The 55,886-nt window shown below is 60.0% G+C and carries 48 protein-coding genes, 1 tRNA gene and 8 pseudogenes; 24 read left to right on the top strand and 33 right to left on the bottom strand.

Annotated features, from left to right (window positions below; genetic code table 11):
* A pseudogene (locus AC5ZFO_RS37080) lies at positions 1-195 on the top strand (LabA-like NYN domain-containing protein); the annotation flags it as partial.
* Between the two features lie 265 nt (positions 196-460).
* On the opposite strand, the gene AC5ZFO_RS37085 reads toward AC5ZFO_RS37080, so the two are convergent.
* Both AC5ZFO_RS37085 and AC5ZFO_RS37090 read right to left on the bottom strand, forming a co-directional pair.
* Positions 461-727 carry a glycosyltransferase family 2 protein gene (locus AC5ZFO_RS37085; RefSeq protein ID WP_282525799.1) on the bottom strand — a complete coding sequence of 89 codons (267 nt, stop codon included), beginning with the start codon at positions 725-727 and terminating at the stop codon, positions 461-463.
* Positions 728-1,812: 1,085 nt separating this feature from the next.
* Complete coding sequence (locus AC5ZFO_RS37090; RefSeq protein WP_282525800.1) at positions 1,813-2,286, bottom strand: hypothetical protein; 474 nt, start codon at positions 2,284-2,286, stop codon at positions 1,813-1,815.
* A 731-nt stretch (positions 2,287-3,017) separates the two neighbouring features.
* Between AC5ZFO_RS37090 and AC5ZFO_RS37095 the strand changes: the two genes are divergently transcribed.
* On the top strand, positions 3,018-3,239 hold the full coding sequence (locus AC5ZFO_RS37095) for a GntR family transcriptional regulator (RefSeq protein ID WP_282525801.1): 222 nt from the start codon (positions 3,018-3,020) through the stop codon (positions 3,237-3,239).
* 1,375 nt (positions 3,240-4,614) lie between these two features.
* On the opposite strand, the gene AC5ZFO_RS37100 is transcribed toward AC5ZFO_RS37095, so the two are convergent.
* Positions 4,615-4,848 (bottom strand): hypothetical protein, encoded by a 234-nt coding sequence (locus AC5ZFO_RS37100; protein ID WP_282525802.1) that lies wholly within the window; start codon positions 4,846-4,848, stop codon positions 4,615-4,617.
* Positions 4,849-5,534: 686 nt separating this feature from the next.
* Positions 5,535-5,963: a septal ring lytic transglycosylase RlpA family protein gene (locus tag AC5ZFO_RS37105; protein ID WP_282525803.1), complete on the bottom strand. Its 429-nt coding sequence runs from the start codon at positions 5,961-5,963 to the stop codon at positions 5,535-5,537.
* Positions 5,964-7,568: 1,605 nt separating this feature from the next.
* On the opposite strand from AC5ZFO_RS37105, the pseudogene ligD (AC5ZFO_RS37110) reads away from it, so the two are divergent.
* The 4 genes and pseudogenes from ligD (AC5ZFO_RS37110) to AC5ZFO_RS37125 all read left to right on the top strand — a co-directional run bounded on the left by ligD (AC5ZFO_RS37110) (position 7,569) and on the right by AC5ZFO_RS37125 (position 9,788).
* A pseudogene (ligD, locus tag AC5ZFO_RS37110) lies at positions 7,569-8,475 on the top strand (non-homologous end-joining DNA ligase).
* Between the two features lie 178 nt (positions 8,476-8,653).
* Complete coding sequence (hspD, locus tag AC5ZFO_RS37115) at positions 8,654-9,112, top strand: small heat shock protein HspD (RefSeq protein ID WP_282525804.1); 459 nt, start codon at positions 8,654-8,656, stop codon at positions 9,110-9,112.
* Between the two features lie 72 nt (positions 9,113-9,184).
* Positions 9,185-9,508 (top strand): hypothetical protein, encoded by a 324-nt coding sequence (locus AC5ZFO_RS37120; RefSeq protein ID WP_282525805.1) that lies wholly within the window; start codon positions 9,185-9,187, stop codon positions 9,506-9,508.
* Between the two features lie 13 nt (positions 9,509-9,521).
* A complete protein-coding gene (locus tag AC5ZFO_RS37125; RefSeq protein ID WP_306664767.1) occupies positions 9,522-9,788 on the top strand; it encodes a hypothetical protein in 267 nt (88 codons plus the stop codon).
* Positions 9,789-10,190: 402 nt separating this feature from the next.
* On the opposite strand, the gene AC5ZFO_RS37130 is transcribed toward AC5ZFO_RS37125, so the two are convergent.
* Complete coding sequence (locus AC5ZFO_RS37130) at positions 10,191-10,379, bottom strand: hypothetical protein (protein WP_282525806.1); 189 nt, start codon at positions 10,377-10,379, stop codon at positions 10,191-10,193.
* Positions 10,380-10,618: 239 nt separating this feature from the next.
* Between AC5ZFO_RS37130 and AC5ZFO_RS37135 the strand changes: the two genes are divergently transcribed.
* Together AC5ZFO_RS37135 and AC5ZFO_RS37140 are read left to right on the top strand one after the other, a co-directional pair.
* The gene (locus AC5ZFO_RS37135; protein ID WP_282525807.1) at positions 10,619-10,771 is read left to right on the top strand and encodes a hypothetical protein; all 153 of its coding nucleotides are present in this window, start codon (positions 10,619-10,621) and stop codon (positions 10,769-10,771) included.
* A 311-nt stretch (positions 10,772-11,082) separates the two neighbouring features.
* Positions 11,083-12,252: a sensor histidine kinase gene (locus tag AC5ZFO_RS37140; protein ID WP_282525808.1), complete on the top strand. Its 1,170-nt coding sequence runs from the start codon at positions 11,083-11,085 to the stop codon at positions 12,250-12,252.
* A gap of 88 nt (positions 12,253-12,340) precedes the next feature.
* Here AC5ZFO_RS37140 and AC5ZFO_RS37145 read toward each other — a convergent pair.
* Positions 12,341-12,445 (bottom strand): annotated as a pseudogene (locus tag AC5ZFO_RS37145) (IS110 family transposase); the annotation flags it as partial.
* Positions 12,446-12,917: 472 nt separating this feature from the next.
* Here AC5ZFO_RS37145 and AC5ZFO_RS37150 point away from each other — a divergent pair.
* Entirely contained in the window at positions 12,918-13,229 is a 312-nt protein-coding gene (locus AC5ZFO_RS37150) for a hypothetical protein (protein ID WP_282525809.1), read from the top strand.
* 668 nt (positions 13,230-13,897) lie between these two features.
* Here the strand turns inward: AC5ZFO_RS37150 and AC5ZFO_RS37155 are convergent.
* A complete protein-coding gene (locus tag AC5ZFO_RS37155; RefSeq protein ID WP_282525810.1) occupies positions 13,898-14,116 on the bottom strand; it encodes a hypothetical protein in 219 nt (72 codons plus the stop codon).
* Between the two features lie 54 nt (positions 14,117-14,170).
* Positions 14,171-14,521 (bottom strand): hypothetical protein, encoded by a 351-nt coding sequence (locus tag AC5ZFO_RS37160; protein ID WP_282525811.1) that lies wholly within the window; start codon positions 14,519-14,521, stop codon positions 14,171-14,173.
* A 127-nt stretch (positions 14,522-14,648) separates the two neighbouring features.
* On the opposite strand from AC5ZFO_RS37160, the gene AC5ZFO_RS37165 reads away from it, so the two are divergent.
* On the top strand, positions 14,649-14,870 hold the full coding sequence (locus AC5ZFO_RS37165; RefSeq protein WP_282525812.1) for a hypothetical protein: 222 nt from the start codon (positions 14,649-14,651) through the stop codon (positions 14,868-14,870).
* Positions 14,871-14,890: 20 nt separating this feature from the next.
* Complete coding sequence (locus AC5ZFO_RS37170; RefSeq protein ID WP_282525813.1) at positions 14,891-15,316, top strand: hypothetical protein; 426 nt, start codon at positions 14,891-14,893, stop codon at positions 15,314-15,316.
* A gap of 118 nt (positions 15,317-15,434) precedes the next feature.
* Here the strand turns inward: AC5ZFO_RS37170 and AC5ZFO_RS37175 are convergent, their stop codons facing one another.
* From AC5ZFO_RS37175 to AC5ZFO_RS37185, 3 genes are all read right to left on the bottom strand, one after another.
* Positions 15,435-15,761: a hypothetical protein gene (locus AC5ZFO_RS37175; protein WP_282525814.1), complete on the bottom strand. Its 327-nt coding sequence runs from the start codon at positions 15,759-15,761 to the stop codon at positions 15,435-15,437.
* A 221-nt stretch (positions 15,762-15,982) separates the two neighbouring features.
* Positions 15,983-16,234 carry an ATP dependent DNA ligase gene (locus AC5ZFO_RS37180; RefSeq protein WP_368860693.1) on the bottom strand — a complete coding sequence of 84 codons (252 nt, stop codon included), beginning with the start codon at positions 16,232-16,234 and terminating at the stop codon, positions 15,983-15,985.
* 456 nt (positions 16,235-16,690) lie between these two features.
* Positions 16,691-16,927: an ATP-dependent DNA ligase gene (locus AC5ZFO_RS37185; RefSeq protein ID WP_282525815.1), complete on the bottom strand. Its 237-nt coding sequence runs from the start codon at positions 16,925-16,927 to the stop codon at positions 16,691-16,693.
* Positions 16,928-17,316: 389 nt separating this feature from the next.
* Here AC5ZFO_RS37185 and AC5ZFO_RS37190 point away from each other — a divergent pair.
* A pseudogene (locus AC5ZFO_RS37190) lies at positions 17,317-19,103 on the top strand (thiamine pyrophosphate-requiring protein).
* Positions 19,104-19,207: 104 nt separating this feature from the next.
* Here the strand turns inward: AC5ZFO_RS37190 and AC5ZFO_RS37195 are convergent.
* A complete protein-coding gene (locus AC5ZFO_RS37195; protein ID WP_282521230.1) occupies positions 19,208-19,402 on the bottom strand; it encodes a hypothetical protein in 195 nt (64 codons plus the stop codon).
* 129 nt (positions 19,403-19,531) lie between these two features.
* Between AC5ZFO_RS37195 and AC5ZFO_RS37200 the strand changes: the two genes are divergently transcribed.
* Positions 19,532-19,804, top strand: coding sequence for a hypothetical protein (locus AC5ZFO_RS37200; RefSeq protein WP_282521231.1), 273 nt, complete (start codon positions 19,532-19,534; stop codon positions 19,802-19,804).
* Positions 19,805-21,239: 1,435 nt separating this feature from the next.
* On the opposite strand, the gene AC5ZFO_RS37205 is transcribed toward AC5ZFO_RS37200, so the two are convergent.
* The 4 genes and pseudogenes from AC5ZFO_RS37205 to AC5ZFO_RS37220 all read right to left on the bottom strand — a co-directional run bounded on the left by AC5ZFO_RS37205 (position 21,240) and on the right by AC5ZFO_RS37220 (position 23,247).
* On the bottom strand, positions 21,240-21,404 hold the full coding sequence (locus AC5ZFO_RS37205) for a hypothetical protein (protein WP_282521232.1): 165 nt from the start codon (positions 21,402-21,404) through the stop codon (positions 21,240-21,242).
* Between the two features lie 78 nt (positions 21,405-21,482).
* Positions 21,483-22,431 (bottom strand): annotated as a pseudogene (gene ligD, locus AC5ZFO_RS37210) (non-homologous end-joining DNA ligase).
* A complete protein-coding gene (locus tag AC5ZFO_RS37215) occupies positions 22,431-23,003 on the bottom strand; it encodes an alpha-ketoglutarate-dependent dioxygenase AlkB (RefSeq protein WP_308776798.1) in 573 nt (190 codons plus the stop codon). The pseudogene ligD (AC5ZFO_RS37210) and the gene AC5ZFO_RS37215 overlap by 1 nt, the downstream one beginning before the upstream one ends.
* Position 23,004: 1 nt before the next feature.
* Positions 23,005-23,247 (bottom strand): hypothetical protein, encoded by a 243-nt coding sequence (locus AC5ZFO_RS37220; protein WP_282521233.1) that lies wholly within the window; start codon positions 23,245-23,247, stop codon positions 23,005-23,007.
* Positions 23,248-23,699: 452 nt separating this feature from the next.
* Between AC5ZFO_RS37220 and AC5ZFO_RS37225 the strand changes: the two genes are divergently transcribed.
* Entirely contained in the window at positions 23,700-24,230 is a 531-nt protein-coding gene (locus tag AC5ZFO_RS37225; protein ID WP_496123408.1) for a cysteine hydrolase family protein, read from the top strand.
* A 300-nt stretch (positions 24,231-24,530) separates the two neighbouring features.
* Here the strand turns inward: AC5ZFO_RS37225 and AC5ZFO_RS37230 are convergent, their stop codons facing one another.
* From AC5ZFO_RS37230 to AC5ZFO_RS37240, 3 genes are read right to left on the bottom strand one after another with little or no spacing between them, the layout of a single operon-like run.
* Positions 24,531-26,507: a glycosyltransferase family 2 protein gene (locus tag AC5ZFO_RS37230; protein WP_282521235.1), complete on the bottom strand. Its 1,977-nt coding sequence runs from the start codon at positions 26,505-26,507 to the stop codon at positions 24,531-24,533.
* Positions 26,507-27,733, bottom strand: a complete 1,227-nt coding sequence (locus AC5ZFO_RS37235) for a hypothetical protein (protein WP_282521236.1) — start codon at positions 27,731-27,733, stop codon at positions 26,507-26,509. The genes AC5ZFO_RS37230 and AC5ZFO_RS37235 overlap by 1 nt, the downstream gene beginning before the upstream one ends.
* Positions 27,730-29,190 carry an HlyD family secretion protein gene (locus AC5ZFO_RS37240; protein WP_282521237.1) on the bottom strand — a complete coding sequence of 487 codons (1,461 nt, stop codon included), beginning with the start codon at positions 29,188-29,190 and terminating at the stop codon, positions 27,730-27,732. Before AC5ZFO_RS37240 ends, AC5ZFO_RS37235 begins: the two co-directional genes overlap by 4 nt.
* 1,355 nt (positions 29,191-30,545) lie before the next feature.
* On the opposite strand from AC5ZFO_RS37240, the gene AC5ZFO_RS37245 reads away from it, so the two are divergent.
* Complete coding sequence (locus AC5ZFO_RS37245) at positions 30,546-31,565, top strand: ATP-dependent DNA ligase (RefSeq protein WP_282521238.1); 1,020 nt, start codon at positions 30,546-30,548, stop codon at positions 31,563-31,565.
* An 89-nt stretch (positions 31,566-31,654) separates the two neighbouring features.
* Here AC5ZFO_RS37245 and AC5ZFO_RS37250 read toward each other — a convergent pair whose 3' ends face one another.
* The 3 genes from AC5ZFO_RS37250 to AC5ZFO_RS37260 all read right to left on the bottom strand — a co-directional run bounded on the left by AC5ZFO_RS37250 (position 31,655) and on the right by AC5ZFO_RS37260 (position 34,262).
* Positions 31,655-31,882, bottom strand: coding sequence for a con-10 family general stress protein (locus AC5ZFO_RS37250; RefSeq protein WP_282521239.1), 228 nt, complete (start codon positions 31,880-31,882; stop codon positions 31,655-31,657).
* 86 nt (positions 31,883-31,968) lie between these two features.
* The gene (locus AC5ZFO_RS37255) at positions 31,969-33,120 is read right to left on the bottom strand and encodes a DUF305 domain-containing protein (protein ID WP_282521240.1); all 1,152 of its coding nucleotides are present in this window, start codon (positions 33,118-33,120) and stop codon (positions 31,969-31,971) included.
* The gene (locus AC5ZFO_RS37260) at positions 33,087-34,262 is read right to left on the bottom strand and encodes a zinc-dependent alcohol dehydrogenase (RefSeq protein ID WP_496123409.1); all 1,176 of its coding nucleotides are present in this window, start codon (positions 34,260-34,262) and stop codon (positions 33,087-33,089) included. The genes AC5ZFO_RS37255 and AC5ZFO_RS37260 overlap by 34 nt, the downstream gene beginning before the upstream one ends.
* Positions 34,263-34,384: 122 nt before the next feature.
* Here AC5ZFO_RS37260 and AC5ZFO_RS37265 point away from each other — a divergent pair, with 122 nt between their 5' ends.
* Complete coding sequence (locus AC5ZFO_RS37265) at positions 34,385-35,176, top strand: SDR family NAD(P)-dependent oxidoreductase (protein WP_496123410.1); 792 nt, start codon at positions 34,385-34,387, stop codon at positions 35,174-35,176.
* Between the two features lie 15 nt (positions 35,177-35,191).
* Here the strand turns inward: AC5ZFO_RS37265 and AC5ZFO_RS37270 are convergent, their stop codons facing one another.
* The 3 genes from AC5ZFO_RS37270 to AC5ZFO_RS37280 all read right to left on the bottom strand — a co-directional run bounded on the left by AC5ZFO_RS37270 (position 35,192) and on the right by AC5ZFO_RS37280 (position 37,855).
* Positions 35,192-36,058 carry an arginase family protein gene (locus AC5ZFO_RS37270; protein WP_496123411.1) on the bottom strand — a complete coding sequence of 289 codons (867 nt, stop codon included), beginning with the start codon at positions 36,056-36,058 and terminating at the stop codon, positions 35,192-35,194.
* Positions 36,059-36,151: 93 nt separating this feature from the next.
* Positions 36,152-36,499 (bottom strand): hypothetical protein, encoded by a 348-nt coding sequence (locus tag AC5ZFO_RS37275; RefSeq protein ID WP_282521243.1) that lies wholly within the window; start codon positions 36,497-36,499, stop codon positions 36,152-36,154.
* A gap of 81 nt (positions 36,500-36,580) precedes the next feature.
* Positions 36,581-37,855, bottom strand: coding sequence for a DUF892 family protein (locus AC5ZFO_RS37280; RefSeq protein ID WP_282521573.1), 1,275 nt, complete (start codon positions 37,853-37,855; stop codon positions 36,581-36,583).
* A gap of 228 nt (positions 37,856-38,083) precedes the next feature.
* Here AC5ZFO_RS37280 and AC5ZFO_RS37285 point away from each other — a divergent pair, with 228 nt between their 5' ends.
* Positions 38,084-38,284 (top strand): hypothetical protein, encoded by a 201-nt coding sequence (locus AC5ZFO_RS37285; RefSeq protein WP_212454792.1) that lies wholly within the window; start codon positions 38,084-38,086, stop codon positions 38,282-38,284.
* Here AC5ZFO_RS37285 and AC5ZFO_RS37290 read toward each other — a convergent pair.
* Positions 38,281-39,396: pseudogene (locus AC5ZFO_RS37290) on the bottom strand (NAD(P)/FAD-dependent oxidoreductase). The gene AC5ZFO_RS37285 and the pseudogene AC5ZFO_RS37290 sit on opposite strands and share 4 nt — an antisense overlap.
* Before the next feature lie 137 nt (positions 39,397-39,533).
* A complete protein-coding gene (locus AC5ZFO_RS37295) occupies positions 39,534-41,039 on the bottom strand; it encodes an FAD-dependent oxidoreductase (protein ID WP_282521244.1) in 1,506 nt (501 codons plus the stop codon).
* A gap of 161 nt (positions 41,040-41,200) precedes the next feature.
* On the opposite strand from AC5ZFO_RS37295, the gene AC5ZFO_RS37300 reads away from it, so the two are divergent.
* Together AC5ZFO_RS37300 and AC5ZFO_RS37305 are read left to right on the top strand one after the other, a co-directional pair.
* Entirely contained in the window at positions 41,201-41,716 is a 516-nt protein-coding gene (locus tag AC5ZFO_RS37300) for a YciE/YciF ferroxidase family protein (protein ID WP_282521245.1), read from the top strand.
* Positions 41,717-41,837: 121 nt separating this feature from the next.
* A complete protein-coding gene (locus tag AC5ZFO_RS37305) occupies positions 41,838-42,299 on the top strand; it encodes an inorganic diphosphatase (RefSeq protein WP_282521246.1) in 462 nt (153 codons plus the stop codon).
* A gap of 12 nt (positions 42,300-42,311) precedes the next feature.
* Here the strand turns inward: AC5ZFO_RS37305 and AC5ZFO_RS37310 are convergent, their stop codons facing one another.
* Complete coding sequence (locus AC5ZFO_RS37310; protein WP_282521247.1) at positions 42,312-43,712, bottom strand: carbohydrate porin; 1,401 nt, start codon at positions 43,710-43,712, stop codon at positions 42,312-42,314.
* Positions 43,713-43,844: 132 nt separating this feature from the next.
* On the opposite strand from AC5ZFO_RS37310, the pseudogene AC5ZFO_RS37315 reads away from it, so the two are divergent.
* Positions 43,845-44,090 (top strand): annotated as a pseudogene (locus AC5ZFO_RS37315) (ATP-dependent DNA ligase); the annotation flags it as partial.
* Here the strand turns inward: AC5ZFO_RS37315 and AC5ZFO_RS37320 are convergent.
* From AC5ZFO_RS37320 to AC5ZFO_RS37330, 3 genes and pseudogenes are all read right to left on the bottom strand, one after another.
* The gene (locus AC5ZFO_RS37320; protein WP_282521248.1) at positions 44,022-45,149 is read right to left on the bottom strand and encodes an alpha/beta fold hydrolase; all 1,128 of its coding nucleotides are present in this window, start codon (positions 45,147-45,149) and stop codon (positions 44,022-44,024) included. The pseudogene AC5ZFO_RS37315 and the gene AC5ZFO_RS37320 sit on opposite strands and share 69 nt — an antisense overlap.
* Positions 45,150-45,426: 277 nt before the next feature.
* A pseudogene (gene dctA, locus AC5ZFO_RS37325) lies at positions 45,427-46,812 on the bottom strand (C4-dicarboxylate transporter DctA).
* 59 nt (positions 46,813-46,871) lie between these two features.
* Entirely contained in the window at positions 46,872-47,945 is a 1,074-nt protein-coding gene (locus AC5ZFO_RS37330; RefSeq protein WP_282521249.1) for a 4-oxalomesaconate tautomerase, read from the bottom strand.
* Positions 47,946-48,063: 118 nt separating this feature from the next.
* On the opposite strand from AC5ZFO_RS37330, the gene AC5ZFO_RS37335 reads away from it, so the two are divergent.
* Positions 48,064-48,996 carry a LysR family transcriptional regulator gene (locus AC5ZFO_RS37335; RefSeq protein WP_282521250.1) on the top strand — a complete coding sequence of 311 codons (933 nt, stop codon included), beginning with the start codon at positions 48,064-48,066 and terminating at the stop codon, positions 48,994-48,996.
* A 60-nt stretch (positions 48,997-49,056) separates the two neighbouring features.
* Here AC5ZFO_RS37335 and AC5ZFO_RS37340 read toward each other — a convergent pair whose 3' ends face one another.
* Entirely contained in the window at positions 49,057-49,224 is a 168-nt protein-coding gene (locus tag AC5ZFO_RS37340) for a carboxymuconolactone decarboxylase family protein (protein ID WP_282521251.1), read from the bottom strand.
* A gap of 1,691 nt (positions 49,225-50,915) precedes the next feature.
* Here AC5ZFO_RS37340 and AC5ZFO_RS37345 point away from each other — a divergent pair.
* Together AC5ZFO_RS37345 and AC5ZFO_RS37350 are read left to right on the top strand one after the other, a co-directional pair.
* Positions 50,916-51,425: a hypothetical protein gene (locus AC5ZFO_RS37345; RefSeq protein WP_496123437.1), complete on the top strand. Its 510-nt coding sequence runs from the start codon at positions 50,916-50,918 to the stop codon at positions 51,423-51,425.
* A complete protein-coding gene (locus AC5ZFO_RS37350; protein ID WP_496123412.1) occupies positions 51,422-51,595 on the top strand; it encodes a hypothetical protein in 174 nt (57 codons plus the stop codon). Before AC5ZFO_RS37345 ends, AC5ZFO_RS37350 begins: the two co-directional genes overlap by 4 nt.
* Before the next feature lie 3,165 nt (positions 51,596-54,760).
* On the opposite strand, the gene AC5ZFO_RS37355 is transcribed toward AC5ZFO_RS37350, so the two are convergent.
* Positions 54,761-54,991: a DUF6894 family protein gene (locus tag AC5ZFO_RS37355; protein ID WP_496123413.1), complete on the bottom strand. Its 231-nt coding sequence runs from the start codon at positions 54,989-54,991 to the stop codon at positions 54,761-54,763.
* Between the two features lie 498 nt (positions 54,992-55,489).
* Between AC5ZFO_RS37355 and AC5ZFO_RS37360 the strand changes: the two genes are divergently transcribed.
* A tRNA-Thr gene (locus tag AC5ZFO_RS37360) sits at positions 55,490-55,550 on the top strand.
* Positions 55,551-55,886 lie beyond the last annotated feature (336 nt).

Genomic DNA, 55,886 nt, shown 5'->3' on the forward strand with positions numbered 1-55,886 from the left:
ACCATCGCAAGCCAGCCGCCGATGATCGCCGACGAGTTGCGCCGCCAGGCCGACGTCTTCACCGACCTCGTCGAGCTACAATCCAAGCTCGGCCGCGACCCGTCCGAACGCCCGGCCCCGCGTGACCGCGACGAGGGACGCGGTCATCCGCCAAAGTTTTTACAAGAGCCTAGGGGGAATGACCCTCGCGACTGAGCCCTCCGATGACGGGGCCCAGGAATCGTACCTCAAGAGACTTTGGCCGAGGAGGCCCACAAGCCCCTTCCCGAGAAGGAACTAAACAAGGCCGAAGCCTCCGAACTCATCGATAAGTTAGTGAGTGGCGCCGCAGCGTCCGCTTCGGGGTCAAGAGCTGACGGTCGGCGAGTTGCGCTACGAGATCAGCTTAGGGCCACATGCGGCATGGCTATAGTCACGAAGTGGCCGCCAAACTAGGGGGCTTTATTGCCTTCGGGTGATCTTACGCAAGTCTCGCGAAAGACGTAAGCGCCCCTGGCGCGAGCCAGTCGTCGTCATGCAACAATTTGATCCAGGGACCGCGACACGCAAGCATCGCATTGTTCGTGTTCTCGACCTGACCACGGCCTCTGCGGGTCTCGACGACTCGGATGCGCGGTTCTGTGCTGACATATTCGGACAAGAGGCGACAACTCTCGCCCACTAGCCCTTCGTCGTCGCTGATCACCATTTCCCAATCGGCGAAGTCCTGCTGCAGCACGCTTTCCATCGCGCGTTGCAGCCCAAAAGGGCGCGTTGAAAGGTTGGGATCGCAACCGAAATGAATGGCCGTCGTTCCGAACCTTTGGAGCTGTCGTCTAAGTCGGCCTGCAACGGGTGCATTGGTAGTCTCTCATTCATCGAAGCGGCTGTAGAAGTCGCACCCGCGCCGGCGGCGCAGGCCGGTTCGCAGACACGATGAGCGTCTGGAAAAGAGCAAGCCGGGTTGGCGAAATGCTGAGCAGTGAAGCTAGGGCGGTCATCGTCCGTTCGCATGAACACCATGGCTTACTCAACCGAAGCGCCGCGCCAAAATCATCGTTCCCCTCCCCGGCTCAGCGAAGTCGCCCCCGCCGACGACATACGCACGATTGCGTTGAACCAGGTGGCCTAAAAGATGCCGCGCGCGATGCGGCGGACGCCCTAAAGAAGTAAGCAGTTGGACAACTAAGAGCTGGCCGCCCGGCTTCGGGCGGCTTTTCTTTATGAGATTCGGTCACATGGTTAGAAACGCCAGCCGAGGTTTTTTGTGCGGCCGCCCTCTCCTGTTAAGAGCCGCTCCTGCAGAAACCCAGGCCGGTGGAGATATAAATCGCTGAGGGTGATCGCTTAAGCTAATGAATCTAAATCAGCATGCACCAACGTCAACTGAGGACCAAAAATCGCATTCGGGCTCGTGCGAAACTTCTGGTAGCTGATTGCATTTGGTATTAGGTTAAGTTTGAAGAGGGTTTGTCCCAGGCGTGCCTTCAGCAGGTCCAGCAACAACAGCTTGCTCGCTCTAGTTAAATGCCGGCTTGTTGTTCACAGGCGGGGCTGTCCGAGTGGCTATCGGATCTCTCTCCGCTCTTGGCGCTACCCAATTGTATCTGGCGAAAAAGGATGCATTGGCGGGGTCTTCACCCTACCTATCTCCCTTGTCGAGGATGGGCGACAACCACAGGCGCATGCGGTTGCTTGAACGTTGAAAGACACGAGGGAGGAGGTTCGGCCAAAGCTCCCTCATGCATCAACCGGGCGCGGTCCGGACGGGTTGTAATCTGCTCCGCTGCAGCGGCGGCACGTCCGGGTGCGAACATGTCAGCTGCACTTTCTTCAGTGCAAGTCACGGGCTTCATCATTCGAAGAATTCATGGTGTGCTGAGCCGTCTTGTATGATGTTGCGATCGTAAGAAGGTGCACCGCCGCAGTCCCCAACCGCTGCATCTCCGAATCAGCAGAGTACGCTCCCGCCGCTCGGCGATATGCAAGGGCTACTGTCGCATAAGCGTCGGTGATGAATACTGTCGAAGCTTCCTCCCCGCCCTTTACGCGCTGATCACGTCGTTTAACGACGTTAAGTGCTGCCTCTGCAGTGGTTTCAGCAATGGTCGCATCCGCTGCATTGGAATCAGCGATTCCCGGGTGACATGCGGCAGAGGCTCCCTCGACCGCTTCATAGAATCGATCTTTTCCCGTCTCATCCGCCGCCAGGTAATTCCTTAAGAAGCGTCGCGCACGCGCTTCAATGTATCGCCTATCCCTGCGGATCTTCTTCCGTCGGGGGTCAACCTTAATCCAGTCGAACATGCAGGTCTCCCGGATAAGCTCCATGCGAGACGGGGCTGGAGAACGACCCGATTAACCCCGTACTCACGCCAACCGGGTCCTAAAAGATGTTCTATTTGACTTTCCGCCAGGAAAACTTCCTTCATGAAAGTCAGAACATCAAAAAACACTCGTCGCGCTCCGCCTGGACCAACCAATGTAATCGGTAAGATCATTTTTCGTTCCGTATCTCGGATCCACGGTCGAGGAGAGCGTGGCTTCCGGCGAACCGGGTTCGCCCGTAAACGTTCGCGCAAATAAACAAGCCGACTATTTGGAGAGCGGCTCGGAAAGTGCACCAGCAATGTTAATTGAGGAAGGCTTCGACGATCGAGCGTTCCGGCAACGGTTGGAGCGATTTTTTGCTTGGCGTCAATGCGCCCTACTGTGATGTGCTGGATCTGACCGCTTGTGCGGCTCTATCGGGGACCGCCGCTCGGAAGATTGAGCGAAAGTCCTGAACGGCCCGCCTGCAAACGCGATTACCCTTGGCGCTGCCAACTCCGCTGTCCAGCAGCAGGACAGCTCAGGCGTCAAGGGCCTTCCCGGAAACAAGAGCGGTCCGCCTGACAAGAAATAAGCCTTCATTGCTGACAAGGTCGTAAGCGTCGAAGTCGGCGATCGCCGACACGAATGCACAGCGATCGGCCGGCCTTTGACACCTGCATTCGCCATAAGCGCTCTCCTCTGTCGGGATTCGGACTTTTATTCGAATGACCGCCCTGTCAGCCCCCGAAACGTCCTCCTCCACACGGTTCGAGTCCGTTCTCGATGCCGTTCGCGCTCCAATCCTCGCCGGCGAATTCGAACCCGGCGAACGCCTGCACGAAGTCAAGCTGACGACGCTGCTGGGCGTCTCGCGGACGCCGGTGCGCGCAGCGCTTCAGGAGCTCGCATCGGAAGGGCTGCTCGATTACACCCCAAACCGCGGCTAATCCAGGCGGGCATTGTCACGGTAGGCGCTCTCAACGCCGGTCTAATGGTCTGGCTGATCCTTACGCTCTAAGCTGTGGTCATAAATACGCAGTTTCAGAATGCTTATTGTCCTAAGGGGAGCCTTTACCCAACTCGCGCCGGGGACGATACATGCGAGGCGAGCAGAGCCTTCATTGTAACGAATGTGGGCTTCCAACTGGGTGACCTATTGGTGCTTTGAGGGCGCTCCGAGCAGGCTAGTGGGGCGGCCGGGTCAGGCCCGCGCCAGCTGAAGTCCGGTCTAACGCCCCTATTCGACTCCCGGCTCGTGCTGTTGGGCCTCCATGGCGAAAGCCAACAGCCCGAGCACGCCACCTGCGATCGGCAGCGCGACAGAAACCCGCTGGGAGCTTTGCCCATGCGTTCGAACACCCCCACCCCGCGGTCAGACGACCTCCCTGGCGAAATAAGGCGTCGGCGGCCGTTTTCTGGCGATCTGTCGGGCAAGCTCGCAGCGACGTCTAGCGAGATCCGCAAGTTTCGCGTCAAGGAGCTGCGCGCGGCCGCTGATCGGCTTACTCGCCGTGCGGAGGCGCTCCGCGTGGAGGCAAAGCGATTACTCAAAATAGCCCGGCGCGAGGAAGCGAAGCTGGCGCGCGCCCCCCGGAAAAATCCGCGGAGCGCGGCGGCGCGCCGGCCTAAGGCTTTGCTGACTAGCGGATAATTTGTCTGCGCCCCGATTGTTTCAGTAAAAACACCCCGTACCGAAAATGGGATTCCGTAAAATGCCGGCTCAGCAAAGCTCCAGATTGCAGGTAACTACTATCAGCGAGGCTTGGTTTCGCCTCCCAATTGTTAACTTTGGAATTAGGCAACATGGGCCAGCGCCGACGCAGCACGTGCGTCGCGGACAAGAAAGGGCCGCTGCTTTGTGTACAGCGGCCCTCACTTTCGGGTTTCAAAATTTTCGAAATGAAATCTGCCAGCTTCCCCGGTTTTGCCGAGTTTTCCCGACTACGTCAGTTTCGTCAATAACATTTGTAAGGCATACCGGTGGGAGCGGCCTTGGATAGGCGAGCCTGACTGGGACGCACCAAGGCTGCACCATGCGCCTATACCGAAGTTTCCCGGTGGCAGGTCGGTAGTTGTTTCAGGAAGAGGAACCAAAAGGGGCCAAAATTTTTGAGTCATCGCTTGCTCACCGGCAGAGCTGGCGGAGCGGCCCCTGCCTACCTCATTGACTCCCCTGTCAACCGGGGCCGTCTCTCCGCACTTGCTCCCACGTCCTGAGAACGATGAAGGATTCCCGACCTCGACGACGATGTGAGGTGGCTTTCGCGTCATTCCGGAGGCGCCAGACTGTCAGATGAGAGCCGGCGCAAGCATGCCGGCACCCTACCTTCGCTCGTTCCGCGCAAGGGACGCCAGCCTATCGAGTTGCCCGGCCAAACCGACATAGGTTCGGGCAATGTTTTTCAGAGCGGCGGCGCGGTCCTTGGAGATGCCGCTGGCGGAAGAAAGTCTCTTGTAGTGGTCAGAAAGTCTCTTGTAGTGATCAGCATGTTCGCGGCAATCAGCAATGTTGCGGTCGAGGCGATCGGCCGGCACGATCGAGGGCAAGGAATGCATACGCTACTCCCATATGTTTTGCGCACCGCGTCCGACCGCTATGGTGCGCATGATCTTCGGCAATTCAGCCTGCGCCTCGCTACCCGCGTGGAAATCGCAGGCCGTTCGCCGCCCAGCTAACAATCTCATTCAACGTCCGCCGGCCAACGCCCACGAGCATAAAGAGGTCGCGCTGCGTCAGCGCCTGGACGTTCTCCCGCGTGGCCGTGCGGCCCGCCAAGGCGCGGCGCAAGGCAGTCTGTGCTCGGGGGCTCAATCCAGCAATCGACACGTCCTGCCGGGATGCATCCATCGCTAATCCCGGCGGAAAATCTGGCCCCGCCCGGCCGCGAGCGCGAGCTCAGTCCATTCGTGCGCAAGCTTCAACCAGCCTTCTCGATCGACCTAATCGAGGCTCCGAGTCGCCGCCTCGCGGCAGGCCGTCGCCTCCTTGAAAAATTGCTGAGCTGAGGCCTCCATCTTAGCGTAGTGTGACAACTTCCCGGATAGCTTAGTCTTCATCGTTGCCTCGGCGCATAACCATGCAACACGAACGGATTGAAAACCCGTGGAATTGCCACTTGTTCCCGCACCAATTGCGCCACAAGATTTTCATTTTCGTCGGACTGAACTTGCGCCGTTACTTCATTTTGAGGAATCTCCTGCGCGGAGAAGCCTCCCGCATTGCAAAGGACAGCGATCGGCGCTCAGTGGACGCTGACCCTGGCCGTGCCGCCCATGCCGAGCGCCTCGGCGCCGGCGCGGCCGAGATCGACGCAGCGGCCGCGGACGAACGGCCCGCGATCGGTCACCACGGCCCGGATCGCGCGGCCGTTGGCGAGATTGGTGATCGTCACCTCGCGGCCGAACGGCAGCGTCTTGTGCGCGATCGTGAAAGGATCCCGCCCGTAAGTGTTGAACTTGGCGCCGGATGCCGTGCGGCGGCCGTGGTAGCCGTCGCCGCAGCCGTATTGGGAGGCCTCGCAGATCTCGGCCGCGGCCGCTGGCCAGCTCGTCGCTCGGTTAGCGTTGGTGCGCCATTCCCAGGGGTATTGCGCTGAGTATTCGGAAGTGGATGAAGAGGGACCACCTTCTAGAACGCCGCCGTCTTGAGAAGATTTGCTCAGCGAAGCCACATTCGCGACAATGGATCTGGAGCAGGCCGGGTTGCTCAAAGTCGCAAAGGACTGCCGGCGGGCTGGAGGTGCGCCAGCTTCGCTCTTACTTTCGCCTCTGATGCGCGTAAGCATCTTGTCGTAGCCCAAGGGACCACTTTGGATCATTTCGCAACCGTCAGCCCGCTCATCTGGGGACTAATTCTCGCCGGCCTCGCGCTGTTCGTTGCGCTATATCTTCCTTGGTGAGATGATCGCAAATCCATCCTCTCCCAAATAGCCCGCCGGCTGGTGGACTGTCCCATTAGCCTCAAATTAGAACGCTGCCGGGCTCGAAATACACGTCCCGGCAGCGTTTTATTCTCAAACTGAGCACTGAAATCCCAGTTGGTTTTGGTTTGCAATGGCTGTGCCACAGATTTGTGACACGAGACAGCAAAACGGCCTCAAGCAGTTTCCGGGGCTGGCTCGGACGCTGAGGCCGTTCGGCGCAGCCCTCAAACAGGCGCGCGTTGCACATTTTCCCCAATCGCGGCCAGATTCGCAAGGAATACTTGGACCAACTGTACAATAATAGGCTCTTCAGTGACCGCGTGCCGTGTGGAAAAGCATGTCCAGCCGACGCCGGTTTACTCTGGCGTGGTCCGACTCCAAAGCCTGGGGAACAAAAGGAGGGCTTCAAACTTTTGCGTTGGTACGATTTTGCGTTGGTACGATAGAGACGACGCATGAACGACAAGCGAGAGACACCGCAGCGAGATCGGTTTCTTCACTGCCCAGCGTGCGCCACCCCACTTCAACTTGCCCATCAGTTCCTCGATCCCAAGCAGGGAAAGACAGTCGGCCTTTTCAAATGTGAAAAGTGCGGCGAGCGCATCTGGGATGAGTAAGGCCGCCTCACCTGGCGGCCTTAGCCGAACACCGAGCCCGCGCGGTAACGCCAACCGTCGACCCTAGCGGGCTCGCTTGGCGGTTTTCTTAGCTTTCTTCTCGACTCGCACGCCCTTGAATTTCTTTGCGGCCTTCTTGCCCTTCGCGGGCTTCTTGACACCCATGAACTCGCCTTGTCGCGCTTGGTGAAAGCGGACGCTCCGCTCAACGTTGTCTTTGTCTGCGAACGCTTCTTGACCGCACCCTTGCGCGCATTGTCGCCAGTGGGCTTATTGACCGCCATGTTACCTCCCTGAGGCCACTAAACCGGACCCGTCTTGCTTCTTAGCTTGAGGAACGAATCGACCTTCGTCAAAATATCCCGGTTCCGTTGCGTGAGTTGCTTATGCGTCAGTTACGACGGCTTTTTTCGATTGCCCGAACGGCGACGAGACTGTCTACCTGGTCGCAGATAACTCCGGCCGCAATGGCAGCACCTGGTGCGAAGCAGACTTGGAGAGGGCGGTGGAAACCGTCATCCAGGATCTGCTTGCCGGAGAATATCGCCAGCCGATCCGGGTTGTTGCCTTCAACCCAGCAGAGCGGTGGTCGGAAGATGTTTCCGGGGCCATCGCCCGCGAGATCCAGCGTCGTTGCAATCTACCAACTGAGGGACGTGCCGTCGTACCTGCAGGAGTTTGTGGATCGCTACTCACCACAAGATCTGCAGCAATTCAGTCTGCGCCTGGTGTAACGATGGCCTTCCAACGGAAAAAGCCGGAAGCGCCGGGCGTCAAGGCACCCTTTCCCGGCTTCATTGAGCCCGCGCTGCGTCCTCGATCGACCGCGTGCCGGCGGGCGATCGATGGATCCATGAAATCAAGTTCGACGGCTATCGTGTCCAGGTACATCTCGCCAACGAAGCGGTGCAGGTTTTCACCCGCCGCTGTCACGACTGGACCCGCCGCTTCAAGAAGGTCGCCGACAACGCCTGGCACATCAAGGCGAGCTCGGCCATCATCGACGGCGAGGTCGTGGTGCCGGCCGCCGATGGCAGCACCGATTTCTCCGTCTTGCAGAACGAGCTGAAGGGCGCCTCGACTAAGATCGTACTCGTCGCCTTCGACCTGCTTTATCTCAACGGCAGGGACATCCGGAAGGTGCCGCTATTCGAGCGCAAGGCCGGACTGAAGAAGATCATCACTGGCAGCGACGTGCAGTTCAGCGAGAGCTTCGAGATCGACGGCCGCGAGATGTTCACGCATGCCTGCAAGGTCGGGCTCGAAGGCGTCGTCTCGAAGGTTCGGGACAGCGTGTACCCGGTGGGCCGCAGCAATAATTGGGTGAAACCCAAAGTGAGACCCTGACGATTGCTGGCTTCGCGCTCGATGATGGCGAAAGGGACGGCATGTGTCTCGCGCGGCGCAAGGGCGACGACCTGCTCTATGCCGGCAAGGTCGACCACGGCTTCGACAAGACATCGGCGGCCGAGCTGCGGCGCCTCGAGCCGCTGGTCCGGAAGACACAGCCCTATGCCAAGAGGATTGCGCACAAAGGCATCTGGGTCGAACCGAAGCTGCTTGCTGAGATCGAGTACCGAGCGAAGTCGGCCGAGGGCAAGGTGCGGCATCCCTTCTTCAAGGGGTTGCGCGACGACCTGTAACGGCTGCCCGAAGCGGCGAAATTTTTTCAGCCCCCTCTTGAAACCAAAATCGGCTTTGCTCATTTTTTTGTCGCCATCTGACGATGGCATCCGGGCGCCTGACGGGCCCGGCCAAGAGACGGGCACCGGTTGTGTCCGGTGCCGCTCGTAGACATCTTGCTCCTAGGAGGATTTGGCTATGCGCACCTACGATTTTGCCCCCCTCTGGCGCTCGACCATTGGTTTCGACCGCCTTTTCGACCTCGCTGAAGTGGCTCAGCGGGCCAGCGAGGACAACTATCCGCCCTACAACATCGAACGGCTGGCGGATGATCGCTATCAGATCTCGCTCGCGGTGGCGGGTTTCTCGCCCGACGACATCGTCATCACCGCCGAGCAGAACGTGGTGACGGTCGAAGGCAGCAAATCCGACAAGACTGAGCGTGATTTCCTCTATCGCGGTATCTCGACCCGCGGTTTCAAGCGGCAGTTCAACCTCGCAGAGTATGTCCAGGTGAAAGGCGCCGCGTTCGACAACGGCTTGCTGACCATCGAACTCGTTCGCGAGATCCCGGAAGCCATGAAGCCCCGCCGGATTGCGATCGGCGATGTCTCGGCCGGCAACATGCGTAAGCTGGAAGCCAAAGCTGCCGCATAGCGCTGGCGCCCTTGGAGCCGTGGCGACTAATCGTGCGGCTCCCATCCTTTCGTCGATGAAAAGGAGACGACCATGCGGCCGACGACCGCTCACGACAATGTCTTCGACTTCAACGCTCTTCTTCATCCCGGCACGGTGTTTGAAGCACCGAGAGACGTGCTGGATCATCCGGCCCTGACGTTGGCCGAGAAGCGCGCAATCCTGGCATCATGGGCGTCCGACGCGTCCACGATCGCTTCTTGCCCGTCAATGCGGGCCCCTGCCGGCTTCAAGAAGCCGGTGTCGATCGACGAGATCTTGGACGCGTTGCGCGCCTTGGACGGTGGCCCCCGAACGCCCCCCGGCGGAAAGCCTTACCGTCTCCGTTCGACCGAACGTGCGGCTGCGGCGGCGTAGTTTCGGAGGCCAGATGATGATGGACGAGAACTTGGCACGCCTTCGTGCCCATCACAACAACATCAGCCGCTACCGCCGGCTCCTGCGTACCAAGCTTCTGCCTTTGGAACGCCATTTCATCGAACGGCGCCTTTTCGAGGAGGAGGCTGCTCTGCAAAGCCTTTCCGCTTCGACCTTCCCGATCGCCCTCAAGGAGCAGCTCGGTCGACCACTGCAAACGGGAGGTTTGCTGCTCGTGCCGCAGTATGAGTTCACGCTAACTAAAGAGGCCGCCAACTGAGGGGCCCTACTTCACGTCCATCGGGTTTGCGGGCGCTTCTTGACGCGCCAGTACCCGACCAACGCGCGCCACTCGAATGCGATGACTATGACGCCCATCAGAGCGGAACCGAGCCCTGCCATTATCAAAATCATTTGGAGCATCGAACCACCCGCGTGACATGTCGATGTTCCAAAGTATCAAAATGAACAAATGTTCCGAAGTCTCATCTGGGCGGCTGCAGGCCCGGCGAGCGCACCCGGTCGCTCAGATGTGCGCCCGTCTCGGCAATCCTATTCCTCCCCTGCGGGCAACTATTGGCTCGCTCTTTGAGCTTGGCTAGTTTGTTTCACTCTACGGCGCTCCGGCACAGCGCCCTCCTTGGGTCGTTAGCGACAACTCGGTACGGCGCCAGCCGCAGCCTTAGCGCTCGTACAGCCTCTGCCTTTGAGCCTTGCGCGCCATCTCCATCCATTCTTCTCCAAGCTCCAGCCACGCCTCCTTGTCGACCTCTTGCGTCGTCTTTTCAGCCTCATCCAGGCAATTTTTCGCTTGAAGAAGGTACTTTACAAAATCAGCGTGGCTCATCGAATACAATGCGGTGGCGAACATAAGGTGTCGAATGGGGAGCCGCAGGCGCTGCCCTAAGACAGCGCCTGCGGCGTGTGCTGCGACGTTCCGCACGATCGGCGCGGCAGGCCCTATTGGCTAGCACAAAGGAACCAGAAGGGCGGGCGAATATTTGAGTCGCCGCTGGCTTGCTGCCAGAGCTGGCGGAGGGGCCCCTCCTAACCCCCTTGACCCCCCTGGAGCCGGGGCCTCTCTCCGCCCTTGTGGTATCGGAGTAGCGTATGCGTTCCTCGCCCTCGATCGTGCCGGCCGACCGCCTCGATCGCGACATCTCGAAGACTTCGGCGCGCGCCGGTTGCGCCTGGCGCGAGACGGATGAGGCGGACACGACCTCGAGACCGTGCTGCAATCTCCTGTCCGCCCGGTACGCTTAAACGAGCATGCTCACAGGGAAGAGCAGGATCGCTGGTCGGCTTGAGAAGTGGGCGACCTTCCGATCGGAGACCGCCGACGTCGAGCGAAATCGTGCGAGGTCGCCTTTGCCCTGAGCGGTCTTCTGCTGGCCGGCCCCAGGATTGGGGCCTCACACAACGGTCGCGTAGCGACACTCGCATCGGGTCACCGGCTCTCAACGGGCTTGGATCATTCGCTACCCGATCTGCGGAGAGGCTTGCCCCGCTAGGTCGCATGCTCGACGGAATTAAGGAGCTTAGGCACCATACGGCAAGCAAGAAGTTAAAGGCTAATGGAAGACCGCTCGATTGAAGCGACTAAAGGCGACGCCCTGGATAAACTCCGGCGCCACATCCGCATTTTGGTCGATATTGGTCGTCTTTCGATGGACGACGCCGATATCGAGCGCTTTTTGGACCAAGCTGTGCTCCAAATTGCCCGAGCCGTGGAAATCCACCACGTAAAGGTTCTTCAATATCGTGCAGACTCGTCCGACCTACTGTTGCTTGCGGGTGTCGGCTGGAAGGAGGGTGTCGTCCGCACCGCCGCGCTCTCGGCTGACCTTCGGTCGCCACCTGGCCGCGCATTCCAAACGGCCGAGCCTGTCAGCATCAGAAATTTCGCCGAGCAGGGGGAGTTTGTTCGCTCCGAGCTTTTGGCGGAGCATGGCATTGTCGCCGTCAGCAATGTTCCGGTGCTGATTGGCGGCGCGGCCTGGGGCGTGTTGGAAGTGGATAGCACCACACCGAGAGACTTCTCGCAGGATACGACCGAGTTTCTGACAGCCGCCGCCGCGCTGATAGGAGCAGCGCTGCGCCACGACGCGCGGCCGGATGAACATGCGCGCCTTATGGCTGCGATTGCCGCAGCTCAAAAGGGGCAGATTCTGCTTCGGGAAATGCAACATCGGGTCAAGAACAACTTTCAGCTCGTTCTATCGTCGATCTCCATTCAAAAGCGCCGCTATCTTGATCTAGAATCTCACCGCGCTTTGGACCACGTGGCGAGCCGCATCAACGCCATCTCGTTGGCACATGATCAGCTTGCTCCTCGTCAAGAAGGCCAGATTGTCAGACTCTCCCATTACATCCGGGCTTTGTGCAGCGCAATCCGCAATCAAGTTGAGGAAATCGAAGTCGATGTCGAGTGCGACGAACTCGAATTGACCATGGACCGGGCCTTGCCGGTTGGCCTGATCCTGAACGAGACCGCGATGAACAGCATCAAGCATGCGTTCGGCGCAAAGGGCGGCAGGATCAAAGTGAACTTGGTAGGAGGCGTCGGGTTTGGCGAGGCCCGTTTGACAGTGTCCGACAACGGACGCGGCATTCAAAACCCTAACGAAAGTGGGTCGGGCCTTAAGTTGATTGCCTCTCTTGCGAGACAAATTGGCGGCACCGTCGATCAGAAAAGCGGCGACGCGGGCACAACAACAAGGCTCACATTTCCTCTGATCACATGATAAAAGGGGGACTGCTGAAGGAAGCCGGCTACACGGCGCCCGTTCTAGAGCGTCGTCTCTTTTGCAACTACCCTGAGCTGAAAGCCCATGGCGGGATCAGCCGAACTTCATGGCCAAGCTGCGCGAGCTGCCGGGCCCAGTAGCGGGGTCCGCCACATGCCTCCAGAGCTACCGTGCAACTCGGCTGGTCGCGCGATGCGACTTCCGAGGTCACCGACGCACTGGCCCAGCGAGCAGCCGATACCGACGCTGATGTCCCTTCTGCACAGCAAGACTTCATCGCTACCAACGCCACAAGGCGCTTCGACTACCGCTGCATTTGTGCGGAGTCGCCTGATGCCCAACAAGGGAAATCCCGGGTTGGTGCAACGACCACGACATGCGTCAACTGAGACGATCTCGGCTGGGTTTACGAGAACCATCCGGCCCCAGGGGCGCTGTCGCACCCTGCCCGGCCCGCAACGCTGCTGGCGAAGGTGAATGCCGCGCATGCCGGAAGGTTTTCGGGTGGAGTCGACAAGGACGACTGGCGGCACTGCGGTGCCTCTATCGCACCGATGTGTTGAACCGTCTGAAGTACCTTTAGAGAACGGCATCGCGGAGCTAGGAAACGTCGGACAGCTCGTGCGTTTTAAAAGGATGGGGGGACGCAGTGGAGAAGAAGCATGCGAATCGCAACTCTCGCGATGATTTTAGTTGCCGGAAGCGCGATTGCCTTCCAAGCAACGGCGCAACAGGCCGCACCTAGCGAGCAGACCAACGAGGAGATTCACCGTGATGTAGACAAAGGGCTCAAGACTAGCGAGCCGAATGAGCAGATGCAGCGTGATGCAGACAAAGGAGTAAAGACACGCAACTCTGGAGAGTCCGGATATGTGGCGGATCAAGACAAGCCGGGTACTTCGACCCATCCTCCGGGCCGACCGGGAGGTGAGCGGACCACGGGTTCGAGTAGCCAGACCGGCGCTCCGAAATAGGGCCGTTAGCAACACGCTACGTCGATGGCGAGCTGGTCACCCCCGGGTCCGCGCGACGTTTAGGTGACGATCCCAGGGCTTTAACTTTGGGCTCTAACTTTGCCGCAAACTCGACGAAAGAGTTCCTGTTGCTCGCTTCTGACCGGCGTCATGACTTTGGACAGGGCTGCCTCACAAGCGGCCCTTTCTTCTGCGGGCTTCACACCACATCTGCGGCGTATGCGTACCCCGTTCGACCGCGAACCAGTTGCCTTTCGCCTCTTGCGGCGCGACCGGTGCGCTTCTCAACTGGTCCCCGGTTCACTTTCGTTGCCTTCGAAACCGTCTTGTGGTCTACCCCGATTTCCGCCGCGGGTCGTACGCCGCGCAAGCCGACGCCCTCGATATTGAAGCACAGGCAAAGAGGCGGTTGGCTGATGAATACGGCGCGGCGCAGGCGCGTGCAGAATATTGGTCCAAGGGCAGCACAGCACTCATCTTGATAGCGGCAAGATGAGGGCCACAGTCGCCGACGTCAGGCTTTCCCACGAGGCTTCGATATTTCGGTGTCACCATGGATACGGTATTCGCGATCGAAGAACGCCCTGACAGCGCGCGCGAGTAGCGTCTGCCCATCAGCACCAGCTGTTTGCATCGACATATTAGCGGGAGTATGGGCCCTCGGATCTTTAGGTGGCTGGGCTTACAAGTGCATACCCATGCTTGATCGCAGCTTGGAACACTCGCTTCAGGTCTGCATCGCGCAAAACTTCATCTGCTGGGCTGAAGTCGCGTACGGGCCGCCAATCGAGACCCTTCGTTGCTTCGGGTAGAGTTGTTGCATCGAAGGCGTAGGCGGTGCGCCCCGGTCGTTCGCCATATGCACCCTGCTCGATGAACTTCTGCAATCGGTTCATATCCACCCCACTACTCCGCGCATCCCTAATAGGGGGAATTCAAGCTCAAAAGTTCCATTGAGACAACTGGCGACTTGGATCAAGGCGCCGAACTGCCGCTGGCATCGCCGTGAGTGCGTCCAGTTCGGCGCCCTTGTCCAGCGACGTCCCGGCGACGCGGTCTAGATCGGAGCCCAGCGCTTTCGCGCCGGTCGCGTCGCGTTGGATCGTCCTTTCTGGCTTGCCAGTCTTGGCTGCCGTGTCGGCGGTGAAGCGGGCGACGTCGTCGCCACCTTGGCGACGATTGCGACCACCCGCCTTCGTCGGCTTCGTCTCCGGATGCACCGCTTCATAAGCCGCCTTCCGCTTCGCGATAAGCTTCGCGCGCTGGGCCGGCGTCAGATCGCGGCGGATCAAGTCTTGATTTTGAGCGTCGCCAGACGAACTGACAGTTACCCGAAAGGCACGCCGAATTTAGGAACACTTTTTAGCGCCGCGAGGTTTCTTACCTCATCAGAGACTAGGCATTGCGGAGTTCTCTTCCATGGCTACCCAAATCGTGATGAACGGCAGAGGCGACAGCAGACATTTTTTTGAGCAGAAAGACCCCAAGCGGCTGGCCGAAGCTGAGCGACGCTTCAAGAAGCTGACCGGTCAGGGATTTACCGCTGCCGCTCGCACGGTGGGGGGCGACCTCAAGGTTGTGCGGATATTTGATCCGATTGCGGATGAAACGTTGTTCTATCCGCGCCTCGTCGGCGGTTAGACGACTTCGCGGCACGGCAAATGTTTCTGTTCAGACGCAGCGGCGCGAGCAGCACCCGGGCGAGCTTGCACGCCTTGCGCGCACTCTATCGAAGCTTCGTCGAAGAAAATGGGCCGGAAGCGCGTTCGCGTCGTCTTCTCCGGGATTGGTTGTCGCCAGATCAGCGCGCACAGTTCGACGCCGAAGGCTGTTTCGAAGTCACTGGCTCTCACACTGGCCGCCGATATCGCGTTCATTATGGCACCGTCAGTAATGTTGTGCGACTTGATGAAGCCGGACAGCCCGAGACCGGCTGGTGCTTCATTCCCCAAGGCGCTTTAGCGGCCGGCGATGTGATGCTCGCCCAGAAAATCGCGCTCGAAACCGACGAAATGGCCGCCCTCGCGCTTGCCAACAGGTTCTCTCCGAAGGTCCCGCGGCCTAGAGTGGTGCGCAGGGCCTACTGATGGTAGCTCATGCGGGAGCCCTCGCCGCGAGGCGCCAGGACGCAAAACAAGGACGACCTCGCGACTGCATTGAGCATCGACGCCGCCAGTGAGCGCAAGGGAGACACGATCGTTAGTGTTACTTTGATGGCTTAGTGACGGCTGACCCCTTCGCAGGTAGCGACGTGATCGCCTGAACCTTCTTTATGGTCTCCGCAAACTCGGATCGGAGATACTGTTCATGTTCCCGGTCTTCGGGCTCCGAGAGGAACGCGACCTTCACCAGGAAGCGGTTCAATAGCGATGCTATCAAAAGGTTGTCCGAGTGTTGCGATCGCAGGGCTGTGAGCTGCCGACGCATCTCGATCAGATCAAGCGTTCCGTCGTACGTCTGCTGCTTCAAATGAATGACCTGCAGTAAAACGAAGCCGTCGCGTCGAATATGATGGCGCGACGGCTTCGCCACTTGGGGACCCGGACTAAGGGCAATGTCCGGTTTAGGTAGGCTAGCGCTCCGTAGCTGCGATGCAATCGAAGACGCGGATTAAGCTTGATGTCGTCGCGCGGCGTTAATTCCGGAACTAAGCCGCGATTCTTGGCATCCTACTTGCTCAGGCACGACCGGCTTCAACTTCGCCAAGCTCCCCTGACTTTTCAAGGAAGCCCCAAGCGATGTTGAACGAGTCCTCAATAGTGCTGCCTATATATATGACGAGAAAACGTGGTCCGGCGGTCGCTGTTCCTATTTGCGAGTGAGGCCTTTGAAAGAGCTGGCCGTAACAGCCCTTCTGATGTGATGTCCCGGTACTCCACCTCCGCATAGAACTTCGGCTCGACCCATGTGGCCTTGGGCTTCTTGACAGGCTTAGTGAGTTTCGTTTCGGGCTGACTACAGTGTCGAGCGCCTTGCGGATCTCTGCAGATTTGGTTCGGCTCCAACCTGTCCCAACCTTTCCCATGTACAGCAGATCCTTCCCGTCCTGCTTGCCGAGGTAGAGCACGGCCACGCCGGTAGGATCTTGATGAAACCGACAGCGGGGAATTTGTCGCGCTGGACCGTCTTCACCTTCCACCAAGCTTCGGTCCGCTCCGATCGATACGGTGCGTCAACACGTTTTGAAACGATACCTTCGAAGTTCAGCCGGGCGGCCGTCTTGAAGAGTTCGTGCCCATCACCCTCGGCATGCTCGCTGTATAGCGCGGGATGTTCGATGCAGGTCTCGAACAGCTCCCTCAACAGCTCCTTGCGGGGCGAGCTGAGACGCCTTCCGAAGGTCTTGTCCATCGAGCCAGAGGAGATCGAAGGCGTAGTATTGCAACCGATCCTGCCGGCCTCCATCTAACTCTGCTTGCAATTCGGAGAAATTGGTGCGGCCGTCATGGACTACCACGACCTCACCGTCGATGGAACGGAAGGTCGAAGGCGCCAGCAATGGTCGAGAAGCGCTTGACCCAGTCGTGACCGTTGCGGGTGAAGGCTTTGCGGGTGTCGCCGTCGATGTGGAGCTGGATGCGGTAGCCGTCATACTTGATCTCGTGAATCCAGTCCTGGCCCGCCGGGGCTTTCATCTTGAGCGTGGCGAGCTGAGGCTTGATGAAGCCCGGCATCGCCGGTCTGGTACGCCTTGCCACTCTACGCAACTCACAAAAAGCGCGCCGCCGGTGTAGGGGGCCAGCGGCGGGCAGTCTACCCACCTTACTCAACGAGTCTCTAACTTCAGAAAAGGAGACGTGTTCCGGCCGTGAATATACCCAAACGCTCAGATACAACCGCGAACGCGTTTCCAGGTTGTGTTTTTGAGAACGGGCCCCGAACGTCCCGCGAACAGGATACGATAAAAGAGATCAGCCTCAGGGGACATCACTCGTGGTTCGGTTCGGCCCGATGCTGTGCGGCTTGTTGAGGAAGAACTCCGATTGCCGGGGGCCGATTCCGGTACTGTTTGATCGCTCAATGTGCCCGCAGGAACTATAAGTGGCAGCCATGGTTCTCCGGGTGGCGCAACGTAATGGCTGCCCAGATGTCCCAGACCGTCTCCGACTTCATCGTCCAACGTCTGCATCAATGGGGCGTCCGCCATATCTTCGGTTACCTCGGTGACGGCATTAACGGCGTGTTCGGCGCCCTGAACCGGGCAGAGGCCAAGATCGATTTCGTGCAGGCCAGGCACGAGGAGATGGCAGCGTTCATGGCCAGCGCCTACGCAAAGTTTTCCGGGGAGCTTGGCGTCTGTATCGCGACATCGGGGCCCGGTGCCTCGCATTTGATCACCGGACTCTATGATGCGCTGCTCGACCACCAGCCGGTGCTGGCGATCGTCGGCCAACAGGCGCGCAGTGCGCTCGGAGGGAGCTATCAGTAAGAACTCGATCTCGTCTCGATGTTCAAGGATGTCGCGGGCGCGTATGTGGCGCAGGCCTCTTCACCCGCTCAAGTGCGGCACCTGATCGACCGCGCGGTGCGCATCGCGCTCGCACGCCGGGCGCCGACCGCGATCATCCTGCCCAGCGATCTCCAGGAAGAGCCTTACGAAGGACCGCCCCGCGCGCACGGGACCCTGCATTTCGGTGTCGGCTATAGCGCCCCACGCGTGATACCGCGCAAGGCCGAACTCGATCATGCGGCGGCGGTGCTCAACGCCGGCAAGAAGGTCGCGATGCTGATCGGCGCCGGCGCGCTGCACGCCACCGACGAGGTGATCGCGGTCGCCAACCGCCTCTCCGCTGGCTGCGCCAAGGCGCTGCTCGGCAAGGCGGCCCTGCCGGACGATCTTACATGGGTGACGGGCTCGATCGGCCTGCTCGGCACCGAGCCAAGCTACAACATGATGATGGAATGCGACACGCTGCTGATGGTCGGCTCCGGATTCCCCTACGCAGAATTCCTCCCGAAAGAGAGAGCCGCGCGCGGCGTACAGATAGATATCGATGCCGGTATGACGTCGATCCGCTTCCCCATGGAAGTCAGCCTCGTCGGCGACGCCGCCGAGACACTGCGCGCATTGCTGCCGCGGCTAGCGCCCAAAACCGACGCCGCCTGGCGCAAGGGCATCGAAAATGATGTCGCCAAATGGTGGAAGACGCTCGACGGCCGCGCGCGTCAGCCCGCCGCGCCGATCAATCCGCAGCTCGTCGCCTGGGAACTGTCGCCGCGTCTGCCGGAACGCGCCATCATCACCAGCGATTCCGGCTCCTGTGCTAACTGGTTTGCGCGAGACCTCAAGATCCGGCGGGGCATGACGGCTTCGCTCTCCGGGGGCCTCGCTTCGATGGGCGCCGCGGTCCCTTACGCACTCGCGGCGAAATATGCCCATCCGGACCGGCCTGTGATCGCGCTGGTCGGCGACGGCGCCATGCAAATGAACAACATGGCCGAGCTGATCACCGTCGCGAAATACTGGCGATCCTGGCGCGATCCGCGCTTCGTCGTCTGTGTTTTTAATAACGAAGACCTCAACCAGGTTACTTGGGAACAGCGGATCATCAATGGCGACCCAAACTTCGAGGCCTCGCAGCGTATTCCCGACGTACCCTATTCGCGCTTTGCCGAGATGATCCGCCTGACCGGCATCTATGTCGATAGCCCGCAATTGCTCGGCTCGGCCTGGGAGCAGGCGCTGGCGAGCGAGATGCCCGTGGTACTGGACGTGAAGACTGATCCTGAGGTGCCGCCGCTGCCGCCGCACATCACCTTGCAGCAGGCGAAGAATTTCTCACTGGCCTTAGTGAAAGGCGCCCCCAACGAGACCGGGTGATTAAGGGAGCGGCAAGGCAGGTCCTGGAATCCATACTACCCGGAAAGGAGTGAAGAGCGATTTAGTGACATCCAGGACGGCGTCGACGTGAACCAATAGATAGCACTCCTCTTCTTCCACGATCACCTACCCGCCGCAAATCGCCGGAGGTTATCCATCACATCCCGCGGTGCGCTGGCGTGCCCTTGATGGGCATCCCGGAGATGTAGGACCGGCCTTCCGGGCATTCCTCCTGCACAAGCCGATCCCGCTCAGTACACAAGCCCTCGACCTTAACCTGCATCCGCTGAAGAAGGGTTTCAGCCGAGGCAGTCGAGATGCCGGCGTGCTGGCGGCCGATTTGCATACGCATGCGCTCTAATTCGGAGTGGAAGCTGAGGCCAGGCGCGGGCATCGCCCACGAGAACAAAATAAGAACTCAGCAATAGGAACATGATTTCCGCGCTCTCGTTGGCGCCTAGGAAGCCAACAGGAGTTTTCGATGAAGAAGATCATTATCGCTACCGCCGCCCTCGGTCTAATGTGCGGCTACGCCTTCGCTCAGACTTCCGGTCCCGCTCCGAAATCCGGCAACATGCAAAAACCCGGCGTGCACAACACGGAGAAGGGTTCGATGACCAAGGGCACCACCGGCATGAGCAAGGACGGCATGGCCAAAGGCGGAATGGTGAAACCCGACGCGTCCGGCCAAGGAGGCTCCGGTCCCGGCAGCGACCAGGGCGGCACGAAAGTGGCGCCCGGTAACATGAATTAAGCTAAGGCTCCTATCTGGTCCACTTCTCGACCGCGCCGCTAAGGCGGCGTGGCGATCTCACGTCACGCCGTCATAAGCGCTTGCCCGTTGCTAGGTTCGTTTTCTGCGTCGACCAAATTGAGTGCGATAACGGACCCTTCCCGCTTCAAAGCCGCCACTCTGCTCCGAGTTGACCCACGGGTTCTCATTATGCGGGTTTTGGGGCAACACATCGTCACGCGCGCGCCTCGCGCCATCCATCCGTGAAGCCTCAAGGCCATCCTTCCAGGAATCGCCGTCGCCGCCACTTCCACATCGGCGATCGCCGCCGATGGAATATTGTCACGCAACGATCGACGGCGCACGGTCCGGACTGTGTATCCGGCGACATCTCGAGTTGTCTCGCCGCAGCAAAGGATTTGTACGGAGTCGCGCCGGCACCTGTCAGCGAACACCTAAATTGTAAGGGTCTGGCGCAATTGGCTAACTGCACGCAGCGCCGGCGCGACAACTTATCCTACCGCGCCGGCTCCGGCGAAGCTTTAAGGGACGCTTCTACCCAGTTTCGAACTCGCTCTACCGCTACTGGATGGGCGTACGTCCAGCTATGAACAATTCCCCCAAGCCCGCTGCCTTCGGTCCAGTCGATATGCGTTAGCGAATGCCCGCCGAACGGAAGGGGTTCAACAGCCAACTCGACTAGAAACCCCGTCGATAGCCCGGTCCAACCAAAGGACCAGGAAGCGATGGCTTGTGTGACGTAAACACCGACCGACGCCCCTAAAAATAGAAAAACAACACACGGAAGCACGAACATTACAAAACGAAACCCAAACCAGAAAAGGAAATCAGAGACGTTGTGCACGTCAAAGACGCCTGCAAGAAAGACACAGATACCAACTATTGGAAAGAAAGATCAACGCCGTCTGAATCAATAAAGAGAGAAGAATTGAGGCTAAGCAAGTGAACAGTCCCACGAGAATACCACTCTTGCTTGAGAGGGGTCGGACAGCCTAAGAGCTTAGATACCTTTACGCCGAGCCACGCGATAAACTGGACCGCGGACAATGCAGCCGCCGCCTCATCGCCTGAGCAGCGCAGGAATAGATAGTTCCCGCTGGGCATGTCGGCCGTTTGCTGGTTTATGGTCTCTTCGACCATCGCGCTTCGCCAATCGGATTTGCTGAGTCTTCTACCCGCCAGAAACTCCGTAACGATTATCGCAACGCCGACCGTAAGGCCTAAGCGTGGATATTCGAAGTAGGCGAACGTCACCTGGCAAAGCGTAGCGAAATTTAACGCAACAAAAAGCGTTAAGAGGTAAGAGCCATCGCATTTGCTGTTGGACGAATTGCAACGAAGGGGGTCGATAGGAATGCGCATCCCTCCACGATGGCGGCTTCTCGATGGTTCTTGAGGAAGTAAGCAATTGCACTTCCGCCATGACTGTGGCCGATCAGGAAAATCTTCTCATCTGATTGGCCGAGCAAGCAGCGAGCACGGCGTCAGAAATATGCAGCGCGGCAACTTCGCGCGCCGCTGTCCAGGGGTCTGCTGCTTGTTGGGATTCTGCTCGTCTGCCATGTGAACGTTCTTTCACTTCGTGGATGATGACAATCATGCGCGAAGGTGCTCGTTCCTATTCATTGGGCTTAACGAGACCAGGGTGCTCGGCGGTCAGCCGGGCTGACATGCCGCGTCATCCGCGTGGCTTTTCGCGTTCCATGACGACGTTTTTTGCCTGCTTGTCTTTTCTCAGGGCGAGATAAACGGGGTGCCGCATCTCGCCGGAGCTCGTCCACTCAGTGAATTTCACCTCGGCGACGAGTTGCGGCTTCACCCAGGTGGTGACCGCTTCGTCCTTCACCTTTTTGCCGAAAAAAGATTTGGCGGCTTTGAGCTTGATGAGCTTTTCGTGGAGCTCTCCGAGCGTTTCGCGGCTGAAGCCGGCCCCGACATGGCCGATAGAACGCCAGCCATTCCCTTCTCGCAGCGCAAGTGTTAGCGCTCCGAAAAACGGTCTCGTCCTCCGCGGTGCCGTAAAACCTGCGATCACCACTTCCTGGCGTTTCGAGGTTTTGATCTTCAGCCAGTCGTCGGTTCGCGCGCCTGACAGGTACTTGCTGTCGGCGCGTTTTGCCATGATGCCTTCAAGACCTTTGCGCTCGGCCTCCTCAGAAAATTTCACGCCGAAGGTCTTTCGGTCGCGGCTGAACCCGATGAGCTTGTGTTTCGGCAGGATAGCCTTAAGGCGTTTTTTACGCTCCGTGAGGGGTAGGCCACGAAGGTCTTCGCCATCCTGAAACATCAGGTCGAAGGCGACGTATTGCAGTTTTGCTTCATGGCGAAGCGCGTTCTGAAGCAGCTGGAAATGCGACACGCTGTCCTTGCCGATCGCTACGAGTTCTCCATCTATGATGGCATCGCCTTTGATACCTTCCGAGCGCCTGGGCGACTTCGATATAGCTGTGGCTGATGATCTTGCCGTTGCGGCTGTAGAGAGTGACCTTGCCACCGTCGATTCTAGCGACCATGCGGAATCCGTCATACTTATCCTCGAATATCCAGCACTTATCGTCGAACGGCGCGTCGGTCAGCGTCGCGAGCATGGGCTGGAGGCGCTTCGGCAATGTAGATACGCGCGCCACTAGTATTCACCTTCTTCGAGCACGTTACGAAACGTGACCGAGTAGCGCAGGCTTTCGATGCCGGGAATGCTGTGCTGCCATTCGGTGCGCGACGGACCGCGGAGAAGGTAGACGGAGCGCGGCTCGGCAACGAGGGTGTTCCTCTCGAACGACTTAACCGTTCGCCTGCGAAGCCTGAAGATACAGGAAGACAGCAGCGAAATGCTGGCAACATCGCCAAAAACGGAGCGATCCTTATGCCAGCCGATCCCGGTGCCGGGCGCGTACTCGGTCACGAGAACCTGCTGGAAGCAGCCGGGCGCAATGCCGGCGAATGCCTCGGCACGGGCCCGAACCGGGGTCAGAAATTCAGGCATGTCCTCAGTTCTGGTGAGACCACCGCCATTGAAATCGTAGCGCCAGCCAAAAGAAACGGTACGGCGCTTCCCGGTGAAGCCGCGGAATTCAAATTCCCTGAATGGAAGCGTCTCGATATCAGTCAGAAGCGCACGCTCTTCATCAGCAGAGAGAAACTCCGGCTGATACTTCATACCTTCTGGAAGGAGACCGGCTCCGAAGAGATCGAGTGTCACGTTACTTACGGGCACTCGATTTTTTCCACGCCTTGGAGTTGACGGGCTTGGGGTCGCCCCGGTCACCCTGTCCCGCTTTCACTTTTTTCTTCGCTGTTATGCGGCGATCCTGAGAAAGCGACCGGCTCACATCATCGCTTTCCTTGATACTGCCTTGCGCATCACGGCGAACATATCGCTTGTCGCCTCGAGGCGCGATCAGCTCACGCTTCGCTGCCGCCCGCCATTTCGTAATTCGCTTCATGTGATCTGCCCGCTTTTGGTCTGGTGGTATCCCAACTTTCCGCAAAGGCGCACGGTTCCGTTTCGGGCGCGTCCTCCTGCTGCGCAGCCGACCGGGCTCTAGCGCGTTCCTTAGCAGTCCGGCGCCCGGGTCTTCGTCCGGCCAAACGGTCACGATCCCCCGCGCGTCCACGGGGATGCCGCCGCTTTAGCCGTCAAGGGCAAGCCCGCGCGAGCGCGGGTGCATCGCCGTACCCTTGACTGCCTTCCCTGCTCATTGCCGCGTGGCTAGCCTGGTTGCTGGCCGCAACCTTCTAGGTAGGAACCAAGACCGGGCCGCTCCGTTTGAGCTCACTTTCGAGGACGCCGCCGATGTCAAAGAACGATGAGCTCCGCTACGGGGCACCCGGAGAAAATGCGATTCATATCTGCGTCGACATGCAGAGGATGTTCGCGGAAAGCACGGAGTGGAAAATGCCGTGGCTGCCGCGCGTCCTGCCCAATGTCGTTTCGGTCACCGCTGCCCATCCCGAGCGCACCCCCGGTTCGTTCCGGCCCAGAAGCCCGGCCAGGGTGCCGGCCATGTGGCGGCGCTATTATGAGCGCTGGGGATCGATGACCATCGACGAGCTTGGCCCGGAGATGATCGGTCTGGTCCAGGATCTCGCGCAGTTCGTTCCGCCCGCACGCATCTTCGACAAGCACGTTTACTCGCCCTGGACAGGGAGCGATTTCCACGAGCAGCTTCGCGCGGCTCATGTCGATACGATCATCATCACCGGCGGCGAGACCGATGTCTGCGTGCTGGCGACCGTGCTCGGCGCCGTCGACTGGGGTTACCGCGTCATTCTTGTCACCGACGCCCTGTGCAGCTCGGCTGACGAAACGCACGACTCCATGATGAATATCTACTTGAACCGCTTCGGGCAGCAGGTGGAGTGCGTCACGACCGAAACGCTTCTCGGCAGCTGGGCCGGCAGCGCCAGGTCAAGGCTTGTATCATGAGTAAATCTTACCTCATGCAGATTCTCCTGCCCAAAAAGCGAGGAGACGGAGAGCCGGTTTCGCAACGCTGGTTTGAGGAATTCCGGCCGAGGCCGCTAAGCGACTTGGCGTGGCGGTCTCAAGGCCCGCTAAGGGCCGGTCCGCACTTCCATCTGAGCCAATTTGCCAATACATGGTCCCGGCGAAGCCCATGTCGAGTCTGCCAGTGCGAGCCATCGTCGAGTTCGAGGATGCGGCTCTCGGAATGCGCCTGACCTTCATGTTTTCTGTGGTGGACGCTGATTGTCACCGTGCCTTGCGCTACGCGCCGATAAATCCGCGGCGTAGCAAGCCGGCCAGCGCGCCGCGAAAACTGGCGACGCCAGCGATGTTACCGTGGGACGCGCTGAAGAGCTGTACCACCAGACGCTGATACTGTTCGGCGCTGAGCTCAAGGCGTGCCAGTATCGTGTTGCAGGATCGCGAGACCATCGAAATATCGGTCCATCCCACCCCTTCCAGGTGAATTTTGTAGCGCCAACCGGCAAGCTCGAGCGCCTCGCCTCCCGCGCCCGCGAACCGCACGGAGGTCGGCGATATTGCAAGCAGGCGGCACGACATGAGTTTTCCTTCGCCTGAGAGCCATACAGGCTCGTCCGTTTCGAACATGTGGCCGGGGCGAGGCAATTCAAAGCAGACCACAAACGCGATGAAGGCGATCAGCATCGCGATGGCCGCCCACAGGAGGTTGAAGAAATCGAGCGCGGAAATCTCGCTGGCCGCGTAGGGGGAAATGAACGCCCAAATGATGCTTGCGGCGGAACTTGCTGTGATCAACCCAAAGATGGCGGCGAGCTTCCAGTGGATGCGCGGCGCTGATCGGTCACCGCCCTTGTCCGTGATTTTGAAGGGACGGCCGAACGGCTTAACGATGGCGCTCAGCAGCGTTGCTGTCACCGCAAAGCAGGTGACGGCATGGGTGGCCTCCATGAACAAAGGCAGCGTCCGCGCGCGCGATATCCAGCCCATATAGATAATCTGCCCGAGCAGCGCCGGCACGCCATAGCGCAGGAAGGAATGATAATCGGCTTCGAATGCCGGCAGCCCGCCGAACCAATAAATCGTCGGCGCGATCAACAGCAGCACCATGAAGGGTTTAGAGAACCAGTTCAGCACACCGTGCAGATAATGCCAGCGCTGGGTGAAGCTGAAGCCGCCGCCGAGCAGCGGACCGCCACGCAGCAGGGCAACCTGTATGGTGCCGAGGCACCAGCGAGCGCGCTGGGTAACGTATTCCGGAATTCCTTCGGCTGAAAGTCCGAAACTGAGCGGCTCGTTCAACCAGGACGTGCGATAGCCGTGCGCCAGCATGGTGTAGGTGAGGTTGATATCCTCCGATATTGCCTGGTCGGGAAAGCCGCCGATCTCGTCAAGCCGGTCGCGGCGAACGACAAAGGAGGTGCCGACGCAGAACGCGCAGCCCCACGCATCCTTGGCCGGTTGAAAGATGTCGAAGAAGAAGCGTTGATCGTCGATCCAGCTCTTCGCGGCCAGCAGATTGTGTTGGATCGGATCGGCGTTGTAGTAAAATTGCGGGGTCTGCACGATCGCGACCTCCGGATCGGACAGCAATAGGCCAACGGTACGTTTTAGAAAGTCCCGCCGTGGCGCGAAATCCGCATCGAGCACCAGAATGACGGGTGCGTTGGTCGCGCGGGCGGTTATGGCCAACCCATTATTGAGGTTGCCGGCCTTGGCGCCCTTATTGTCGGGCCGCGTCAGATGACGCGCGCCGACCCGCTCGCAATATTCCCGCAGCCAGTCGCGCCGCGTGTCATCAAGCACCCAGACTGTCGCATTGGTATAGTCGAGCGCCAGTGCGCTCAGAATCGACCGCTCGAGGACTTCGAGAGGTTCGTCATAGGTGCAGATGAAGATGTCGACGGCGGGATGACCATCCTCCCCGGACAAAAGCTGTTGTGCCGCGTCGGCCTCCGCGGTGCGGTCGGTACTGCGGAACAGGATGACGATCGAGATCAGCGTGTACAGGATTGCGAGCAATTCGAACGCAATGAAGAGCCGCGGCCAAAGGCTTTGCGCTGACGGCTCAAACGGCGGCAGCGTATCGTTCCACCGCCACAGCGCATAAAGGACGAGAAGGGCTGCGGTCGTCGCCCCGAACAGAAAGCGGTCTCTGGCACGCAACGGATCCAGCAGTCGCGCCATAACCAAAAGTCCAAGCAGAATTCCGATGTCGATGGTCAAGATGGATGAATTATCGGCGGCGGTTGGTGCCATCAACGTATCCTTTTCCCGGTGAACGGGTTCCAACCTGTTTCGGCCAGTACGGCCCACGCGGTCGCGCCGAGATGCGGGCGGCGGTAGTAGAAGAAGTCGGGATCGCCGCTACCGGTGGGGTCGATCGATAAACCCGTTGTCAGTCGCGCCGGGCGTGAGGCATTGAGCAGGCCGGTTGGTGTCCGGTCCTCATTTAGGTTTGCCAGTAGCCGATCGCTCTCCTGTGCGTTGCCGCTGATCCGGTAGGCCAGTGCCGCCTGCGCCGTGCCCTCAACCCAGAGGCCGTCGCGATCGCCGTTGAAATCGAAGCCGCCAGCGACTGCCAGTTGAGCTTTCGCGAAGCCGAGCGCGCTCTTCCAGACCTCGGGCGATTCAGGAATGGCCATCCAGGGCCAAAGCTGAGCGTCGAGCGCGAGCAGACCTTCGTCCGCAAGATTGCCGTCAAGCTTCGTCCCAAGCAGGAAATGGTCTCCGCGAAAGGCACGATCGAGCAGTCGCCTGGCCTGCCCCGCCGCGCCGTCGTATTTTCGTTCGCCAGTCAAACGAAACAGCCAGCGCGCGGCCGCGTGAACATCGGCATTGTGCTCGGTCGACATCCAGGTGAGCCTGACCTGCTTCGGGTCGTAGCCGTGAAAGCCGCCGTAAAAGCCATCCGAGGAAGCGGTCGCCTCGATGACCCAATCGATCAGACGTCTCGCGTCGACGAGATACTGAGGATCGTCGGTCGCCTGATGGAGCGTCAGCAGTGCCAATGCGGCCCAGGCAACGTTTCCCGTCGAAGTGCCGTCCTGTGCCGCATCCTCCGCCCAGATCTTGGCATGTCCATCCCACCAGCCGGGTAGATTGGGAGCATCCTGCTTCACCGCACCGGCACGATAGGCATTGCGCACGCGGCCGTCATCAAAGCTTCGGTCCTTGCGTGCGGCGCGGCTCAGCGCATTGCCGATGGATCTTGCATCCGACACATTGCCGCAAGCAATCAGCGCAATGGCGGCGAGCGCATTATCGTAGACGAACGCTGTTGTGGCGAGACCAGCCGGAAGGTTCGCTTCATCCGTGCCGGGTTCATAACTCCGGATGAAAGCCGCGTCGGCTGCGCGTGTGTGCGGCGCGACCGCCTTGTCCAACCCGGCGCAGAAAGTGCTTGCGGTTTGCGCCGTTTGGCCTGCGGCCGCCGGCGAGCCCACGACTGCCGCGCACAGTGCCATAAGGATGAGAGGCTTCATCGTGATACGAGGTTGCGAATTCCGGGCGCTCCGTCATCGTCGGCCATTGGTTCCTGCGGCTTCGAGGCGCGGAAAGCATCATGCAGACGAGCGACTCCGGCTCGGCGGGTATCCGCATCCAAAGACACATTTTTCGCGGTGTCGGTGTTGTCTGCGTCGTCCCGAATCCACGAAGCGACAGAATGGCCTAACCGGTGCCAGGTGACCGACATTGAGGGGACCACACCATTCTCGCGCGTCACCGTCACCCATTGGCCGACCGGACAAGAGGATTGGTCTGCAGTCCCCGTTTGCTGCGCTGATGTGCGGTCTCCGCCGGCACCATCCGGCGTGATGATGGCGTAGAGCTCACGCCGTTCGGTTTGCGGAAACGGAACCGCAAAGCGCTCGTCGACCTTGTCGCTGGTCTTCGGTAGCACCGCGCTGACGACGCCGGACTGCAACGAACTTCCGTCGATGCGAACGCGGGTGCCGGGCATCATGCTCTGACCCTGCCGGTAGGAGAAGATGGCAACAACAAAGCGCTTGTCGCAGTCGATGATGGAACTGATGGTATCGCCGGCGTTCACATGCCGTCCCATCGCGGCCCCGACGGTCAACACCTTCCCCTGGCCGTGCGAAAGGACATTGGCATCCGCCAAAGTTGCTAGCCTTCCTTGTTCGGCGTCGATCAAGTACTCCAGGTCGGCGAGTACCGCAGATTGCTGCCTTTCTTCGATTTTCATCCGCCTGGCGTCCAGATCGATGTCCCTGCGCTTCTGAGCCAGATTATTGAGAGCAACCAGTTCGTCTCCAACATAGATCCCCCTGCTCAGGGCATTGAGCTGTGAGATCTTTTGATTCAGCTTGGCGACCTCTGCTTCCGCACCATGCATGGCAGCAGCATATTGCTGGGTCGTCGGCCTAAGCATCTCGATACTTGCGGCATTGCGTGTCACCATATTGCTCTGCCGGTCCACCAAGGCCTTCTTTTCACCGCTCGTAGCGTTGGATTGAGCAACGCGGGCGCGAAGCTCCTCGATCTGCGACTGGAACTGACCCTTAAGTTGGCTGGTCTGGTTAGCGAGTTCGTCGTCGAGGGACGAAACATAGTTGAGATCGGACTCGTGCTTTGCGCGCGTAGCGTCGAGCTTTTGACGCGCATCAGACGCCTTCTCCTGCAGCGAGATGAGCGTCCCCCGATCAAGTCTTGGATTCCTAATCTGCGCCAGCGTGTCGCCATCGCGGACGTCCCGCCCGGGAAGTACTGTCAACAAACCAATTTCGCCGCTGATTGGCGCGGTCAGAAGAGTGACAGGGGCGTTAACCACCGCGCGGTCGGATTGATCTGCGACGATCGGCGGCGCTACCGCTGTCAGCATCAGTACAGACAGAATGCCCGCCACGCCTATGGTGAATATTCTCAATAATGCGGGATGCCCCCGGACAGGGCTGCCGGTTTTGGATCTATCAATCATCAGCATTCTCTCGGTTGGACGTGCCCTAAAAAGCGCTTAACTAGCGATCAATTGCTGGATTTTCCCGACGCTCGCTAAAGACTGCAACAATGCAGAGCCCGTTTAGTTGCTGCCGAAAATGAAGGCGGGTGAACGCCCTGCAGGAAGAGCGTTAGACGCACAACGGACGTGAACGGTAGCTAGCCGATTGGTTCCCGATTTCCGCGCGGTGCGGTCAGTTGCCGCGAGCGAACAGATCCGCACACTGTCGTCAGCTTCGACTATATCAAGGCCGACAGTCGCCCCGACGAATTTGCCCGGGCCTGCGCATCCCTTGTCATCGTTGATGAAGCGCACGCCTGCATGGGAAACGCTCCTTGCGGTCATCTCAAGCGGGCAGCGTTGTTGTTTGCTGTACCCGTAAGAATACGGGGCTGAAAGCTTGGGGAGCCGCCAGCCGGGCGTCGCAACGCAATTTCGCGCGGCCTTTTAGGCCTGGTGTTGACTTCAAAGGTGCGCGCGTTGCCGAAAGTTCCCGTGTCCTTAATTGTACGTCGACGGCGGATGCGTATCGTATATAAACTCTGTCTGCGACCGTCGGCAGGCAGATCTCCGATGGACCGGATTGGATTCACGGGATCAAGGCTGACGGCTACCGGATGCTAGTCAGCTCTCTTTTTTGAAAATTCTCATGCGGACCTTATTCATCATCTTGGGCATTTGGCTGCTGATAAATGCCCTCTTCGTCGTGATCATGCTTCCGCCGCGGAAGCCTCGGAGGTCGAACGGTGAGAGCGGGCCGAGCGGCCTCTGGCCTGCATTGATCAATCGAAGTATCCACTCTCCAGACCAAGACGACGACCGCTTCTCGCTACGCCACGCTCTCATCGCGATTGCGCTCGGCGCCTTCTTTTCCCTAACGCCACCTCTGCTGGAGGTTTACGATGCAATCAGGGCATTCCTTTCCCGGTCAACGACAGGGGAAGGCGGACGAAGATCCGGTTAGCGGTGGACCGCCTGAGTATATTTTTTGCGCTTGCTCGCAACGAGCTCGAAAAAGATTTGAATAACCTTCCCCCAACTCAGACTGACTTACCAACCACTCCTCGCGGCCTTGAAATGTCTACGGCCGGTACGGGGTCCACTGGACTTGATGTCTTGCGGATACTTGAGCTCGCGAGCTTGGGACAATCGGCTGGGTTCGCGTAAACCATGCGGGCCGCCCCTTGCCCTCAACCGGCATTTGGTCGCATCAGCCTTGCGGTCGCCACATAACCGTGGCGGAGGAACATTTCTGAGCAGCTTCGCTTGATGCCGTGGAGATCAAAGGACTTGACGGCGGGTCGTGCAACGCGCTTCGAGAGGTTGAGCCGCGCATGAATCCGATGGAAGCCGAATCTGTCGACCAATTGCCGCGCGGAGCCCAGTGGCAGTATGAGCCGAAGTGGGACGGCTTCCGGTGTCTTTTGATCCGCGACGGCAACCAGATAAGCATGCAATCCAAAAGCGGCCGCGATCTCGTTCGCTACTTCCCGGAGGTTGCCGCGGCCGCTGCCGCCTTATCGCCGAAAGTGCTCACCCTGGACGGTGAGTTGATTGTCCAGCTCGCGGAGGGATATTCATTCGACGCGCTGCTTCAGCGCATTCATCCGGCGGCCAGCCGGGTCAAGCGTCTTGCCGAAGAAAGGCCCGCAAACTTCATGGTTTTCGACCTGCTGCGATCGGGCACGATAGATTTTTCGGTTCTACCGCTCATGAAGCGACGCGCCGCCCTCGAAGCGTTTTCGCGAAAAGCTTTCCGTACCGACGGCCTCTTTCGTCTATCACCGGCGAGCCGCAACTATGCGGATGCCGACGCTTGGCTCAACAGCGTAAATGAGGATCATGACGGCGTGGTCGCCAAGCGCCTCGACCTGCCCTATCGAGGCGGTACCCGGGATGGCATGCAGAAGATCAAGCTGCTGCGATCGGCCGATTGCGTTGTCGGTGGGTTTCGTTATGCAGAGAAGAAGCAGGGCAATCGCAAGGTGGTCGGCTCGTTGCTGCTCGGTCTCTACGACGAGGAAGGCCTTCTGCACCATGTCGGGTTTAGCTCCGGCATCCGGTCATCCGATCGGCTGGCTTTCACGGACCGTCTGGAGAAGATTATCAAATCGCAGAGCTTCAGCGGCAATACACCCGGCGGCCCAAGTCGCTGGTCGACGAAGCGATCAGCCGAGTGGAAGGCCGTGCGCCCGACTTACGTTATTGAAGTGTCGTACGATCACGTAACCGGCGATCGGTTTCGGCACGGCACGAAGATCATCCGCTGGCGACCCGACAAGAAGCCCTCACAATGCCGCATGGATCAGCTTCGTCAGAAGGCAGCCACGCGACCGTTGAAAGCCAGGGCATAGCGGGGGTTGTGGAAGGCCCACGGACGTTTCCAAAAGAATGCAGGCCAGGACATCTCGTCGAGGTCCTGGCCTGCAGGGTCAGTAGAGTCTCAGGACTGGCCGCCCTTGCGTCCGGCTTCGCTGGCCTTTTCGCGATCATTGGCGAAGTTGCCGGGATTGTCCGACGAACTGCCGCCCTGCTGGCCGGGCTTGCTTCCGCCTTGTGTCTGTTGACCCTGCTGGCCGTGGCTCTGCTCGCCACCCTTCTTGCCGGCTTCCGATGCGCGCTGCGGATCGTTGGCGAAGTTTCCTGAGCCACCGCGTTGTTCATCTGCCATCTGTCTTCTCCTTCTTGGTTGCCCGGCCCATGGAAGGCTAGTGGCGAGATCCCCGGCTCGTTCCTTAGACAAACGACGAAGGTTGGTCAGAGATTATTCGCCAGCATACTGCGGGTCGCTTGCCGCACGGCTTCGATGCCACTCACATTTTTCATCAAAGCGATCTCGCCTTGTTGTTCATGTCGTATGGCATGCGCCATCAAGCGCAGGCGCGGATCGCCGGAAGAATGCCATTGGCTATCCGCCATCTGGACGGCCCCTGCATGATGCAGGCTCATCAGGCGAATGAAGACAGCATCGAACTCCCCATCGACCGCGTTGCGCACATCCGCCATTTGTGCCGGCGTCAGATAGCCGGGCATAGCCGCCCGCTCCTCGCCGGTGCAGACCGCCATCGGCTCGCTAAACCATCCGCGCCACCAATGCTCGAAGATACGGTTTTCGCCTACCTGACTGGCCGCCATCAGGGCCGCGAGCGCACGCAAACGCGGATCTTGCGCGCGCTGTTGGCCAACCCTTGCAAGCTCAATACCTTGCTCATGATGCGTTACCATATGGCGCATGTAGCGCTGATCGCTGGCCACATCCCGGCTCAGGATCGGCGGTGGCCAACCCAACCTTTCGACCATGGCAACCAGGCCTAACGTTGCAAGCACGAGGAGTGCTCCGGCCGCCCAGCGTTTGGCAAAGCGTACGGCAGGCGTCGGCGGCGCACGCCCCAGCGGCCAGCGCAGCCAAGCGAACAGGGGGTAGATCGAGGCGGACGAAAGGTGGACGAGAAAGCCGATCCAATAGGGTTGTTGCAAGGTAAAGATCGGCTGAAAGAACGGGAACAGCGGCACAAGCACGAACCACTCGGTCGCCGAGGTAAAGACAGCCCAAGGAATGGCCAGCCAAAAGAGAGTGCCGGGCGCGAGACGGCTCGTCCAGCGCCCGAACAGGCCAAAAAATACCAGCGCCCAGGAGAAATCCGCCCATTGATGAAAGGCGATGCCAAGGGCGATGGCCTGATATGAGGGCGCAGCGCTCAACATGACGTCGCGGCCGGGAATAGCAGCGACCGTCATCCAGTCGACCGCCGCGTCCCGGCCCAACTGCGCTGCCGCAAGCTGGCTGATGAGCGTCGAAAATGTGCTGCTGACGAGGCCGAGCTGCGCGGCCGCCAGCCAATTTGACTTTGCCTCTTTAGCGTCGCCCTCTCCCATCAGCCGAACGGCTTCATCACGACCTTGATGCATCCATCCTGCTTAGCGCGGAACGTCTTATAGAGATCCGGGCCTTCCTCGAGCGTCGCGCGATGGGTGACGACAAAACTTGGATCGATCTCGCCCTTTTCGATGCGTTGCATCAGCTTGGGCAGATAGTGCTGGACGGGGGTCTGGGCCATGCGGAAGGTCAGCCCGCGATTGATGGCGCTGCCCATCGGAATGTTGTCGAGCATGCCGCCATATACACCGACGATCGAGACGGTGCCGAAGTTGCGGCAGCATTGGATCGCCTGCCGCAGCACATGCGGCCGATCGGTTCCCATGAAAGTCGCTACCTTGATGCGATCCATCACGGACTCCTTGCTCGCCATGGTCTCCGGCTCGGTGCCAACCGCATCGATGCAGGCATCATCTCCGCGGCCTTGCGTCAGCTGCTGGATGCGCTCGTAGACATCTTCTTTCATGAAATCCAGCGTGAGCGCGCCCGACTGCATGGCGAGCGTTAGCCGTTCGGGCACTGTATCAATCGCGATCACGCGTTCGGCGCCTAGCAGAAACGCGCTCTTGATCGCAAACTGGCCGACCGGCCCGCAGCCCCAGACGGCGACCGTCTCGCCGCCTTTGAGGTTGCAGAATTCTGCCGCCATATAGCCGGTCGGGAAAATATCGGAGAGAAACAGCACCTGCTCGTCGGTCAGCCCCTCGGGGATCTTATACGGCCCGACGTCAGCATATGGGACGCGCATATATTCGGCCTGGCCACCGGCAAAGCCGCCCAACATGTGCGAATACCCAAAGAGGCCGGCGGGCGAATGACCCCACATCTTCTCGGCCTGCTTGGCATTGGGGTTGGAGCGTTCGCAGCCGGAATAAAAGCCGTTCTTGCAGAAGAAACACTCGCCACAGGCGATGGTGAACGGCACCACGACGCGATCGCCAACCTTGAGCTTGCTGTTGTCCTTGCCGACCTCGACGACCTCACCCATGGTCTCATGGCCGAGCACGTCGCCCCTTTCCATGGTCGGCATGATCCCGTCAAACAGATGCAGATCCGAGCCGCAGATCGCGCAGGCTGTCACCTTGATGATCGCGTCTCGTCCGTCCTGGATCTTCGGATCAGGAACCGTTTCGCAGCGAATGTCGCTTTTGCCGTGCCAGGTGAGGGCTTTCATGGACCGCTCCAAGGGTTGCGCGACCAGACCAAGCCTCAATCTTGCGGCTGGTTCCTAGCCGCTTAGGAACGCTCTCGCCTGTGCCCCATTAGGCTCAAAGCCACGCAAAAAACCGAGAGGGAATGCCTATGGCCGGACAGTTTGCAATCTTAACGGGCGCCTCGACCGGCATCGGCTTTGAGCTCGCCCGGCTCTGCGCCTCCAAAGGATATGACCTTCTCATCGCCGCGGATGAGCCCGAGATCGAGACGGCGGCAGAGGCGCTGCGCAAGGAAGTCAACAGCATCGCCGTTGTGGCGCTGAAAGCCGATCTCGCTACCATTGAAGGCGTCGACAAACTCTACGAGGTGGCACAAGGCCGCAAGGTCGACGTGCTGATGGCCAATGCAGGCCGCGGTCTGGGCCATGCTTTCCTGGATCAGGAGTGGGCGCGTATCCGGCAGGTGATCGACACCAACGTCATGGGCACGACCTATCTGCTCCATCGCGTGGGCCAGGACATGCGCCGGCGCAATGAGGGACGGATCCTTATTACCGGGTCGATCGCCGGCTTTATCCCCGGCAGCTTTCAGGCCGTCTACAATGCCTCTAAGTCGTACCTGAACTCCCTCTCTTTTGCGCTACGCGAGGAACTGCGCGACACGAAGGTGACGGTCACCTGCCTGATGCCGGGTGCCACCGAGACCGAGTTCTTCGCACGGGCAGATATGCTCGATACCAAGGTCGGCTCCGAGGACAAGGACGATGCCGCGATGGTCGCCCGCAAGGGTTTCGAGGCGATGATGTCGGGCGAAGGCGACGTCGTGACCGGTCTCAAGAACAAGATCCAGTCGGCGGTCGCCAATGTGATGCCGGCCGAAACGCTCGCCAAGCAGCATCGCAAACAGGCGGAGCCCGGCACCGCAAAATCCTGAGGGCTCCTCAAGCTGTCATTGATCCGTTGGCCCCTTAGCGGATCGCTGTCGCGCCATGCATCCGAGGGCAACGCAGACGATGCGCGAGGCGGCGAGCACGCCTAAGCCTCGTACGTCCGCATCCGGCACCAGCTCCACGAGATCAAAACCAACGATCCGCGCCCGCCTTGTCACGCCATGTAACAGCTCGACCACGTCGAGATAGCCTAACCCGCCCGGTTGAGGAACGAGAACAGCAGGGATCACGCTGGGATCAAGGCCATCGCAATCGAGCGTTATGATGCAACGGCTGCCCGGCGGGATGTGATCGAGGATGGGTTGCACGCCGTTCTGTCGCACTGTCGCCGCACTGAACAGTGTCGCGCCCCAAGCACGGGCATCGGCGAGATCGACCGCCCGCGAGCCACCAATCCCGCGTTGCCCCACCTGAATGATGCACTCCACCCATGGCATCTCGCTGGCCCGCCGCATCGTGCTCGAGAATGTGTGCTTGAGACCAGCGCGCTCGTCACGCCAGTCGAGATGCGCATCGATCTGCAGGATGGTGAGCGGACCAAACTGCTCGAATCCCGCGAAGAATGGAATGGGGACCGAGTCATCGCCGCCAAGCAGCAGTGGCACGGCACCCGCCTTCAGAATGCTGGCTGTTGTCGATGCGACAAGCGACCGGTTCTCCTGGGGTGTCGCCGGATTGGTCGGAAGATCGCCAAGATCAACGGCCCGCAGCCCCTCGGCCACCAAGGGGCCATTCTGATCGAAATCCCACCGCAAGGGATCACGCGCAATTTGCTGGGTACTTTCGCGAAGGGCTGAAGGAGCACAGGCGGCATGGCTGTTAACGCCTGGCACATGCGGCGTCGCGTCCGGCGCACCAAAGATCACGACATCCGCGCTTGAGAATGTGTCGGGCGCCGCCGCAGGGAGGCCCAGAAAGGTGGCGGGGTGACCGGATGTGTCATGGCATGTATGGAAGGCCTAAATGCCTATTGGTATTGGCAACGGCAATTGCATGTCCGCGAAGCATCCTTCATAGCGGTCGGTAAAGGCATGCAGGGCCTCCGGTATATCGCGGAGCTGGAGGTCGCAGCGTCGCCGCAATTCGTGAACCACTTCAGCCGACGCATCGCGCACCCAGCCTTGAGCGAGATTGAAGACTGCGACCCGGCGCCGACATTTGCATTTCCCCTCCAGCAAATCCATCACAACGGCTTCGAAGTCGCTGCCAAGGACCGGCGCCTCGCACCAGACAGGGGCCGAGGCGCCATGATCGTCCTCAACGAGATCGATGTCCTGCTCGCCATGCTGAGGGACGATGGACGACATCAGAAACGCCTCCGATTACAGCGCATGGTGACCGACGCAGAAGCAAAGCTGCGCAGTTGCTGTGGCACCGCCCTCATCCGCCTACTGTTCGGTCTGTTCGACGGCCGCCGGCATCTTGGCGACCGACATCAGAGACCGCGCGACTTGGTTGAGCAATTGGTCAGCGTTTTCCTCCTCTGCCAGTGACTTCGATAGGAGGCTGACCACGGCGCTATGGCGTAGCTGCTGGGCGAGGTTGCGCGCTGTCGTGTAGCCGGCAATCTCATAATGCTCGACCCGCTGCGCCGCGCCGATCAGGGCGAGGTCGGCCGCGGCGTCTTCCTTCTCCTCGCCCTCGGTCATGACTTCCTGACCTTCTTCGACAAGACCCATCATGCCCTTGCAGGGCTTGGCGCGCGCGGACTTGCCGAGCAACTCAAAGCATTCATTGATGCGCTCGATCTGGGTTTCGGTCTCGCCGAGATGCAGCTCGAACAGCTCGCGCAACTGGTCGAACCGCGCCGCTTCCGCCATCTTGGGAAGCGCCTTCGTCAACTGCTTCTCGGCGTGAAGGATGTCGCGGAGCTCGTCGATCAGCAGGTCGCCAAGACCGGTCTCGTCGACCGGCGGTGAGCTTTCGGTGACGATAGCCGACGCGGGTCCTGGTTCCCCGGCCTGAATGGCCGGCGATTCCGTAAAGACCCATTCGCCGCCCTCGTTCCAGGGCCCGCGGGTGTCGATCTCACCATGATCGCCGGTGCCCGTGGAGTCGTTGAAGAACTGGTCGACGAGACCCGGTGTGGGCGCGATGCGGCCAATGCTGAAGGCCGGCTTGCTCATGCTCTCGAGGGCGAGCGAGAATGCCTTCATATGGGTGATTTCGCGGGTCATGAGGAACTGCAAGGCGTCCTTAGTGCCGGCGTCGTCAGTAAAGTTGATCAGGCGTTCGTAGACGATCTTCGCCCGCGCTTCGGCGGCGATATTGCTGCGCAGATCCACGTCCAGTTCGCCCGTGATCTTCAGGTAATCGGCGGTCCAGGCATTGCCTTGCGAATTGAAGAGGTTCACGCCGCCCCCACCCGCGATCGCGATCAGCGGATCGGCCTCGGCCGCCTGGCGATCAAACTTCGCCGGCTTGAGATGCATGCGGGCCAGCGTACCGACGACTTCCAGATGACTCAGCTCTTCGGTGCCGATATCCATCAGGAGGTCCTTGCGATCGGGGTCCTCGCAATTGAGGCCCTGGATCGAATACTGCATCGCGGCTGCAAGTTCGCCGTTAGCGCCGCCGAACTGTTCAAGAAGCATATTGCCAAAGCGCGGGTCCGGCTCATCGACGCGGACGGTGAACATCAACTTCTTGACGTGGTGATACATGGAAGAGCCTCGGGCTTGAAGGGAGATGAGTCCCGAACAGCCAGGCGCTGCGGTTGTTCCTATCGAGGCGGAAGTGTCTCTGTGGCGGTCCAAGGTGGTCGCGCCAATTCGCTGATCAGATTTCGGCTTCCCGATTCATGGGCCAAAACGATCCGGACCTCATGCTTGCAGGAACGGATGGTTGCCCAGCACATTCATTGTGCGGGAGGCCTTCCGTAGGAGGATCAAATGGACAGCGAAGACGCCTTGGCAAAAGTGAAGGACGTTTCGGAAGGCGTACGTGAGACCGCCCGCACGGTGCGGCAAAGCCTGGAAGAAGGGCAGCCGCCGGGCCAGGCGCTCGCCTTTCTGCGCGACGTGGTGCGAGAGGCCCCGCTGCCCTCGCTGCTCGTCGCCTTCATGCTGGGCTGCCTGATCGCGCGTCGTTAGCCAGCAATATCGCGGTCAATCGCAAGATCATCGAGCAGGGGTGAAGAGCCTCCGGCAAGCAACGCGGCCAGAAGTTCCGCCGCAAGAAAGCTGAAGGTAATGCCGTTGCCGCCATAGCCAAAGGCGGCAAAGATATTCTTGCAGCCGGGCACCGCGCCGATCAACGGCAGGCCGTCATGGGTGGTATCGAAAGCGCCCGACCAGGTGAAGTCGACCCGGTCCGATGCCTGCGGCCAAAGGGCCTTCAGACAATCCTTGAGCGCCGCAACCTTTGCCGGTGTGGCGTCATTGCGAGCCTCGGGCTCGATCAGCGCATGATCATCCTCGCCACCAAGGATGACGCGGCCATCAGCTGTGGTCCGCGCATAATGATAGTTCCGGCTCGCTTCCCAGATCATCGCCTGTTCGGGCCAAAGATTGCCTGGCTGCCGCCGGGTCGCGATAGCCCAACTGGAGGCTGGTCGGGCTGTGAGCTTCACGATGTCGGGTACCACATAGCCGGTCGCGAGCACGACATGGCGCGCCTCGATCGAAAGCCCGCTTTCGAGGCCGACGGTTACGCTTTAAGCCGCGCTATCAAAGGCAACCGCATTGGCCTTGAGAAGGCGTGCACCGCGCTGGACGGAGATATCGAGCAGGCCATGCGTGAGCAGCACGGGATCGGCATCAGCCGCGTCCCTTGACAAAAGGGCGCCCGCCCGCGCGATGCCAAAGCGCTTCAGCAGCGAGGCATGATCGAGAAAGCGGGATGGCTGATCGGCGCGGTTTCTCAGCGCATATTCATCCTGAACAAGCTTCGGACTGTCATCGACAGCGAGATAGAGCGAAAGACGAGGCCGCATCTGGCAGGCTATTCCATGATGGGCAACGAGAGACAGCAGGCCTTGCGCGGCATGGTGGCTGGCCCGATAGCAGCGCACGGCTTTCTCGAAGCCGTAGAGCTGCGCGAGCTCAAACAATGGCCGGTCGATTTCCCAGAGCAGCATGGCGGTGCTGGCCGCCGTGCTGCCGAGACTGGGAAGTTCGCGGTCGATAACAACAACCTGGTGGCCTTGCCGGGTCAGGCGCTCGGCCACCAGTGCGCCGGTAATACCGGCGCCAATGATCAGAATCCCGCAACGAGAGCTTTCAGCGATCGGTTCAATCGGCCGCGGCGGCAGGACGGCCCACGGTGTACGCGGGCTGCGCAGATCATCCTGCTCGATGTCATCGCCCTTGAAGATGGAACGCTCCCAAGTGCCTTGATCCGCTAGACCTTCACCGCGCGCAAAGCCGACACGGCCGGTGCATTGATCGGCTGTCCGTTGGGGGCAAAGATCGAACCGTGGCACGGGCAGTCCCAGCAGCTCTCAAAGCTGTTCCAGTGCAGATGACAGCCGATATGGGTGCAACTGGCCGAATGAAGATGCAGTTCGCCGGCCTTGTCCTTGTAGGCGGCGATCTTTTCGAGACCTCGGCGCAGGATAGCGCCCTCACCCGGCTCAAGCTCTTCGAGGGAAGCGATTTCACCCGGTGCCACGTATTCCGCGAGATTTTGCAGGATCGTCATGTTCTCGCGTAGGAAGTTCCGCGCCGCTGCGAGCGGCTTGCGATCCGGCGCATAGACGGGCTTCCAGGGATGATCTTCGCCCAGAATGAGCGCCGTGTTCAGCATCGCGCCCATCACGCCATGGGTTAGACCCTGGCCTGAATCTCCCATCGCGAGGTAGATACGCTCGCTGCCGGGCTCGCGGCCGATGAAGCCGGCATAGTCGATCGTGTCGAGAACCTGACCCGACCAGCGATGGGTGATGCGGCCCAAAGCCGGAATCAATTCGCGTGCCCAGCTTTCCAGCCCGGCAAAGCGTTTGTCGGCGTCGTTGGCTTCGCCGCTTTTATGGTCTTCGCCGCCGACAAGAACGAAATCATGATCGTCTGGGCCGGTTTGCAGCCGTACATAGTGGTAGGGATCTTCGGTGTCCCAATAGAGCGCATCGGGAAGTTCGCCCCGTTCAATGGCGAAAGCGAGGACATACGTGCGATAGGGAGCCACCTTCGTGTGCAGTTGAAAGCGATCGGCGATGGATGCGTTGGTCGCGATCACGGCGTGGCTGGCCGTGACCTGCCCTTGCGATGTTCGCAGCGTGACGGCGCCGTCCTGCTCGGCAACTTCTTCCACTGGACTGTTGGCAAAGAAACGAACGCCGCCGCTCTCGCAAACGGCCGCAAGTCCGGCGAGATATTTAAGGGGGTGGAATTTTGCTTGGCGTGGATATCGAAGGACATGCCGGTTCTCGCAGCCGTTGAGCGGCACGCCGACCAGCCGGTGAACGGGAGCGCCGACCTCGCGCACCGCTTCCAGCTCCTCATCGAATATATCGGCCGGCATGCCGTTGCCTTGAAAAAGATAGCCGTCAGTACGGAGGAAATCGCAGGCTATATTCTCGCCGGCCTGGATGTCCTCGATCCGGTCGACGGCGGCAGCCTGACTTTCGTAGAACAGCTTGGCGGCATCGGCGCCGCGCATCTTCTTGAATTCGCACATCAGATCATCACAAAGCGGCGCAAGGTGCGCCGACGTGCGCGCCGTCATACCGCTTGCGATGCCTTTGCGATCAATGACAATGACCGACAGGCCGCGTTTCATGAGTTCGTACGCCGTCGAGAGCCCGGCGATGCCGGAGCCGACCACGGCGACATCGCAGTGCACATCGCCTTTGAGCGCTCCCGCTTCCGGCAGGATCTCGGTCTCCATCCAGAGCGATGTGCTGACCATGTTGAACTCCACCCAAAGAGGCAAAACGCGGCCTGTTCGCGCGGGTTCCGGCGGACGCGCGATACGCCACGTCATCATCTTCCCGGCCGGCTGCGGCGTTGTCGCATAGGAACTGTCACGCTGAGCGTGCGTTTCCCCCGCTTTGGAGCAAGGAGTAAGCCATGGGACTATTCACCAAAGACATCAAGACGATGGACGACCTGCTGCTGCATGGCTTGCAGGACATCTATTATGCCGAACGGCAGATCACCAAGGCCTTGCCGAAAATGATCGACAAGGCCACCAACCGTGATCTGGCCACGGGCCTCAAGAACCATCTTGAGGAGACCAACAAGCAGATCGAACGGCTTGAGAAGGTCTTCGAGAAACTCGGCCAATCGCCAAGCGGCACGCAATGCCCGGCCATCGACGGCATCATCAAGGAAGCCGATGAAACGGCCGGCGAGATCGAAGACAAGACGGTGCTGGATGCGGCGATCGTAGCCAACGCGCAGGCCGTCGAGCACTACGAGATTTGCCGCTATGGCACCTTGATCGCTTGGGCGGAAGAGCTCGGCCACGACGACATCGTGCGCTTCCTGGCGACGAACCTCAACGAAGAGAAGGCGGCGAACACCAAGCTCAACACAGTCGCGTTGCGCAAGGGCGTCAACAAGAAGGCCTCCACCGCCGCATGATCCGGCAGGGCCCGACGGATCGTTTTCCAGCGGGCCTGCTACTCCTTTCGAGGCCAAGTCATCCGTCATGACTAATCTCACAAAACTGCCGAGTTGGGCCGACGTGAACAACATCTTCGCCGTGGTCGAGACGCCGCGCGGCAGTTCGTGCAAGCTCGAATTCGATCCTAAGCTCGGTGCTTTTGCTCTTGCGAAGCCGTTGATGGCGGGCCTGACCTATCCCTACGATTGGGGTTTCATTCCCTCGACCAAGGCCGAGGATGGCGATCCACTGGATGTGCTGATCCTGCACGACGCGCAAACCTATCCCGGTGTTGTGCTACGCTGCCGGCCGATCGGCATTCTCGAAGTCGAGCAGAAGAAAAAGGGCAAGAGCGAGCGGAACGACCGCATTTTTGCGGTGCCGGACCGGTCCCCGCTCGAAACGAATCTTAAGGATATCCGCAGTCTTCCATCGCATGCGCGCGATGATCTCGAACAGTTCTTCCGGGCAACGAATGCCCTGGAGAACAAGGAGCTGAAGTTTCTCGGATGGCATGGGCCGAACCGTGCGACCAAGGCCATCAAACGGCTGGCCCGCTGAACCGCACGCAAACTAGAACTTCAGAGTCGTTCGCAGGCCAAGCACGGTCGCATTGTGAAGAACCTTACCGGGCATTGCACTGGAAGGGCTGGTGGCGCCTCCGCCCGGATGGATGATGTATTGAAGATTGGGCTGTAACGTCCACCCGTCTCTGATCTGATATTGATACACGGCTGTCAGAAGGCCTTCGAAACTTCGCATCGGCCAGGTTGGATCGACGAATGTGCGATAGTCCGCATCGAGCGTCTGCGCGCGTTTCGACACATGCGCGTAGCCGGCCGCGATTCCGAACTTGTCGTCCGGACGGCGGTCGTTGAGTCCGATGAACTCGATGCCAGCATCGGCGTAGCGATCGATGAGATTGCGGTCGGCGGGCGCACCCGAGACGCGCGCAAAGATGCCGATGCCGCGATCATCGCTTTTCGGCACACGATAGAGCTTCTGCTCGAATACCATCCAGCCGCCGACATCACCGGACAAGAGCAGAGGTTCGCCGCTGCTAACGGGTGAAGCGAGTGAGACGCCATTGGACGCCAATCTCTGATCGGCGAAAGACCCAAAATGTCGCCAGCCGCCAAACTTGATCTGGCCGGCCGGGTTCGGATCGCCCTTCGTGTTATTCCAGGCATACTGGATCTGGCCGAGCAGGAGGGGCGGATCGTTGACGCGGAAGTTGACGCCATAGCGGTTACGCTCCTGCGGATCCCCGGGGCCGGGCCCAGCCTGATCGCCATCGAAGATGCCGCCAAGAACGGACAACTGCTCAGTGACATTCACCAGAAGCCGGGCTCCCATGGCAGCCAAGGGAGGCGACGGACCGCCGCTCGGCAGATCAAGCGAGGTAATGGCTGGCCAGCCCATGGAGGCGTTGGTCAAGACGTCGGTGTATTTGGTATTGAAGAACTCGCTGTCGGCAGCGAGTTGCCCCACCTTGAGCGAGACTTTCTTGTTGCCCCACTGCTTTTCAAAATACGCCTCGTAAAGACGCGTGGAGGGCAACGCCTCGATCCCGCTGACCACAAGATAATTCTGTAGACTTCCGCGCGACAACCCGCCGCCATGGATCTGGAACATGTTGGCATGGAATGTCAGCTGGTCGAGGCCGGCGAGCTTTTGCAGGTCTAGGTCCACGGCGAGGTTCAACCGACCTTCGTAGACAGAACCCTGTTTCAGTCCGCCGGAAGGGTTGTCCAACACTTCGCCGATATAGGTGGCTGCGAATTTGACGCCGTACTTTTGCAAGGGATTGGGCAGAAGACCAAGCGTCTTTTCCTCCACGGTGCTTTCGCCTGTGTCGGGATCGGCGGGTTTATCGTCGTCGGTCTTCTTGTTTTCCTGGGCGGCCGCCGTTCCCGCCGCAAAGAGAGTGGCGGCAAGAAGCAATCGGCCAAGTCGTCTTTTGGTACGGCTCACAGTTTCGATCCTGAACGGCGGGACGCCCGCACATCGGGCCATGTGATCGGCTTCAATTCAAGCCCGTTGATCGAAGAGTTTGCTTTGCAATCGCAAGACTAACCTATGTTAAGCGCGCGCAAAGTTCCCTCGTCCTGGCACATCAAGGCGAGCTCGGCCATCATCGACGGCGAGGTCGTGGTGCCGGCCGCCGATGGCAGCACCGATTTCTCCGTCTTGCAGACCGAGCTAAAGGGCACCTCGACCAAGATGGTACTCGTGGCCTTCGACCTGCTTTATCTCAACGGCAGGGACATCCGGAAGGTGCCGCTATTCGAGCGCAAGGCCGCACTGAAGAAAATCCCGATCGGCTACGACGCGGCGGCCGTCGACCCGTTCGTAACTTTCGCGTAGGGCCGACATGACCTCCTCCGTCGCGGTCTGATGGATCATGTGGCCGTTTCCCGCGATCCGGTGAAAACTGCTGTGCGGTATGTCGGAATGTAGCCTGGCCGACTGGGCCTCGGTATCGACGAGTTTGTCCTGCGCGCCCGCGATGATGGCCACCGGCATTTTGAGATCGCCGTAGTACCCGCGCTCCCTCAGCGCGTCCGGTACCATCAGCGTGGCTTCCGCCGCGGCCGCCCTCAGTTGGGACGGCCGGAGCGCCATTTCCTTCGGAAAACCATTGAACTTTGCGGGCACAAGTCGCGGTCCGAACATCTTCGCCATCATCATCGGCCAGGCGAGCCGCTCGACCAGAGGCGAAAGGGTATGGCTGAGAATGTCGCCGACCAGGGGCAGCGAGGCCGGCAGGGATATGAAGGTGTCGGACCGGACAGAAGGATAGTAGTATCCCGAGGCGAGAACCAGTCCCCGGACGAAGGCGGGATACTGGTGGGCCATTGCGACGGCGACCGGTGCGCCCCACGAGTGACCCAGAACGATCGCTGTGGAAACGCCGATCTTTTCCAGCGCAAGCTTCAATAGCTTAGCTTGAGCATCCGGTGTCCATACGACACTACGCGGGCGCCTGCTGTGTCCGAACCCTGGGCGGTCGAATGCGACGACGCGGTATTGCCTGGCCGCAATGTCGAAGAGCCCGCTGCACTCAAAATCCTGAACCACGCTGCCGTTGCCATGCAGAAGGACGATCGGATCGCCATCGCCGCGCTCCATGTAGTGCAGCCGGACGCCGTTCGCTTCGACGAAGCGGCCCTTGGGCGGATTTTTTGCTTCCGCCCGTTTCGCGAGGTACCGATTGACTGCTGCGATTGCCACCATGGAGGCAACGATGATGGACGCGGACGCGATCAGGAAGCCGCTGGGCGCGGCCGAACGGGGTCGGCGCGCGTAGGCCGCTTGGACGACTTTCATCGGAAGCTTTCTGCAGTGGCCGGCAATCCGCACGGCGTCCGAAAATGTTTCGGAGCAGGATGAACATGCGGCGATCGACATCGTTCCAACCCAAGCCTTGGCCACCTTTTCGGCTCGCCAGTTGTCGGAAACAATGGGTCAACGTTCTTGGCTCACCGATCCGAACCCGGAGTTCGGCGAGTGCACTGCTCTCCGAGTCCGAGGAGGCCGGCTGATGGCCGTCAGTTGGGCGGACACTCGGGGCAGGTATCGGCGATGTATGACAGCTGAACCAGCGGACAATCTGGATCGCCCCAGTTTCGATCAACCGGCCAAGCTTCTGCATCCGCAAAAGCTCACACGGCCAAATATCATCCCGTCAAGCAGCCGATTGCGTTGTCGATGTCCAGCACGTGTCCTCGCGCGCCGCCGTTACCTCGCTGGTATTCGGTCGGGCCGCCTCCTTGAGAGTGTCTCTCAGTCCCAGCTCACGGGCCAACACTTGACGGTCACAGGCATTCTCCCACAGCGACACGATGATCGCCGCCACGCAGTTGCTGATCATGCTGGTCAGCGCCCTCGCTTCCGACATGAAACGATCGATACCGACGAGCAGCGCCACGCCGGTTACGGGCAAGTCCGGCATGACAGTGAGAGTTGCGACAAGCGCGACGAACCCGCTGCCAGTGACGCCGGCCGCCCCTTTTGACGTCAGCAGCATCAGTCCGAGCATTGCCGCAATCTGTCCCCAAGACAGATGGATGTCGCAGGCCTGCGCGATGAAGATGGACGCCAGAGTGAGATAGATGGCGCTGCCGTCCAGATTGAAAGAGTAACCCATCGGCAGCACGAGTCCTGATACGCCTTTCCGGCATCCGAGCTGCTCCAGCTTGCGCAGCGCGCCAGGCAGCGCCGGCTCCGACTACGACGTGCCGAGCACGATCAGCAGTTCTTCCCTGAAGTAGCGGATGGTCTTCCACAGGCTGAAGCCGTTCAGCCGCGCCAGCGTTCCAAGCACGACAACCACGAAGATGGAGCAGGCGATATAGAATGTCAGGATCAGCAGTCCGAGTGAGCCAATCGAACGAATGCCATAGCGGCCCACCGTGAACGCCATGGCGCCAAAGGCGCCGAGCGGGGCAAGCTTCATGACGAAACCGAAGGCCACAAACAGCACATGAGAGAACGAGGTGACGGCCTTGGTCACTACCATACCGTCGTCGCCGACCCGGCTCAGCCCAAAGGCGATGAGAATGGAGACCAGCAGGACTGGCAGCACTTCGCCATCGGCGAATGCGCCAAAGAACGAATGCGGGATGATGTGCAGCATGAAGTCCGCAAATCCGCTCGCACCTGCCTGCTTGGCGAATTTCGCAGCAACCGACGGATCCAGCGTACTGACGGACACATGCATGCCGACGCCCGGCTGGATCAGCAATACGGCAACCAGCCCGGCCAGCAGCGCGAGCACGGTCAGCAGGTAGAACAGCGCCATGGATTTCACCAGCGTGCGGCCGACCTCGCGGGAATCGCTGATGCTGTTGATGCCGCTGACGATGGTGCAGAACACGATCGGCGCGATCATCATCTTGACCAGCTTGACGAAACCATCCCCCAGGGGCTTCAGCGCGGCACCAAATTCGGGCCAGAGGTGGCCGGTGAGGACGCCCAAGACGAGGCCAATCAGCACCTGGACGTAGAGGACCCGGTAGAATGGCTTTCTCATGTCGATGCGCGCAGATGCAGCCAGCGCTTGCGTGTGCATTCTCGTTTCTCCCAAAATTCCGCTTTTTCGGCTCTGATTTTTCTCAAGGCGGACCGAGTTCAGGCCGCCAGGATCGAATGAGGCACGTGCGCTCGCCGGGCGAAGACGTGACCTTGGAAAATTCGACGGGCCGTCCGCTGCACCCGCGCAACCGGGCCGGGCTCCAGCCGAACCACGAGCTGGCCGGAGGGATGGGTGAGCGTGATCGGCACCGGCGGCGCGAGCGGCCCGACCATCTCTGCGGCGATCGTCCCTGACGTCACGCACGCCGTCGCAATCGCCACCGCGCCGGTCACCGCCAGAGCGCTATGGCAGTCGTGCGGCATGAAATACCGCGTGTTCAACGTCGCTTCCGTCGCGGGAGCAATCAGGACCGGTTTCGGAATCACCATCGACGCCGAGTTTGGAAACCCCATCCGGCGTCCGGCCTCGACGCGCAAGCTCTCGAGCCGCGCGCGGAAGCCGCTGTCGACGAACTCCGAAGGTGCCTCACGACCGGTCCATCCCAGATCCGCCGCGCGGACCAGCATGACGGGCATGGCTGCGTCGATGCAGCTGACTTCGATCCCTTCGATGCGGTCGACCGGCCGTCCTGTCGGCAGGAGGCGACCGGTGCGCGCGCCGGCCGCGTTAGGGAACGACAGTTCGATGGGCGCGGCCGTTCCCGGCACCCCGTCAATCCGCGCCTCGCCTTCATAGGTCACCCGCCCGCCCGGGGTGGAAACCGTCGCATCGATCAGCTTGCCGGTGTTGACATTATGGATGCGCACCTGGGTGCGATCTGCGGCAGCGGCGACCAGACCGGCTTCGATTGCGAACGGTCCCACCGCTGCCAGCATGTTTCCGCAATTGGGTGAGGTATCGACCATCCCCTCGCGAACCCGCACCTGGGCAAACAAATAATCGACATCGGCGCCGGGCACCGATGCCGGTCCGATGATCGCGACCTTGTTGATGACGGCATTGCCGCCGCCGATTCCATCGATGCCCAGATCGTGCCCGCCCCCCATGACCGACAGGAGGATCGCATCGCGCGCCCCGGGATCGGCCGGGAGATCGCTGGCCAGGAAAAACGGCCCGCGCGAGGTTCCGCCGCGCATGACCACACAGGGAATGGCAATCTGATCGTTCATTGGAGCTGTTCCGTTCGGCGACATCTTCGCACGAACAGAGCATGGGGTCTTGCAACTCTTCTGTAAAATGCAAATATCTGAAGTATTAATGCGTCATTCGGTATAATAGGAACCAGCCATGAACGCAGAATTGCTCGACCTCAAGGCGTTCATTACTGTCGCGGAGACTGGAAGCTTTGTCCGCACCGCCAAGGCGCTGAACCTGTCGCAGCCGGCGCTCAGCCGACGCATTCAGAAGCTGGAAGAAAGCCTCGGCGCGCCGTTGCTGGAACGCTCGACGCGTCACGTCAATCTCACCATGACCGGCCGCGACTTCCTGCCGAAGGTGCGCCGTCTCATCGACGAGTTCGAGACCTCGGTGCTCGCCATCCATGATATCGGCGCGCGCAGTTCGGGCTTGGTCTCGGTGGCTGCGGTGCCGACAGCGGTGTTTTATTTCCTGCCGCGTGCGATCGGCCGTTTTGCCGAGGCGTATCCGCGCATTCGCATCCGGATTCTGGATATCGGGGCCAATGAGGGATTGGAAGCGGTCGCGCGCGGAGAAGCCGACTTCGGCATCAATTTCATCGGCGCTTCGCATGCCGAAATCGAATTCGAGAAACTGGTTGAAGATCCTTTCGTCCTGGCCTGCCGCCACGACCATCCGTTGGCATCGCGCAAACAGGTAAGCTGGTCGGAGATCGTGTCGCACCGTGTTATTACCGTCGGTCGCAATAGTGGTAACCGCGCGTTGATCGACAATGCGCTGGCCCGACACGGCCTGCAGCTGAACTGGTCCTATGAAGTTGCTCACCTCTCCGGTTCACTCGGTCTCGTCGAAGCGGGACTGGGCATCGCCGTACTGCCGAGGCTTGCGACGCCGGCCGCCGGCCATCCGATCATTCACACCATCAGGTTGACCGAGCCGGAGGTGTCGCGGACGATCGGAATCGTGCGCAGGCACGGGTCGACGCTATCCCCTCATGCCAGCCAATTTCTCAAGATGCTCCTCGAGGCATGGCGCTCGCCTTCCCGGACGACTATTCGCGGTAGGCCGCGCCCCCGACCCTAGAGCCAAAGACGACCACCAACGTCGCTTACAATCTCTGCGGCCGTTCGTCTTGGCCGCGTGTCAATGAGAAACGTTGAGCGCGACGAGAAAGCGTGAGACCATGTTGTACGCAGCGATGGTCGCCACGACTTCCACGATCCCGTCGTCGTCGAACGTTTCCCTGAGCCTCCCAAAGAGTGCGTCCGACACTATGATATCGCGCGTCATCGCATCGGTAAGCTCGAGCACAGCGCTTCGCGGGAAGCGAACGCTGCCGCGATGCCATCCTGTTTGAGAGTCTCGATCTTCTCGTCGCTAAGACCAGCGCGCTTCGCGATCGGCGCGTGGGCGGAAATTCAGACCCCGCACATGCTCCACAAGCCTGCTCACGTTGGCTGTGAAAAGATTATTCTTGACCTCCGGTGCAAACGTCGTGCACACGCCGCCTTCTAACCGATAGAAACACTTGAACTCTCGCTCCAATCCATCATGGGCAAGTTTGAGCTAGCTTCAGACGAACGGCGGCTAGTCCGCGCTCTGTCGCTAGCCTTGCATCGACACCTGGCAGCTTTTTTGGGGATCCGCCACGAGAACGTGCTTGGCAACCGGCCGACCGAGGGTAGCCGCACGTATGACCACAGGGAAGCAGGCTAGCTGTATCCTGGCGCGAATGAGACACACCCCCGCGTTCTCGCGGCGGATTTCCCCCGAGCTTTGCATCTCCGCCTGCCCTCTCAGTCAAGAGGGCGCAGGGAAGGTCGGTGCCGGCTGGCACCCGCGGTCCGCTGCGCGAAAGGACACGCAGGAAGAACCGCACAGCAGCATACAGGTGAAGCCCAACACACAGCCTTCCCTGCGCAGTGGTCGGACGGCTTATGCCGCGCTCTCCCGGGAGCCGAGTTCCTTCTGGCCTCCCTCGCCCCAGCGAAATTCACCGGCATCGCGCCGGTTGACGCGATTGTCGCCTCCGCAAGAGCTTGCAACGACGGCCAGGACCACACGTCTATATTTTGGCATTCGGTGAAACACGCTGAAACTAAGAAAACCCTTTAAAACAAGCGGCTTTTGATTAGCCTGATGCGGGCTGTTTCAGCGGGCTTCACCAAAATAAGGGCCCGGCCCTAGGCCTTTCAGCGTCCGCACGACAAACTGAAAGCCTCGAAGCCGAGCCCTTTGGTCCCAGGCCTTACGAGCCGAAACCACATGGATACTACCATTGTCCCCTCCCCCGTCGGCAAGCGGGGCCGCAATAGCAGCGTCATTCTGACCGACCGCCTGTGCGAGAAGCGGGTCACAAGCCGGACCAAGTTCTATGACCGTAAGTGCCCTGGCCTCTACGTCAGCATCACGACCGCGGGCATGGCCACCTTCTCTTTCAAGTTCACCGACCGGCAGACCGGCAAGCAGCGCACCGGCTGGCTTGGCGTCTACAATCCAGAGACCTTCACGGTCGAGGACGCCCGTAGCAAGGTCTACGGCCTCAAGTCCATGGGCGGCGAGGCGCTCGCCGAGACTTTCCGCGACCAGAAGACGGCCAAGGTCAAGCGCGGCAAGACCGTCTCCGAGATCATCGACGAGCGGATCAAGTGGATGAAGACGCCGGTCAAGAAGCCGGATGGTGAAATGCGGCCCCGGCTGGAGAGCTGGGAGAACACCGCAAGCCACCTCGAGCGGTTCATCCGGCCCCGCCTTGGCAAGAAGCTGGCCATGGAGGTCACCAAGCACGACATCGCGACGCTATCGAACGACATCGTCGCGGGCAAGTTCGGCAAGCCTTCCGTGAGCAACGCGCGCCACATGCGCAAGGCGGCCTCTGGCCTGTTCAACTGGGCGGCGGAAGCCGGGCGCGACTACGTGACCGCCAGCCCTGCGTCAACCTGCCAAAGCTCGACCCCGAGCATCCCCGCACCCGCGTCCTCTCCGAAGACGAGATCAGGACTATCTGGCACGGCCTCGACCGGAAAGACCTACCGTGGGACCGAAAGGCCCGCCTCGCCCTCAAGTTCGAGCTCGTCACCATGCTGCGGTCACGCGAACTGCTTGGCGCGCGCCGCGATGAACTCTTCGAGCTCGACGGCGAGCACCCGCGCTTCGACGTGCCCCTCAAGCGGGTCAAGAAGCGCCGGGTGATCCAGCAGCCGTTGTCTGACCTGGCCGTCGATATCATCCGCGAGGCGCTCGCCTCCGATGAGCAGCAGTATGTTTTCGAGAGCCCGATGTACGAGGGCCAGCCGATCCACCGCAAAGCTATGGCCGACGCCCTGCGCGGCACCAAGAGAAGAACAAGGACAAGACCAAAACCGCCGGTCTTTGTGAGCTGCTCGGCCTCAAACCGTTCACACCCCACGACCTCCGGCGGACGGCGGCTACGTTGGCTGGCGATCTTGGCTTCGATGACGCTGCCATCGCAAAGTGCCTTGACCATGCCGTCAGTAGGAAGGGCGACGTGATCGTGCCTACGGTCACCGGCAAGGTCTACAATCACTCCGGGCGGATGAGGGAAAAGCGCGCGGTGCTGGATGGCGTCGCGGCCGAGCTGGGCCGGATCATCGGCAAGCCGCCAGTGAAGGCCGTTGCACTGGAGAGTTGCGGCTCGCGGCCCAATCTAACGGCCGCATGAGATAGCTCGCCTGTGGCGCGACCGTCGCGTAGGCTCGTCGGCACCCGGAGTTCGGTTTGTATCGCGTAGATATTTTGACCCGGGGCTGGTTTTTCTCGCATTTTTTAGACACGGCGCAAATGCGACTTAGAGGACCGCCAATCTGGCGGCCCTTCTTTCGTGGCCGGGCGACCTCGACCGCGGACTCGCAAGACCCGCGCATACCGCCTATCTCAAGCCATGCGTAGTGCGCGTTGAATCGCATTGGGGCCGGTCAAACTGACGAGGGACCAATGACCGTCTTTGTTTACGTCAACACACGAGCAAGCAGGTCGGCGACGCAGACCATATCAAGTTGTTCGCCACGGTCGAGGCCGCGGAAAACGTGGTTCGAGGAAAATGACCCCGAGGGCGTCGCGTTCGAGTACGACGTTCTGGAGTGAGCAGAATCGCTGTAGGCAAGCTGATGAAGCTTGCCGCCGAACGACCCTACTCTGATCCTGAGACCGCTGCGCGAAAGCTAGTCGAGCTCGCAGCCACCATCGAGTTGGTCCAGGACGCCGCATCCATATCGAGAGGATCAACGCGCCCTTCCTGTTCAAGCTGAGGGGCAGTGGCAGCGAGTTCGGCGCCGGGCTCAAGCACGCGATCGAGCGTGGCTGGCTCCAGATCCACGAGAGTGGGACTTTTGTACGATTGTTGGACCCGGGCGGCCTACTCACTCAATAGATCAGGGTAAAGGACAACCAGCCCGAGAGAAGCGCGCAGAAACCAATTCCAACATAAGCCAATGCAAGGCGCATCGGGTATTCCCTCCGAGACGCGAAATATGCCGTCAGTCTTTCATGCCGGCGGGCCGTCGACAACGAATCTGAAGTTGTATCCTTGCGCTTCTTGCGCCGCGCGCCGCCTGCAGCATGAAAGAGGCCGCCTACTGAGGCGGCCTGCCTTAGTGCCTGCTGATCGGCTCAAATCTATCGAGCCTGGTTGCGCCTTCCCAAAGCTCTACCGCGTGCCCGTCTACAAGCAATTTGGCTCGCTCCCTAGCCTCCGCCTCGTCGTGTACCTCAAGGTCAACTCGGAGCGTTATGTGCCCCTCGTCATCGATTATGTATGCGCGAAACTCTCGCATGACTCCGCCCAAAACATCGCCCCGTTCCGAAGCAGGAACGCTAACGAAATTAGGCGACAATTTCAAACTAGGCCACTGAGCCCGGAAACCGGCTAATGAACAAAAATGAGGTACAGGAGGGCTGCCGCCAGCAGGACGCCCAAAACCGTATTGGCATTGGGACCCATCTTTTGAATCCTCTGCCCGTGGAGGCCCCAGCATCGGGCCGGGGGGCGTAATGATGCTGGGGCTTCCGGACAGGCTTCTGTCTCGTGGGACCGAGACCGTCACCGCATAACACAAGCCGGGCGCGACATAGACGTTCCCAGCCAAGTTCTAAATCTCCCCTGCGTGTTGCTTGTTTCACACAGCGCGCGCTCGGCCGATCGGGGTCCAGCTGCACCGTTGACGTTTTGCGGATTCTGCCGAGCCAGGGAACATCGTTGTTTTTGCCTAATTTTCCCGACGCCCTCGACGATTCTCGCCGAGGGCAACCTATAGGCCTCGGCTCATCCCCATTTGAGCTGAGGCCTTTTTTGGGAATTGTATAGGCGTCCGCACGACGAAAAGTTTCGCAAGAGTTCCTTCACCTTGATCTAGGGATACGGCCGGTTAGGCAATAGCGGGAGATCGCTTCGCATGGAAGATGGCGCTCAGCCGTTACCTCGGATGCGAGATACATGAAAATGTCAGGCATAGCTTTCGTTGTTTACAATCCGCCCCGGCTGGGGCTCCCGTACCTTGCCGTGACGATTGCACCGAACGGCGAAGTCGTAGCAGTGCCATTCGAAACTCCAGCAGAGGCCGAAAACCACAACATTGAGAGCGCTGCCAACACTACGCGCTCTGCGCCCGCGAGCAGTCGCGAATGACGCCCGCCATCTTGGGGCCAGCCCCGCTCCAGATCCGCCATCCCCACAAACACCCCCGTGGTTCGGCTGAACCTTTTCGCCGCGCATCTCCTAGTGGATATCCGGGAACCGGACGTTGACGCTTTCGGCGCAGTTGAAGCAGCGCGCATTTCCGGTTGTTCCCGATCTTTAAGGCGGGCGTAACATGGGTTCTATCCCGCCCAACACGTCTTCAATAGGAACGCTGGCGCTCGAACAGCATTTGAATCACGCTTCGAGCCAGTCCAATTTGTCCCAGAGCGCTTTGCACATCGCGACTGCGCGGCTCCAGCATGCTCGCAACCCTACCGCTGGAGCCGCCTTTTTCGGCGCTCTTTTCCCATGCATGCACTCGTCACAATCTTCGTTCACTTTAGACAGATGCGACTTGACCGGGGCTCCTGTGAAGAACCCAAACAACAATCCAAATTGCGACAGCGGCAAGTGCCGCTACTCCGCAGGAGAGGTCCGGAGCTACCCCGACAGCCATCCGGCGCTGACCCTATGCAGAACGTGCTGGGCGCACGAGAGTGCGCGCAGGAGATTTAAGACTGGCCTGCCTGCGCTGAAGTGGGCGCCGGGCGACGGACGCGTCAGCGTTCGGTCCTCATATACGGATGAACTCAGACGTCGGTTGAAACAAATCCGGAGCGGCATTCAAGGAAAGTGATGCTTCACCTCGCGGATGCCGAGACCTTGTTTTCGAATTTCCGAAGATGCTCCAGATAAATGCGCTCAACACGATTGAAACAGCGAGCAGGAGCAAAAGGTCACGGACCATGATGTCCTCCCTTTTGCTGTTCAATCGGGGAATAAGCCCAACGTTCCTAGCCGAGCCGTTCGTGGCCAGGCTGCAACGGTCATGAATTCGAGGGCTCGCAGCCGGGTGGCGGCGCGGCTTATCGTTGCTGGACGGCTTATGAAATCACCCAGTTGATCAGGCGCCAACTGGTCCATCCGATGGCACCGATCCACACAACCGAGGCCGCGCCAGCGACGGATAAGAATACGACTGGCAACAGATAGCCATCAGTCCATCGACGGTCGTTGACCGGCGAGGTTTGCTCAGTCCTACTAAGCAGGTCGTCCCGTCTCGGAAAGACGGACATATCGGCTGCAGAATGACCTAGAAAATCGCTCATTGATGAATGTCCGTTTTGGGGGCGCGCGATCACCGAGATCTCGCTACAGTTTCTCGATCACGACAGCGGCTGACACGCGCAGAAAAGGCCCGTTCTGATCTCGCAGTTCGATTTTGGTCACGCCCGGAGTGCCACGGCGCGATCCATCCAAAATCGCCTGACCTAGCAATTCCAGAGCCATCTGCGGGGCCACGCAGGTGTCCGGCAATTCGACGCCCTCGTCGTCGATGATCGTGTCGGCATCACTGCGAATGTCGAAATAGATGGTGGGCATGCGGCGGGAAGAACCGGCATAAGTACTAGGGGTTCCTATTTTTCCCGGCTGCCGATTGTCTGCACGGCTGGGTGCAGACGTGGTGCTACATGCGGGATATGCAGCCTGCTGTCATCGGTTCCATCGGTGCGGCTGAACAAGCACCGCCATCGAAGGAACACCTCAGACAGGATATATCAGCCTGATAGCCAAGACGGTCATAAACGCGCCAAGGGCGATGACAGCAATTTTGAAATGAAGATCCTTATCCAAGCCACTTGCCTCCACTCACGCAGCGGCGTCAGCCCCTGGCCACTGGCAAACCGGAAAAACCCGGCAGCCCTTGGAGGAAACCGCCGGGCTGATCCGCCGATCACACCACTTCAGTGGCTGACAGGCTGAATAAATGGCGCTGGCTCGTCTGTCCGAATCCCGACAAACCGTCTCGGTTTAGTCGGACGTGTGGCCGACAAGTCACGTCCCCAGCTTGCACTCCCCTGCCTGGCTGGAGCCACTTGCAGCTCAGTGGTAGAGCGGCTGACCTGTAATCAGTGTGTTGCCGGTTCGAGTCCGACCACGGGCGCCGGCAAGCCATCGCGCAGGAACATCGCGGCTAGTGCCAAGTTTTCCCGGCGCCCTCGGGCTCGCCGAGGGTAACCTCTAGGCCCCGGCTCATCCCCATTTGAGCTGGGGCCCTTTTCTTTCCGGGACAAGGGTCTCAAGGGGACGATAAGAGCAGCCGAATATTTGAATTGTCGCTGGCTCGCTGCCAGAGTTGGCGGAGCGGCCCCGGCCTCCCCCTTGACCCCCTGCAGCCGGGGCCGTCTCTCCGCCGTGTAGTAACGGAGTAGCGTAGGCGTTCCTCGCCCTCGTTGCTCCAGAAGTTCTCGCGATCGATCTTCAGTGCCGCCGGAAA

This window comes from Bradyrhizobium sp. Unk1 (assembly GCF_059512345.1).

Coding starts and splice junctions, on each gene's coding strand:
- AC5ZFO_RS37135 (WP_282525807.1), top strand. CDS start 10,619: ATGCGTTCCTCGCCCTCGATCGTGCCGGCCGACCGCCTCGATCGCGAC.
- AC5ZFO_RS37170 (WP_282525813.1), top strand. CDS start 14,891: ATGTTTCTGTTCAGACGCAGCGGCGCGAGCAGCACCCGGGCGAGCTTG.
- AC5ZFO_RS37240 (WP_282521237.1), bottom strand. CDS start 29,190: ATGATTGATAGATCCAAAACCGGCAGCCCTGTCCGGGGGCATCCCGCA.
- AC5ZFO_RS37250 (WP_282521239.1), bottom strand. CDS start 31,882: ATGGCAGATGAACAACGCGGTGGCTCAGGAAACTTCGCCAACGATCCG.
- AC5ZFO_RS37285 (WP_212454792.1), top strand. CDS start 38,084: ATGGACAGCGAAGACGCCTTGGCAAAAGTGAAGGACGTTTCGGAAGGC.
- AC5ZFO_RS37095 (WP_282525801.1), top strand. CDS start 3,018: ATGACCGCCCTGTCAGCCCCCGAAACGTCCTCCTCCACACGGTTCGAG.
- AC5ZFO_RS37120 (WP_282525805.1), top strand. CDS start 9,185: ATGCGGCCGACGACCGCTCACGACAATGTCTTCGACTTCAACGCTCTT.
- AC5ZFO_RS37300 (WP_282521245.1), top strand. CDS start 41,201: ATGGGACTATTCACCAAAGACATCAAGACGATGGACGACCTGCTGCTG.
- AC5ZFO_RS37205 (WP_282521232.1), bottom strand. CDS start 21,404: ATGATTGTCATCATCCACGAAGTGAAAGAACGTTCACATGGCAGACGA.
- AC5ZFO_RS37085 (WP_282525799.1), bottom strand. CDS start 727: ATGGAAAGCGTGCTGCAGCAGGACTTCGCCGATTGGGAAATGGTGATC.
- AC5ZFO_RS37195 (WP_282521230.1), bottom strand. CDS start 19,402: ATGCGTATGCAAATCGGCCGCCAGCACGCCGGCATCTCGACTGCCTCG.
- AC5ZFO_RS37265 (WP_496123410.1), top strand. CDS start 34,385: ATGCCTATGGCCGGACAGTTTGCAATCTTAACGGGCGCCTCGACCGGC.
- AC5ZFO_RS37220 (WP_282521233.1), bottom strand. CDS start 23,247: ATGAAGCGAATTACGAAATGGCGGGCGGCAGCGAAGCGTGAGCTGATC.
- AC5ZFO_RS37245 (WP_282521238.1), top strand. CDS start 30,546: ATGAATCCGATGGAAGCCGAATCTGTCGACCAATTGCCGCGCGGAGCC.
- AC5ZFO_RS37090 (WP_282525800.1), bottom strand. CDS start 2,286: ATGTTCGACTGGATTAAGGTTGACCCCCGACGGAAGAAGATCCGCAGG.
- AC5ZFO_RS37335 (WP_282521250.1), top strand. CDS start 48,064: ATGAACGCAGAATTGCTCGACCTCAAGGCGTTCATTACTGTCGCGGAG.
- AC5ZFO_RS37320 (WP_282521248.1), bottom strand. CDS start 45,149: ATGTCGATCGCCGCATGTTCATCCTGCTCCGAAACATTTTCGGACGCC.
- AC5ZFO_RS37225 (WP_496123408.1), top strand. CDS start 23,700: ATGCCGTGGCTGCCGCGCGTCCTGCCCAATGTCGTTTCGGTCACCGCT.
- AC5ZFO_RS37280 (WP_282521573.1), bottom strand. CDS start 37,855: ATGTATCACCACGTCAAGAAGTTGATGTTCACCGTCCGCGTCGATGAG.
- AC5ZFO_RS37200 (WP_282521231.1), top strand. CDS start 19,532: ATGAAGAAGATCATTATCGCTACCGCCGCCCTCGGTCTAATGTGCGGC.
- AC5ZFO_RS37230 (WP_282521235.1), bottom strand. CDS start 26,507: ATGGCACCAACCGCCGCCGATAATTCATCCATCTTGACCATCGACATC.
- AC5ZFO_RS37125 (WP_306664767.1), top strand. CDS start 9,522: ATGATGATGGACGAGAACTTGGCACGCCTTCGTGCCCATCACAACAAC.
- AC5ZFO_RS37140 (WP_282525808.1), top strand. CDS start 11,083: ATGGAAGACCGCTCGATTGAAGCGACTAAAGGCGACGCCCTGGATAAA.
- AC5ZFO_RS37130 (WP_282525806.1), bottom strand. CDS start 10,379: ATGTTCGCCACCGCATTGTATTCGATGAGCCACGCTGATTTTGTAAAG.
- AC5ZFO_RS37235 (WP_282521236.1), bottom strand. CDS start 27,733: ATGAAGCCTCTCATCCTTATGGCACTGTGCGCGGCAGTCGTGGGCTCG.
- AC5ZFO_RS37100 (WP_282525802.1), bottom strand. CDS start 4,848: ATGCATTCCTTGCCCTCGATCGTGCCGGCCGATCGCCTCGACCGCAAC.
- AC5ZFO_RS37260 (WP_496123409.1), bottom strand. CDS start 34,262: ATGAAAGCCCTCACCTGGCACGGCAAAAGCGACATTCGCTGCGAAACG.
- AC5ZFO_RS37255 (WP_282521240.1), bottom strand. CDS start 33,120: ATGCATCAAGGTCGTGATGAAGCCGTTCGGCTGATGGGAGAGGGCGAC.
- AC5ZFO_RS37150 (WP_282525809.1), top strand. CDS start 12,918: ATGCGAATCGCAACTCTCGCGATGATTTTAGTTGCCGGAAGCGCGATT.
- AC5ZFO_RS37330 (WP_282521249.1), bottom strand. CDS start 47,945: ATGAACGATCAGATTGCCATTCCCTGTGTGGTCATGCGCGGCGGAACC.
- AC5ZFO_RS37165 (WP_282525812.1), top strand. CDS start 14,649: ATGGCTACCCAAATCGTGATGAACGGCAGAGGCGACAGCAGACATTTT.
- AC5ZFO_RS37295 (WP_282521244.1), bottom strand. CDS start 41,039: ATGGTCAGCACATCGCTCTGGATGGAGACCGAGATCCTGCCGGAAGCG.
- AC5ZFO_RS37355 (WP_496123413.1), bottom strand. CDS start 54,991: ATGCCCACCATCTATTTCGACATTCGCAGTGATGCCGACACGATCATC.
- hspD (WP_282525804.1), top strand. CDS start 8,654: ATGCGCACCTACGATTTTGCCCCCCTCTGGCGCTCGACCATTGGTTTC.
- AC5ZFO_RS37275 (WP_282521243.1), bottom strand. CDS start 36,499: ATGTCGTCCATCGTCCCTCAGCATGGCGAGCAGGACATCGATCTCGTT.